Consider the following 56,673-nt stretch of genomic DNA (forward strand, 5'->3'; position numbering starts at 1 on the left):
GTCGCGTTGAAGTCCTCCGTCGGCTTCCGGCTGATAAAGTTCACCGCGCCGGCCGTAGTATTGCGTCCGTACAGGGTCCCCTGCGGCCCTTTCAGCACCTCGATACGCTCGAGGTCGAACAACTGGAACGTCAGCATGGCGGGTGACACCAGGTACACCTCGTCCACATAGATGCCGGCCGCCGGGTTGTTGTTGACCGCATAGTCATTGAGACCGACACCGCGTATCACCACATTCGGGATGCTGTTGGCGAGGGTCTCGTTGATCTTCACGTTGGGTGTCTGCGCCGCCACGTCTTCGGGTTTGAAGAAGCGCAGCTCACGGATCTCGTCGGAGCTGAACACGCTGACGGCGAGGCCGACATCGTTGAAGCTCTGCTCGCGCTTCTGCGCGGTCACGATGATCTCTTCCAGCGCCGGCGTGGCATCACCCGTCTGCGTGTGCCCCTGGCTGGGCAGCAGCAAGGCACAGGTCAGAGTGCCGATGGCGGTCCAATGGATTGTCTTCATGTTGCTAACTCCAGGGGATAGTGAGATCAATGTGTCAGCCTTTGTCCGTCATGAATCCCGGCATGTCGTAGCCGTCGATTTGCTTCACGGAAGGCGGCGGATAGGCGAGCTTGCTGTGGCTGAGTCCGGTCTTCACCAACGCGTCGGCCATATGCACCGCGAGCGGGATGGGGTCGATGACCGGGACGTCGTGACCGGCCTCCTGCAAGGCCGCACTCATGGCGTCAGCACAGCCGAGGAAGCCGGTGCAGCCGAGGATCATGTAATCCGCATGGTCCGCCTCGATGGCGGCGATCGCCTTCCCGGTGAGCGCCTTGTTCAGCGCCTCCATGCTGTGGCTGATGTCGAGGACCGGGATGTCGACGGCCTGGAAGGAGGCGTAGTTGTGTGTCAGGCCATAGGTCGCGACCAGATTGTCGATCAGAGGCCTCAGCCGCTCGAGCACGGTGATGAACGCGAAGCGGTGGCCCAGTGTGCTGGCCACATGCATCGCGGTCTGGCAGGGCCCGAGGACCGGGATGGACACCACCTCGCGGCAGGCATGCAGCCCGGGGTCGCCCATGCAGTCGATGATGATGGCATTGGCGCCTTCGCGCTCGGCGTCGATGGCCTTGCGGATCGTCCCGGGCAGACTGAGCGCCTCGTCGAATTCGCTCTCGATGGACGAGGGACCCTGATCGATCAGGCTGTGGCGGATCTCGAGATCGTCGCGCAGGAACGGCTCCACCTCGTCCAGCGTGCGGATACCGCGCGTCACGATCGGCGTGATCAGCTGAATGATGGTCTTTCTCGGTGTAGTCATGCTCGTCCTCCCGGTCAGTCCGGAATCTCTTCCAGCGGCACGAAGTCCTCTTCGATGCCGAAGCAGCGCGGGCCGAATACGGCCAGTGACTCCGGCCGCCGCATGATCGGTGCAGCGCTGGTGGCGATGACTTTCACGCGCTGGCCGTATTTCAGGTTCTCGACGGTGATGGGTGTCGCCGTCTCCCGGTCCACCAGGCTGATCAGGTCCGGGACGATGGCACGTGTCCTGCCGTCCTCGCGGGCGACGAGGTGCTCGTTCTGGAAGGTCACCTCCATCTTCCGGCCCGAGCCGTCCAGTGCGGCCAGGTGGCAATGACCCACGGAGAATCCGGCCTTCGTCTCGCGCTGGATGTCCGCCACCTTGCCGTCGAACAGCACCTTGCAGTGATTGTAATAGGGGGTGGTGCGCAGGTACTCCACCAGTGTCTCTACCGGGTCGCCCTCCCGGCGGCCTCGCTCGATGGCCCGGCCGATCTCCATGGCGAGGGTCAGCGTGCCGCGCACGGCGCTGCGTTTGAGATCGGCGCCGCTCATCGGGTAGCTGGATATGATCACGCTGCAGCCGAGGTGGACCGAGGTGATGCGGACCAGGTCCTCGGCCGACTTCGCGTCCGCGGTATCGACGATCACCGATGTCAGGTGATCGTCCGTCACCGACAGCGGCGTGCAGGGCACCCCGAAAATGTTGAAGGTGACCATCTGGATCTCGGGGAAGGCGCGCCCCATGCCGTCGGCGTCGATCAGCGGCAATCCCAGGCGGGCCGCCGCCATCACGGGTATCAGGGAATTCAGCCCGCCGATCTCGATGCCGACCAGCGCGTCAGGCTTGCGGCCGTAGCGCTGCGAAAGACGCTCTATCGCGAGGTCCACGTCATCCCCGCAGGCCGCCTTCTCGCCGAGCACCGCGGGCACGCCGAGCATCGCGATCGTGAAGACCACGGCATCGTCGTCGATCGTCTCCGCATCGACGATCTTCGGCGCCCCGTGCTCCTTTATCGCATTCAGCGCGAGCAGCCGGCCGATGTACGGATCGCCGCCGCCACCCGTGCCGAGGAAGGCGGCGCCGGTCGAGATGTGGTGCAGGTCCTCGGTCGTGATCTCCATAACGCTCAGCCCTCATCAGCCGTCAGGGAAGCGGCGAGTTCGCCCGCCACCTTGAGGCGAATCCGCACGGCCCCGCCGGGCATGTAGGCCAGCGGGATCTCCTCCTGTTCGATCACCTGCAGCGTGTCCGCATCCGCGCCGGCCGCGACCGCACGCTCGATGGCCTCCTCGCGTGCCGTCTCCAGCGCCTGCTCGCGCCCCACGGCCTCGTAGGCGAAGATGCGGTCCGTCTCGCCGCTCACCTGGGCGATCGAGGCGCCGATGGCATTGGCGACGCCGGCATGTTCCGGGACGATCATCTCCGAGGTGCCCGGGATCTGCTCGGCCACCAGCACCGCACCGCCGCCCACCAGGATCAGCGGGATCGGGTCGCCGCTGGTCTTCATGCGGTCCACGCCTTCGGCGATCATCTGATGGATACGGCGGCGCGCGGCCTTCACCAGGCCGGCGTCGAGATCGGCCACCCGGGAGGCATCGCCGATGTCCGCATCGCCGGCCGCCACGGCGATGTCGGTGGCGCAGAGCGTATCGCCGCCGAACACCTTCGCCTCCTCGCGCAGTCGGTAACCCACCGAGCGCGGCCCGATCCGGATACCGCCGTCCGCATCGCCGGCGACGAGCGAACCGCCGCCGAGGCCCACGGCCAGGATATCGGGCATGCGGAAATTGGTCCGCACGCCGCCGATGTCCACGGTGATGGAGGACTCGCGCGGAAAACCATTGGTCAGCATCCCGAAGTCCGTCGTGGTGCCGCCGATGTCGGCGACCAGGGCATCCTTCAGGCCCGACAGGTAGGCCGCACCGCGCATGCTGTTCGTGGGGCCGGAGGCGAACGTGAGCACCGGATACTTCTCCACGAAGTCCGCGCTCATGAGCGTGCCGTCGTTCTGGCTGACGAAGAATGGCGCCTCGATGCGCAGCTGCTCGAGTGCGGAACGGAAGGAGGCGAGCACCCTGGCGGAGAGGTCGGCGAGACTCGCGTTCATGATCGCCGCGTTCTCGCGCTCCAGGATGCCCATGCGGCCGATGCGCGAGGACACGGTCACCTGGGCCTCCGGGAACTCGCTCAGGACGATCTCCTCGGCGCGCTGCTCCATGTCCGCGTTCACCGGCGAGAAGAGGCCGGTCACCGCCACCGTCTTCAGGCCCTTCCGGCGGATGTCTCTGGCCGCCTCCGCCACCGCCTGCTCGTCCAGGGGATCGGCGATGCGTCCGTCGAACTGGTAGCCGCCGCGGATCAGGTAATGGGCGGAGCCGACCACCGCGGCGATGTCCTCCGGCCAGTCGGTCAGCGGCGGCAGGCCGCGGGTCGAGGGCATGGCAATCCGGATCACGCCGACGGGCAGCAGGTCGTTCCGCTGGACGAAGGCGTTGGTGAAATGGGTCGTGCCGATCATGACGCCGGAGATGCGCCCGGCATCGATGTCCGCGGCCCTCTGCACTTCGCGGATGGCCGCGATGATGCCGTCGCTCACGTTGGCCGAGGTGGGAGCCTTATGGGTCGACAGCACGGTCCTGCCGTCCATGACGACAGCATCGGTATTGGTGCCGCCCACATCCACGCCGATACGGATCACTGATGCGTACTCCCCGCCTTACCCCGCTGACTGAGGAACCTTGCATCGGGCCTCCCGGTCGCAGAACACCTGCCCCGGGTAGGGTGGGGTATCCGATCGGGTAGGTCAGGCCTCCGGGCGGGCTCAGAGGAGGCGGCGCCGGATGGTGGCGGAAACGGCATCTTTCCGGGAGTTCACGCCCAGTTTGCCGAAGATGTTCTTCATATGGAACTTGACCGTGTTGATGGAGAGGTCCATCGCATCGGCGATCTCCCGGTTCGAGCGGCCCTGAATCAGGAAGCGCAGCACCTCCTGTTCGCGGGGACTCAGGGCGGATTCCGCCTCGCCGGCGCGGCGGGCGGCGCTCCGCATCTCGGTGGCCAGCTCGGTGAGGAAAACGTCGCGGAGCCGGTTGCCGCGGCGCCGCTCCGAGGCGGCGGCCAGCTCGGCGATCACGTCCGCCAGCACGTCGCTCTCGTCGAGGAACGGCCGTTTCAGCCCCTCGAACAGGGCCGGCGCGAGCGCGGCCTCGAAGGCGGCATGGGCCTCCTCCTGGCGCCCCAGCTTCCACAGCGCCGCCGCCAGCAACAGCGACAGCGTGATCAGCGAACGGTGATGCCGCCGCCGCCGCGCCCGGTCGGCCTCGGGCGCGAGCAGACGCGCGGCGCGGTCGTACTGTCCGGCGGCCAGCAGAGCGCGTCCCGCCCGCCAGATGTGCAGGTGATGCATGACCGGATCGGTCGATCCGTTGTGGTCCTGCACGGCACCGACGTTGCCGCCGTCGCCCGGCGGCAACTCACCGTACCCCGCCTGCAGCAGGTCGATGGCCAGAGCGAGCCGCGTGATGCCGCGATTGACGGCGGTCGACTTCGCCCGGCGCACGATGTTCTGCTGGGCGGCGGCATCGCGTCTCGCCCGCGCGATCTTCAGCGCCGTCGAATACGCCGCCAGGTACACGTCGAACCAGGCATCGAACCGCTCGATGTGCGCGAGCGCCTCCTCCACCAGCTGGCCTGCGGCATAGAGATTGTTCTTCTCGTATTCCACTTCCGCCAGGAACGCCCGGCCGATGGCCGCAGAGTCATGCCCGGAGCCGAAGTTCTCCACCGCCAGCTCGTAGCCCTCCCGGTACAGCGCCTCGGCATCCCTGAGACGCGCCTGGGCCATGCAGGCACAGCCCTCGTGGAAATAGATGAACACCTCGCCCCACTGCGAGCCCATCCGGCGGAAGTGCATGATCGCCTGGTCGCCCGCGGCCATCGCCTCCTCCAGCCGTCCGGTCCGCCCGTACAGCGCACACAGCAGGTTGTAGCAGACCGCCTTCATCACGTGGTTATCGTTGGCCAGCGTCTCGCCGAGCCGCTCGAGCTTGCGCACCTCGCTCTCGCCGATGTCGCGGTCTCCATAGCGCGCGAGCAGACTCTCCATCAGCCGCCCCTCGCACTCGAGCTGCCGGTCGGTGGATGGCTGATCCAGATACCGGGCCGCGAACTCGCCGAACTCCCGTTCCGCCGCGGCAACCTCACCGATACGCGCAGTCAGGAACATCCTCGCGAGCCAGACCCTGGGATAGCGCTGCGTCACCTCCGCCGGGATCTTCGACATCGCATGCTCGACGATGCCCACGTGGCCGAGCAGCGCATAGTGCCAGCCGCCGAGCGACTCCAGCAGGCCCGCGATCCGCTCCGGATCGCCGCAGCCGAGTGCGTGCTGCACGGCCTCCTGGGTATGGCCGTGCTCGCCGAACCAGCCGGCCGCCATGCCGTGCAGCTCACGGAGCTTCGCCTCGGACTGACGGCGCAGCCGCTCCTGCAGGAACTCCGAGAAGAGGCGGTGGTAGCGATACCACGCGCGGTCGCGATCCAGCGCATGCACGAACTGGTCGCGACGCTCGAGGCGCTCCAGTATCTGCCAGGAATCGTGGCGCCCGCAGAGCAGATCGCCGAGTTCGCCGTTCACCCGCTCGAGGATCGAGGTGCGCAGCAGGAAGCGCTGCTCCTCGGCGCTGAGGTTGTTCAGCACCTGCTCCAGGAAATAGTCCACCAGATCGGAGCTGCGGCCGGAGACCTCCCGCAGCGTGTCCTCCATCGTCGCGCCTTCCGCCAGCCACAGCCGCACGGTCTGCAAGGCGACGGGCCAGCCCTCGGTGCGTTCGAAGAGCTCTTCGGCCCAGCCCTCCATGTCGCCCGGTTGCACCAGAGACCCGAGGAAGGTCTCGATCTCGGCAACCGAAAACCGGAGATCCGCCTGATCGACCTCGACCAGCGCTTCGCGCATACGCAGGTCGGCGAGCGAGAGCTTCTCCGGATACTCCCGCGAGCTGATCACCAGGTGGATGTCTTCCGGCAGATCGGCCAGCAGCATGTGGACCAGGTCCCGGATCTCCGGGGCATCGGCACGATGGAAATCGTCCAGGATGATGACATGGGGTCCGCGGCACCGGCCGAGCGCCGTCACCACGGCAGCCCGCACCGCGACCGACGGAGAGTTGGAGAAGCCCTGCCGCGAATCCGGAAACTCGAATCCGGCGGAAAACCCGGCGGCCCGGCAGGCCTCCGTCAGATAGGTGAGAAACTGGAAAGGATCCTGGTCGTACTCGTCCACCGAGTACCAGGCGACGGGTATCGACCGGGACAACAGCGACTCACGCCACTCCGCCAGCAGCGCACTCTTGCCGCAACCGGCCGGCGCATGCACGAGCCCGGCGCGAGCCGTGAGAATCTCGTCCAGCCGCGAGAGCAGACCTTCCCGCCCCACCGGCTGGCGCAGCCTGACCGATGGAGCCAGTTTGGATGCGATGACCCAGTCGGCGACGGGGGGTTCGTTCATAGGATGGGGGGGCACCGGACTCGTCTGTCGCGTGAGCATACCGGAGCGGACGACTGGCGGCACTCGCGTGCTGAGCACTGAGCTTCCGCCAGCTCGCAGCGGACATCGGTACGACGGGCTTGAAGGCCTTCCTCCGAAACATCGCCTACGAAAATGCCGATATCGGCGATGAGGAAAACCCCTTCTGGCGGACCGGGGATCTGCAGATCTGTGCGGTGGGGCAGGCAGGGCTTCTGACTAGACTGACTACCAGAAGGTTGAGGGTGTCGGAGGATTCAGTTACCGCGACCAGGGATGCTTTCGGGCGGGCGTCAGCGGATGGAGGGGGATGACGAGGAAGGAATTTTTGGATCGCAGCTCGGCTAGATAGATGTTGACAGTGATAGGACCGTCTTCGCGTTTTTAACGGGGGCTGATAGCCACGACGCGATGATAACGGAGCGGCGCACACTCTTGGAGAGTTTCGTCCACAACGTTCAAGTTCTTCCTTGATCAGCGTCAATCACCTTGAATGAGCATCTCAGCACAACACAGCGTCTTGTTCGTACCTCTCAGTCATCCGCGAGAATACCAATCTGGTAGCTTCATCATCGACCGATGCCTCGTCAACTAACCGGACCTAGTCTCCAAGCTCTCTTCAGCTGCTTTCTTCTTACCTACTACCTCACAATAGCCAAAATGCTCAGCCTCAATAGCTACTCTTGCGCGGAATGGATCTAACCTTCGGCGGAGTCGGCAGCTGGTAAGTACCGCACCGTCACGTCACTCAATCGAAAGAGCTGCAATGCAAATCTCTGCGACTGCATCCAACCGGCCTCTTTGGAAAACCCTGTTGGTACTACGATTCTCTCGATACCCGAATAAACTATGGCCCGTGCGCAGTCACTGCACGGAAACCGAGTGCAATAAATAGTCGCTCCTTTGAGGCTCTCCCCCGCTAATGCCCCATCGTGAATCGCGCATCTCTCAGCGTGCTCCAGGAAGTGATACCGCTCCTCAGCAATAGCCGAACGTATCTTGTACGATCCACGTATCGAAGGTGGCAAACGATTGGCTGATTTCGCCAAAATACGCCCGTCACGAAAGATCACAGCCCCAACCGCTGCACGGGTATCGACTCGCGCTTTGGGATCGTCGGTTTTCTGCGCTTCTGCCCAAGCCATTTTCAAAAGGGCAGTATCTTGCGCAGTAATTGAGTGGAAGTTCACGCTACAACTCTAGGCTTTTGCAAGGGGAAGAATATGCGTCTACTCACCAAGGACGAGCTACACGAGAAAGGGATCATCCAAGACGGTTCTGAAATAGTCTGCAAACAATCGCCCGGGTACCGGGACAGCACTTATGATGCCACAATTGGGACGATCATAACGCCGTCAGGGGAAAGGGAAACTGATCGCTATCTGTTACCGCCGCGCGGCATAGTCTGGTTGATATCCCAAGAGCAGTTCCACTTACCCGACAACGTAACGGGGATAACAACTCTAAGAACGACATGGACCAAGAAGGGCCTATTGACACTTACAGTGGGTATGGTCGATCCTGGTTATGAAGGTCCACTCTCCACTGCGGTGATCAACTTCAGTAACACGAATTTCACCATTGAGAAAGGCGATCACTTCTTCAGGACGGTCTTCTTCGAGCATAAAGGAACAACGGCTCAAGGAGCCAAGAAGACTGTTAGCGGATATAAATCTGAGGTTTTGCAGAGCAGACACGTTTTCTCTAGCTCTTTCTTGAATATTGGATCTCTAGCAAATGAAATCGCACCTGCAATCTTCGGGATGCCACGTTTGGCTGCTTTTGTAACGATAATTGGATCCGGCTTGGCCGTCTTAGTAGCCCTTTTCGCTCTAATCCTCCCGCCGGTCATGGATATTGCGAAAGGCATATCCGCGGATGAAGCTAAGCTTCAAGAGCTGGAGATCCGTATGGACTATCTGGAAGAGCGGTTGGCCAGAGAAATTGCGCCTAGTGAAGAGCTGAAGAGGGATAGCGGAGAAAATATTCAAGAGTCCACCGAATAGGTGAGTAATGCACCAAGTGTTCTCTACTCACCCAGTAGGGTCTAAGCTCAGCCAGCAGAAGGCCAAGCAATCCCTGCGTCGAAATAGAATAGAGCTCATTAGTTGCATCGAGTTGGTCTAACACAACGCCGAAACGTCGCAGAGTTGCCGGCTTTCTCCGGTCAGGTGACCCACCCCTACAGGCCATCATTGCCGAAGGGTGTGAATGGGCCTTCGGCCGCACGCGGGATATCCTCGACGAGAGTCTCCTCGGGCGGCTAATCGAATGGCTATTTGACATGGTCTGGCGCGGCGGCCAAGTGACCTGAGGCCACCAGAGCTGGCCGTCTCTGCCAGTGCCGCTTGAGAATTCCGTTTGAAATGTTGAGCATGCGGGTAAGGCTCCCGAAAAATCTCCACCGTCTAAAGCTCAAGAGACGGTGCTGTGGAGATCGTCCCAGATCCTTCCACCACAAATGTGACGAAGCGCAAGATCCTCCGTAACATATTCGTTTACTATCCATACGTTGTATTCGGGCTGGCCTCAGTCGGAAGCATGCTACCCACCCGACTATGCTGCGAACGATGTGGCACGAAGGATCGATGAGCGACGCATCCAAGGCAGAGATGCCCAATTCGCAAGCGGAGCTAGCACCGCCCAATCCTGCGGCGCTCGTCAACTCGCTCAGAGCGTTTGGTTACAGCCTAACAACCGCTGTAGCCGACTTGGTCGATAACAGCATCACCGCGAAAGCCAACAGAGTAGACATTCGGTTTGAATGGAACTCGGGGCAGCCAAGAATCTCGATTTCGGACAATGGCCATGGCATGACGCCGGTCGAATTAGTTGATGCCCTACGGCTCGGCGCGGTCAACCCTTGTCTTGAGAGGGATCTCGATGATCTTGGGCGATTCGGCCTTGGCCTGAAGACGGCGTCATTCTCTCAGGCTCGGCGCCTGATCGTTGCCACAAGATCAGCAACTGACGAACTGGTATCCCGGTGCTGGGACCTTGATCACATAGAAGCAACCAATGAGTGGCGGCTACTTCGTGGGGATTCCTACTTGACACCAGCGGATATGGCTCATCTGCCTCCGGGCGCCACAGGCACCTTGGTAGTGCTTGAGAAGCTGGACAACATGTTCTCAGGCTCTGCCTCAGAGAAAGTCCGGAAAAAAGAGTTTCTAAGCCAAGCCGACGAAGTCTCAAGTTATCTCGGTACCGTCTTTCATCGCTTCCTGTCAAAGCCTAAAGAACTTACGATCACAATCAACCCGGAGGTAACAGGTTCCCAGCCGATTGAGCCGTGGGATCCGTTCCTGGCGAAACATCCCAAGACGCAATTACTTCCGGATGAACACCTGCGTATTGACGAAGGAATGGTACATATTGAGCCTTACATTCTCCCTCATCAAAGCGGCTTTGCCTCCGTGGCTGCACACCGGACTGCCGGAGGGATTAAGGGATGGAACGCGCAACAAGGATTTTACATCTATCGCAATCGGCGATTGCTTGTCTCAGGATCTTGGCTCGGATTGGGCTTCCGCCAAGAAGAGCATTACAAACTTGCCCGAATCAAGCTCGATATCTCTAATCGACAGGATCACCTCTGGGACATCGACGTTCGCAAGTCTCGCGCTCAACCTCCAATCGCGATCAGAGATGACTTACGGCGAATTGCTAAACGGGCGAGAAGGCAAGCGAAAGATGTCTATGGACATCGCGGAAAAATAATCGCATCACCATCCAGGCGAAAGGCGGTCCTGCTGTGGCAGCCGCAAAAGAAAGCCGAGAAGATCTCGTACCGTATCAATCGAAAGTACCCGCTCGTCGAGGAGCTCCATGAAATGCTTGACAGGACGGGAAGGGACACCTTGCAGAAACTCTTGACGCTCGTCGAAGAGAGCATCCCGGTAAACAAGATCTACTTTAATGAAGTGGAAACGCCCGAGTGCCATAGGCTTCCGTTCGAGGGTGAAAGGGACCCGGAACTCTTGCAAACCGCCCGGCTTCTGGTCCAGCACTACCGAGAGCGGTACGGGCACTCGCATACGGACGCTATTCAATTACTCCTCGCAGTAGAACCATTTGATCAGCATGACTATCTTGCCGAGACATTAATGGCCGAGGTGGAAGATGGAGCTTGAGGCAGTCGCGCGAATAGCGATAGACCTCGCCCGCGCCGAGGAGGACCCTATATCGCTCGAGACACTGCAGACCAAGGTCGACCAGCTACTCCTGAGCCCTGCCTTCGGTCATCTCGAGCCGGACAGAGTCGTCAAAATCGCGCGGTCGATGATCAATGTCACAGTGCCAGACGACACAGAAATACTGGCGGATGCTGACACGAGCTACAGACCCTGGGTCGCCACGCGATTCGCAGAAGCAGAAAAACAATACTGGAAGCGCTATTACACTTTCCTCGCAGAGAAACGCGGGCTTCCTCTATCAGCATTGCGCAAGCTGGACGTATCCACCGACCGTGTTCTGGACCTTCTGCGTGACCCTAAAGACACCAATGATTGGGATCGACGTGGACTGATTGTTGGTGACGTTCAGTCAGGGAAGACGGCAAACTACATTGGCCTTATATGCAAGGCAATCGATGCCGGCTACAAACTCATCGTAATTCTTGCTGGGGCCCATAACAATCTCCGCGCGCAAACCCAGATCCGCATCGACGAGGGTGTCCTCGGATTTGACACCCGCTACGCGAGAAACCTCGAACAAGAAAGCGCTAGAAGCCAGAAGATCGGTGTAGGGAACCTGCCCCCCAAACACATTCGCCCTGTCGTAAACAGCCTGACAACCAGCAACGATAATGGTGATTTTCGGAAATCCGCGGTTGAAGGTACCTTAATAGGGCTCGGGGGAGACCCGAATATCCTTTGCATCAAGAAGAACAAAAGCATACTGGAAAACCTCATTGTGTGGCTGCGGACCTTCGCTGACCCGCTGTCCGACGGGTCGCGGGTGGTTCGCGATGCGCCTTTGCTTTTGATCGACGACGAAGCTGACTATGCCTCTGTTAACACTGCTGACTATGTCGACGAGAATGGCAACGTCATCCCGGACCGTGACCCAACGGCAATCAACAAGAAAATTCGAGAAATCCTGGGTCTTTTCAGCCGTTCGGCTTACGTCGGATATACGGCTACTCCGTTTGCAAACATCTTCATCCACAACGAGACAAAGGAGGCGATAGCGAAGGAGGATCTTTTTCCGCGCAGCTTTATCCGGAATGTCCACCCACCAAGCAACTATATCGGCGCGGAGCGGTTCTTCGGGCTAGGAAACGGCGGCGATCAGGACGACGACCTTGTCCAGATCGCATATGTACATGACGCACAGACGATTTTCCCGCCAAAACACAAAAAGGATCTCGTTGTTAGGTCCTTACCGGCCTCTCTTAAGGAAGCCATCCTCGACTTCTTCCTGGCGTGCTCAATAAGGGCTGGCCGCGGTCAGATTTCTGCGCATAACTCTATGCTCATTCACGTAACGCGGTTTACGGATGTGCAGCATCAAGTCTATGAGCTAGTGCATGAATTCGTACTCGAATGCATTCAATCGATTCGATATGACAGCGATTCAACCCTCCGCGCACAGTTGAGACGGAAATACGATGACAAGTTCCGCCGTGAGTGCCGGTCCGCCGCTGCACTCCTGGACCTCGAGGACTGTGAAGATCTCGAATGGGCTATTGTCGATTCCCATCTACTGCCTGCTATAGAGAAGATAGAAACTCGCGAAATCAATGGATCCGCCGGAGACGTGCTCGACTATCTGGATCACACAGATGGACTGAACGTAATTGCCGTCGGGGGAGACAAGCTTTCTCGCGGCTTAACGCTCGAGGGCCTGACGGTCAGTTACTTTCTGCGTGCCTCGAAGATGTACGACACGCTACTCCAGATGGGTCGTTGGTTCGGGTACCGAAATGGCTACGCAGACGTTTGTCGACTGTACACAACACCGAGCTTGGTTGGCTGGTTCCAGCACGTCGCTGGCGCAATGGCAAAATTGCGAGACGAATTCGACCGTATGGCGGCTATCAAGGCGACTCCAGAAGACTTCGGCTTACGAGTCGCAACTCACCCCGATGGCATGATGATTACAGGTCCAGCCAAGATGCGTGCCGCGAAAGAGCATAAAGCGGGTTACAACAATACCACCGCGATTTCGACAACTTTCGATTGCACGGACGATGTCGTTCTTCAGAACTTTCGTCATACCGAGGACTTCATTCATAAACGTCAGGCCTCCTCTGAGACTCGGTCGGGACTGACGCTGTGGTTGGACCAGAGCGGACGTGAAGTCAGCCGCTTTCTCGACAATCTCACCGTACCGCCCACGGTAGTAACATCAAACACAAGCCTGATTGCTCAATACATCAACGAGATGGTTCGAGCAGAGGGTGAACTGACGGAGTGGACAATTGCGCTTGCCACCGGTGGTCGCGGCAGGGCCTTCGAAATAGCCGGCATCAATACGAACCTCACAAAACGCGTCAACATCAATACCAATGACTATCGGTCCGCGGACGGGCGCTACACGGTCAAAACCGTTTTGAGCCCAACACATGAAATGGTCGACTTGACCGAGAGTCAGATCGTATCCGCCAAAGCGGAGGCTGGCACAGAGGGAACACCCTCAGCGCCCTACATCCGGGCTCAGCGGAATCCTGCGACGGGCCTGCTTATTATTTACCCGATCGAGGCGGAAGACCTGCAAGTACCGCTTATCGGCTTCGTGGTGAGCTTCCCGAATTCAAGGAACGGCCATCAGATCGCTTTCCGGGTCAACAAGGTATTCGAACAGAACTACATGCAGGACATGTTTGATGTGGACTGACGTAATAACGCTGTGGGACCAGCTGCGCAAAGAGGCGGAGGACACCGGCCAATCGCTTGAGCGGCTGGTCAGGGCGGATTGCGACGTAGAGGTGCTTCTTCAGAAGGGTCCTCGTGACTTCGCTGTACGAATAGCTACGGTCTTCCCGGAAAACTGGGAAAGGATGGCGACGATACCACAGTGCATGCGGGCATCCATTTCCGACCATGCCCCAAACAGGGGCCTACGCCTCAGGGTAAGAGATCCGGACTTCGAGGAGATTTTTGTCTGGTTCACCCAGGACCTGGCAAACCACCTCTACGATGCCAAGTCTCAGACAGCGCCAGAAACTGTTGAGGAGGTCCTAGGGAAATGGTCCGCTGCGTTCAGAACATCAGCCGCTGAAGGTCTTAGCCGTCAGGCGCAACAAGGCCTTTTCGCCGAGCTGCTATTCCTCGACCGGATTCTCCTTGAAGACTATCCAGAATCGGCGGTTTCAGGCTGGAACAGCCAGCACAGCACGCATGATTTCCAGATTGGCGATCGTGCGTGGGAAGTCAAATCTTTCGCGGGCCGACGGTTAGAAGTCAGAATCTCGGGCGAGGACCAACTGGACGCGACTGGTCTCGCGGAACTCTTCTTAACTGTAATCGCGCTACGAATCGACGAACAGGTCGGAATTTCGGTCGACGAGCTGGTTGATAAACTTACTGATCGGCTGGGCGCTAATAGGGAAGCGTTGTTGGCGTTTCGCACTGGGTTAGCCAAGTACGGTTATATTGATCAGTCGTCAATCGTGGATATGTTCTTTTTCACGCCCAAGACACTATCCCAATACTGCGTTACGGATTCATTCCCCAAGCTCACACGCAGCGATCTGCCAAGCTCAATTCACGATGTTCGATACAAGTTGTCGCTGAGCGCGTTGGAGGAATTTCTCGCGGGACCATTAATCGATTTCAAAGAAGCGAGTGATGGACGATAAGGAGCTAATCGAACAGTTCTACGTCGATTTGTGCCAGACCGTAATGGCAGAGGCCGATGCACAAGACGACGGCCTACTTCGTTCAGAGGCGTTTACTGAATGGGCGATTCATGAGCTGGCAGAGCTTGGGGAAATTGAAGGTGGGTCCCAATGTTTCATTCGCAAATCCGGCATAGAGGCATCGGGTTTCTATCTGAGTGACGACCTGTCAAGGCTCGAGATCTTCACGACTCGCGCTCGATTGAATGGCGATAGATATACGTTGCCCAAGAGCGAAGTGGCGACTGCTCTAAGGCGCGCGAAGAGCTTCGTTGTTGCTTCTGTAGCAGACCTATACCGTAAAGTAGAGGAGTCATCCGAAGCATTTGATATGGCGCTCTCTATTCGACAAGCATGGCCTTCAATAGAAATTGTAAAAATTCATCTGTTTTCGGATGGGGATACGAAAGTAGCCGAGCTACCACCCGAAGAGCTCGATGGTCGGGAGGTCATCAGTAATATTTGGGATTTGACCCGCCTTTATAGAAGTACGGCTTCTGGCGCCCATAGCTCATATCTGGAGGTCAATGTAGTCGATGTTTGCGGCGAGCCTTTTCGCATGTTCAAGGTGCAGGAACAAAGCGAACGCTATGACTGTTACGTAGGCGCAATAAACGGGCGTGCGCTTCTCAATCTGTACCGCAAATTCGGGCCGAGACTTCTTGAACGAAACGTGCGCACCTTTCTCCAGGCTCGCGGCAAGGTCAACAAGGGCATTCGCGCGACGTTAAATGAAGAGCCGGAGATGTTCGTTGCGTACAATAATGGACTCTCAGCGACCTGTACACGCTGCGACTACGACGAGCTTGATCATGACGTCGTATTGATCCGCAAATTGCACGAATTACAAATTGTTAATGGTGGACAGACGACAGGCTCTATTTTCAATACGTGGAAGAAAGACAAGGTCGATGTTGACGAAGTCTGGGTTCCTATCAAAATCACCGAGATCCTGAACCCCAACGACGTTGACATGATTGCTCCGTTAATCTCTGAGTATTCGAACACTCAGAATCGGGTCACAACAGCAGACTTCTCTTCCAACGATCCGTTTCACGTTGAACTCGAGAAACTCTCTCGTCGGATCTGGGCACCAGCAGTAGATGGATCCCAGAAGCAAACCCGCTGGTTCTACGAGCGTTCGCGTGGCCAATACATGGACCAGCTTTCGCGTGCAGAGACACCGGCACGCAAGCGTGTGTTTCGGGCCGAGAATCCGTCTACCCAGCGGTTCGCGAAAACCGACGTTGCAAAGTTTGAACATACTTGGCAACAGCTACCGCATTTGGTGAGCCGTGGTGCGCAAAAGAACTTTGCGGAGTTCATGCAGCGGCGAGAAGAGCAAGGCGCTGGTATTCCCGATGAGTCCATATTCAAGCGACTGGTCGCTAAAGCAATCCTGTTCAAGCAGGCGGACAAGATCGTTCGCGCGCAGCAATTCGGTGGCTACAAGGCCAATATCGTCACATATACGTTGGCTTGGTTAAGTCACCACACTGCCCAGAGGATCGATCTTGAGAGAGTCTGGGAAGAGCAAAGGCTATCACCACCCCTCGCACAGGCGATTGAAGTGATCTCGCCATATGTCTTCGATCATATCTCTAAGCCACCAGGGCAGCAGAATGTGACCGAATACTGCAAAAAAGAGGCATGCTGGAAAGCCGTTCGGGCGCTCAATCTCCCGATACCGCAGTCACTGCAGGCGGACCTCCTACCCATGGCCGGTAGTCGGACGGTGACACGAAAGGTCGCTGATCAAGCGGAAGCTTATGGAAACGAGGACGAATTGATTGAGGAGGTAGCGAAGATCACCTCGGAGGAATGGTTCGCTATCGCGAACTGGGCCAAGATAACTGAAAACCTGCAGCCGTGGCAGCGGAGCCTGTCCTTTTCGCTCGGGAAGCTGGCGAACCGCGACAGAAGGCCAACCTACAAGCAGGCCAAACAAGGTCGAATCCTGCGGGAGAAAGCGTATGAGCTCGGTTTCGTCCTGACCGAAGCCTGACCAGGTCAAGTCTGAGAAGATCCCTCACCAATTATCTCGCCCTCCGTGTTAGAGGACGTTAGCCAGATCGATATAGCCTCGAGAACGCTCTCGAGACCCATTGCGCCTGAACCCTTCAGAGCGCACTCCCAAATGGTCAACACGCGCCAGCCCATTTCTTGAAGCCGCGCTTTCTGCGTATTGTCTCTCCGGCGGTTTCCCTCAATCTTCGCTTTCCAAAAGTCGGGGCGAGTTGACGGCCACCTGAACAACTGGCACTCATGTCCATGCCAGAAGCAGCCATTAACGAGAATCACCGCATTGTATTTTGGCAGTACAATATCGGGTTTGCCGGGGAGACGCTTGTCATGCACGCGAAAACGGAAGCCATTCTGATGCAGTCCGGAGCGAATAGCCAACTCGGGTTTGGTGTTCTTCCCGCGGATGCCAGACATCATGCGTGACCGGGTGGTCTTGTCAACAACATCTGGCATGGGACTTTTTTGACCTGGACTTGCCTGTGCTACCTGGTAGATTTGGCTTTTCTGGTCTCATACCTACAGCGATGCAAAAAAGATACACAGTAATTGATCTTTTCGCTGGCCCCGGAGGTTTGGGGGAGGGCTTCTCGCGATTTGTCTCCTCGGAGGGGAATAATCCTTTCCACATCGCCCTCTCGGTTGAAAAGGAACGGAGTGCACATAAGACTCTGGAGCTCCGCGCATTTTTCCGACAGTTTAAAATGGCACCTCCCGAGTATTACGACTACATCCGTGGCACGATAAGTCGTGGCGAATTGTTTTCCACCTACCCCAGTCAGGCCAAGAGCGCTCAAACTGAGACGATGGGCGGTCCTTTGGCGCTTGGCAATTCGGCTGACGACGACGTTATCTATCATCGCCTGCGCATGCTCCGTCAAACGGGGGAAGCGTTTATCGTCATCGGCGGCCCGCCTTGCCAAGCCTACTCACTCGTAGGGCGTGCGCGCAATCAAGGAGTGGCTGGATACAGACCCGAGGAGGACGAACGGCATTTCCTATATCGGGAATATCTCAGAGTTCTTGACACGGTCCAGCCTGAGATCTTCGTTATGGAGAACGTCAAGGGAATTCTCTCGTCGTCCGTTGGCGGAAGTCGTCTGTTTCCCAGACTCTGTGACGACCTTCGGCGCCCAGGCAGCGCGTTGGGCAAGCGGCGTGGACCAAAATATGAGATCCACTCACTAGTCTGCAATTCAGATCCTGAAGGGAAGCCAGAGATCAGCCGATCGGATTACGTTATCAGGAGTGAAAGTTACGGTATCCCGCAAACGCGCCACCGCGTAATTCTTTTGGGGGTTCGGCGGGACCTCCGCGTTGAACCAGGCAAGCTTTTTCCTTCGTCAGTCGTCAACGCAGGTGACGTACTCGCAGATCTCCCAAGACTTCGTAGTGGACTGTCGCGACAGGAGGACTCCTTTTCGGAGTGGCGACGTACGGTCGAGTCCGCCGGTCGCTTGGTGTCCCGGGAACTCGCACGGTTTGACTTTGATATCGATGCGATAAGGAGAGTGACAGACTTGGACCCTATGCCGAAGCGGCGTGGTGCGCGCTTTGTGGCGAGCCGGCGGAAGTACCGGGGACCGAGGGCGCTTGAATGGTGGTATAAGGACAAAGAGCTCGGTGGCTTTGCGAATCATGAGACAAGAGGACATGTCGTTGGCGATCTTGCCCGGTATCTATTCTGTTCAGCCTTCACGTGCTTGAATGGAGGCGAGAATCTACGCTCCCAAGGATTTCCGGGCTCTTTGAAGCCGAATCACAGGAATTGGCAGTCTGGCAAGTTTGCAGATCGATTCAAGGTGCAGGCGCGCAACAAACCTAGCAGCACTGTAACTAGTCACATATCCAAAGACGGCCACTACTACATTCATTACGAGCCGTCTCAATGTCGTAGTTTGACCGTACGAGAAGCCGCCAGGCTCCAAACTTTTCCCGACAACTACTTTTTCGAGGGGAATCGGACTCAGCAGTACGTTCAGGTCGGGAATGCAGTGCCGCCATTTCTTGCGTATCAGATAGCGAGGATAGTCCATGAGACTCTTGGATGTGTTTGAGGAACTAGTTCGGCCTGCTCTGAATACCTTGTTCTGACGAGGAGCTACTTGATCATCATCGAATGACCCTCTCCCCCAACAACCTCCCAAACGTCACTGCCGGCGTCACCAGCATCCCGTTCGTATAAGCATTCCCCGACGTAGCCCCGGCCCCGATCACCTCCCCCACGGCATAGAGATTCGCCACGGCCTCCCCTGACCGCTTCACCACCCTGAGATCCGCATCCACCGCCAATCCCGCGAAGGAGACCACCGTCCACCCCTGCAGCCGCACCGCGTAGAACGGCGGCTTCGCAATCGGCAGCGGCCGGTGCTCGCGGCCGAGCGGATCGGGCTTGCCCGCCGCCAGCGCGCGGTTGTAGGTGTCCACGGTCTCGGTCAGCGCCGCAGGTGAGAGGCCGGTGGCTGCGGCGAGTTCGCCCACGGTCTCGCCGCGGAACATCATCGGATGGTCGCTCGTCGCCTCGCGCATGCGTTCGCGGGTCCAGTCGTCGAAGAGCGGCGGTGCCTGGTCGAGTATCTCGTCGTCGAACACGGCCCAGTGGGTCTCGCCGGGCTGGCGTCCCACCGCCACCTCGATGTGATGGATGCTCGGGTGGTCCTCGCGCACGAAGCGCCGTCCGTCCGCGTTCACCACGACTTCCCAGGGCGGGCGCACGGGCGGGTTCAGGACGGCGTAAGCCGAGAGCGGCGCCGGGAAGTCCGTGCTGGCCAGGACGCCGCCGGCGAGCGGCAGGTAGTGCTCGCCGCCGCGCACGTAGCCGCCGGCGGACTCTCCCAGCGTGATGCCGATACCCTGGGCGTTGTGATGGGCGATGCGGCAGCTGAGCGCCACGCCGTGCAGGGCCTCGAACATCTCCGGGTTGCCGGCGCAGCCGCCGGTGGCCAGCACCACGTTGCGGGCGCGGATGGGCCGGGGCTCGCCTTCCAGCGGGCGGGCGATGACGCCGGTGACCGCGCCGTCCGCATCCAGCATCAGTTCCTCGACGCTGGTGTTCATGAGCGTGGTCAGGCGTCCGCTGCGGATGCGCTCCTCGATGAGCGGCAGCATGGTCTCGTAGATGGACCAGCCGCCCTTCGGGCCCCACTGGTAGCGGGGCGTGCGGAAGTGCTCGTGGTCGGAGCCGGTGACCGGGTGCTCGGGCAGCACCTCGTAGCCGTGCCGGGCGAGCCAGTTGAGCGCCTCGCCCGCGTGCTCGACGAAGCGGCGCGTGAGCGCGGGGTCCGAGGTGCCGTGGTTGATGCGCATGATGTCCTCATAGTGCGCATCCGGCGAATCCTCGATGCCCTTGGCTTCCTGCCAGACGGTGTTCGCGGCGGCCACCTGGCCGGTGGAGCGGTCGAGCGTGCCGCCCAGGATGCCCGCCTTCTCGATGACCAGCACGCGCATGCGCTTGGAGGCGAAATACGCCGTGGGCATGCCGGCGGTGCCGCCGCCGACGACGATGAGATCCCAGACCTCGTCGGCCGCGGCGCGGAGGGGGTATGGGAGGAGGGTGAGGCCGAGGGCGGCTGAGGTTGAGGTGAGGAGGGTGCGGCGGGTGATGGGGGTTGGCATGGGAGGCTCGGAGTTCGTGGCTCGGCCCTAGCTTAGCAGTTGAGGTTCGGATGAGCGGAAACGCTTGGTATGCAGCGTTTTCTGCAGGAAAAGGCGGGTTTTGTGCGCTAGACACGTATCAGCGGCTGACTTAAGCTGATTCTCCACGTACGTCATCGAACTCAGGCGAGAAAAACCATGTCAACGGTCAAGGAAGCCGCCCGGGCAATCGTCGACAAGCTGCCGGAAGACGCAACCTGGGAAGATCTCATGTACGAGTTCTACGTGAAGCAGAAGATCGAGGCCGGACTGAAGGCGGCTGATGAGGGACAGACGACGCCTCATGAGGAGATCAGGAGCCGTCTGATCGGGGATGACTCTTACGACACCCGGTGAGAATCGAGTGGACGGCGCCTGCGGAGGCCGATCTCCGCGTGCTCTTCGATTACATTGCCCGCGACTCGGCCGCTTCCGCTGAGCGCTTCATCGATCGAATTCTGGAATCAGTCGGCAAGCTAGCCGACCACCCGCAGATGGGACGGAGCGTCCCCGAGACCGATTCCCGGGATATTCGGGAACTCATATTCCGAAAGAGCTACCGCATCATCTATGCGGTGAGAGACGACCGCATCCTGGTCCTGGCTATCGTGCACACGAGCCGGGATATGGAGGGAACGCTGACGAAGCCGTGGGATGTGGTGTAGTAGTAGCGGTGTTGGATCCGTTTCTCTGCTATCGCGAGCCTACGGCAATGCCGTATAATCCTGATCCGTGCGCAGTCATGTGCGGAAATGCTTTCCAGAGGAGATCGAGGATGTCGACAAAGCGTGACATTGGCGCGGAAATTCTCCAGGGCATCAAGGAACTGAAGGCGGGCAAGTCGGGACGCGTCATCAGCATCCCGCCAATTGCGGAGATTCGTGAGAAGACGGGTCTCTCGCAGTCCCGATTTGCCACGCTGCTGGGTGTGTCCGTCAGGACCCTGCAGGACTGGGAACAGGGAAGGCGGGCGCCGTCCGGGGCGGCGCGTACGCTGCTGGCGATCGCGTATCGGAATCCGCAGGCGTTGCTGGACGTGGCGTAGTGTCGCCGGCCGTCGGCAAGCTGACTCGTCCCACTAACTCACGGCCGCGGGAGTAGGTTCAGGCAGCCACCTCGACATAGTCGACGCGGCTGGACGCAGGAGGGATCGGCAGGTTGTCGGCGCGCAGGCCTTCCAGGTGAAACTCGATAGCCTCGCGGATCTGCGACTCGGTTTCCTCAACGGTCGCTCCTGTCGCGATGCATCCCGGCAGATCCGGAACGTAGGCGGAGAAATTGCCCTCAGCCGCTTCGATAACAATCGCATATCGCATTGCTGGATCACTCCCTAGGGCCGCTATCGGGTTAGCGCCAAGTTCGGTCGCCAAGCGTTCATTTTGTCAGACGGCAGCCGCTGAAGTGGCCACTTCCTTTCGAATCCGGTCACCGGAGAGTCGGCGCGCCAACTCCAGATCGTAGCGCGCCTGCAGATTGAGCCAGAATTCCGGCGAATTGCCGAAGTAGCGGGAAAGTCGGAGAGCCGTATCCGCGGTAATGGCCCGGTCGCCATTCAGTATCCCCGTGATGCGGTTCGTCGGTACTTTGAGCGCCTTCGCCAGCGCGTAGGCGGAGAGGTCGAGTTCTTCCAGGAATTCCTCCTTCAAAATCTCGCCGGGATGGATGGGGCTTCTTCTGCTCATCGCACTACTCACATTCATCGGTGATAGTCAGTGATCTCGACCCGGTACGCGTCTCCCGATCGCCAGATGAAGCACACGCGGTACTGGTTGTTGATGCGGATGCTGTACTGGCCGGCCCGATCACCGCGCAGCTTCTCGAGTCGGTTTCCCGGGGACATACGGAGATCGCGGAGATCCTTTGCAGCATCGAGAATCAAGAGCTTCCGGTGCGCCCGTCTGACAACCGACGCCGGCACGATCGGCGGACTCTTCCCCTCGAAGATCGCTCTGGTCTCGCCAGTCGCCCAAGTCTTGATTGCCAATTGCTTCTGAGTATGCGGCCGGTGATTAGTTACGTCAAGCGTAACTAATCAGCTCGATAATGGATCCGTCATGTTTGGTGCGATCCAAAAAAGTCCAGCATGCAAAAAGCGAACGGCACCAACTAGCCGCAGAAGAGGCTAAACCAGCCAGAAAGGCCGATATGCGATTCTGGACGAAAAGCTTACATAATCTTGCGTGGAGTGGTGCGCAGAGAAATTGACCGGAACACGCGCGGCTTTGATCTATACTCATCCCTCACGAACGCCGCCGAATAACAACCACTGGCGTTCAGGGGGAATCAAAAATGAAAAGAACCATCCATTCGATCCTCGTCCTGTGCCTGGCCATCGCGTCCGGGTCGGCACTGGCTGCCCCGTCCGGTCTCAACGACCAGGCCATGGACGAGCTGCGGGCGGCAGGAGTCGACAAGTACCTGGGGACGGCCCAGTCCATCACCAGTGAATACGGCGTCTGGACGAAGCACGATTTCGATCCTCAGTATTCACCGGATCCGTCCTACCCCGGTGGCTTGCGCCCGGACGGGCCGGTCTGCATCGCGGGCACGCCCTACTCCGTGTTTACCCGGCAGGGCGATCCGAAGAAGCTGCTGGTCTTCATGCAGGGCGGCGGCGCCTGCTGGCAGAACTTCCCCCGGTGCAACATCCTGGCGGAAGCACAGTCTCCGCCGGAACAAGGTCCTTTCCCGGGTGTTTTCGATCCCACCAACCCGGAAAACCCGTTCGCGGATTACTCGGTGGTCTACATGCCGTACTGCGACGGCTCCACGTTCGGCGGCGACAACGACGTGAAGGGCGACGCCGCGTTTCCGTTCGGCCCGAACCGCTATCACCGCGGACTGCGCAACCTCAGCGCGGGCATGGACGTGGCAGGGGCGATGTTCCCGAAAGCGAAGCAGATCACGGTGATGGGCCACAGTGCCGGCGGCGTCGCTGCGGCCGCGTTCGCTCCGTTCCTGGCGCGTTTCACCTTCGGCAACAACGTAAAGCTGACCGTGTACAACGACGCCGGCCCGATCGCGGTCAATCTGGGCACGCCGCCCACGCCCACCACGCCGCCGGATATTACGTGGCTGTCGGTCGCTGCGCGGGCGAATGACTGGCAGTTCCAGCAGTTCTATCCGGCCAGCTGTGTTGCCGAGGGCCTCTGCAACGCCTTCGGTCAGCAGACCGGCATCATTCACTGGCGGCTCGCCAACGACTCGACCATCCGCGAGGCGTTCTACGAGACCGACTCCGACGCCACCAACCGGTTCTTCGCCCAGGGCGACGGCACGCGGATGGATCCGGAGGAGTACCGCGAGTTGATCCTGACCGAGCACGGCGCGCTGAACGAGGCCTTCCCGAGACGCTACAAGCGCTTCATCGTGAGCGGCGACGATACCCACGGCGCCATTCAGGTGACGGCGGCCTCTCCGAACTCGCCGGCGCCGCAGCCCTTCCTGTTCTACACGCAGGAGGCCAACGGCACGAAGTTGAGCTACTGGGCCGAAGAGTTCATCCGCATCGGGCAGCGGCAGTCGCAGTTCGGCTGGAAGGACATCGTCGAAGATTACGAGGCGGTGGCGATACCGTAGCCCGGCGCGGCGAGACGGAGGCATCAGGGCGAAGAGCCACGGGGGAGCCGTCTGCTCCCCTGTGGCCCGTTTCAGCCGGATCGCGCTACAGCCCGTAGCGAACCGCTTCCATGGTCGCGCAGAAGGGTACGACGTTACCGCTCACGTCCGAGAACTGGAACCGTGAGACACCCTGGAACGTCCGCCCGTCCTGCGCCAGCTCGATGTCCGTCCGGATATCCATGATGTTCGACAGGAAGCCGTTGCCGTCGAATACCTGGAACGTATAGCGGGCCTCGTACGCACCCGGGCCGACACGCTGCCAGACACCGTGGCCCGGACTCCTTCTGGACGGCGGGCTGCGCGACCCGGTCTCACTGACCGTGCCGCCCTTGTGGAATGTGTTCAGCGCCGGGAACGGATTCTGGCCGAATGGCACCGGCGGCGTGACGGTGCAATCCGGGCCGTCCTGGCGCACGGTGACCTCCACCTGCCAGACACCGACGATGGAATGCCGGGCGGCCGGCTGACCCCGGGCGACATCCGCGGTCGGCAGCCCGAACACCGCTGCCGCACACAACAGCACTAGAACTCTGCGCATTGTCTTCTCCTTCTCTCCGGGTGAGCACGCCCGCGTCATTGCGGTGCGTGCGAAACTCCTGGTAGTGCCCGTATTCATCGGAACAGCACATAGGTGACCGCATACCGGCCGTCGTCGGCCGAGACGTAGAACACGTCGTACCAGTTATCGCGGGCTGCCAGCCCTACGTAGTCGCCGGCCCGCGAACAGCCGCCGACGGAAAGCTGCAGGTCGTAGAACCCGGAGTAGTCATCCGCCGGCGAGAACCGCCCGCCGAGTGTGCAGCCGTCTCCGCCCTCGCCGGCGAAGCTCCCGTCGGCGTTCACTGTCAGGCTGACGTCGCTCCACGAACCGGTCTCGTGGCCGGACCACGGTCCCTCCAGGTGCTGGAGCGCGGTGTCCGTGGAGCAGCGACAGTGGTTCTCGGTGAGCTCGAAGCGGCCATGATCACCGGCCGCCGTCGACCAGGTGCCCGCGACCTTCTTCCATTCCCATTCTCCCTCGTAGCCGATGATCTCCGCGGTAACCGCCACCGTGGTCACGGTGCTGCCGTCGCTCCATGTCGTATCGCTGCCGGCGTAGGCCAGCCCGACACCCCTGAAGCCGTTACCATCGAACGTGAGCGTGCCGGTGAACAGCGCGTCGCCATGCTCCCAGTTCAGGTAGTCCAGCCACATGAACCGGAAGCGTCCGTCCGGTGCAACCCAGACCGTGATCTCCTCGCCTTCGGAATCGAGGTCGACGTCATCGGCGCCGATGGCGCCGAACATCTGTGTGGTGAAACCGCCCCCCGCCGGCGGCGGGATGATGACCGGCGGCGGGTTGACGGGCGCCGGCGGCTCCCTGGCGCCGCCGCCCGACCCTCCGCAGCCGGTCAGCGCGGCCAGCGTGAGCAGCGTGAGCAGCGTGCCCGCGCCGACTGCGACGAACGAGAATCCGAACCGCATGATCTGCCCTCCTCTTCGAGGCTGTCTCACGGCCGGGAAAAGGCCCGGTCCGGAACGAAGCATCGGGCCCGGCCGGCCGGCCGGGCCATGGAGGATTCCTGCAGATTCGCTGGAGCTTTTCTGGAGGGAGGAAAATCAGTCGGTTGCGCTGTCCGTGGGCGCAATGCCGGCGCTTTCTACCAGCGCCTCGAAACGCCGATTGCCGTGCAGCGCCTCGAAACGGGTGTCACGCGTCAGGCCGATGAGATGCACGTCGCGGGCGAGGAGTGCCCGCTCGAGCCACAGCAGTGCCTCGTCGTCTTCCCCCAGACCGGCGTAGACGACCGCGATCGCGACCGGGGGCAGGTAGCGCTCCTCCGAGCGGCCGATCAGGCGCGCGAGAATCTGCCTGGCTTCCGCGTCCCGCCCGAGCCGCGCGAGCGTGTGTCCCCGGTAAGACACCGCCTTGGAGTTACCTGCGGAGAGCCGATCGGCATCGGCATAGGCACGCAATGCCGACTCGCGATCGCCGAGGGCACGGAGCGCGGAGCCGAGATGCAGGTGACCGACCCAGAACTCCGGATTCATGGCGACCGCCTGGCGCGCGAATTCCACGGCCCCGTCGGGGTCGCCGGCCTGCAACGCCACGACGGCGGAGTTCGCGTACATGAGCGGGAAGAGCGGATCCAGTTCCCGGGCCCGTCTGAGCAGGTCGCGGGCCTCGGTGTGACGCCCCTGTTCGGAGAGCACGAGACCGAGCAGCATGTGCGCGAGTGCGCTGTTCGGATCCAGTGCCACCGCACGCCGTCCGGCGGACTCCGCGGCAGGCCAGTCCCAGTCGATGAAGAAGTGCAGCGTCGCCTTCGCCTGCTGTACCTCGGCGATATCCGGGCCATGGCTCTCCGCCATGGCGAGCGCTTCGCGGGCGGCCGGTATGACCGCGGCCGGCTCCGCATCGATGGTCATCGGCGAGGTGGCGAGCGCGTGCGCGATGCCGGCCCAGGCCAGGGCGTAGGCAGGGTCCCGCGACACCGCCTGTCGATAGAAACCGAGTGCCTGTTCCACGGCGCTGGGCGAAAACCGCGACCAGGCATAACGCCCTTTCAGATAGAACTCGTACGCTTCGGGATTCTGCGTCTGTCGGCGATCGAGGGCCGCCGCGACCTCCGGCGACAGTCGCTGGCGGACCTGTTCGGCGATCGCCACGGCGAGTTCGCGCTGCAGACCGAGGACATTGGTGAGCTCGCGGTCGAACGACGCCGTCCAGAGCTGCTCGCCGTCCGCGGTCCGCAGTAACCGGGACGTCAGCCGGATGCGCGGTCGCTCCAGCCGGAGCGAGCTGGTCACCACGTAGTCCACGCCGAGTTCCTCGCCGATCGCCTCCAGCGAGAGCCCCTCTCTCACGAACGCCTGCGCCGAAACCACGCCGACGACGCTCAGCTCCGGCAGGTCGATCTGCGCGAGCGAGGTGGTGGTCTCCTCGGTGAGTCCCGAGGCGAGATAGGCGAGCGACTCCTCACCGGTGAGGTTGTCGAAGGGAAGCACTGCGATTCGTGTCGCGGCTGACCCGGTGCCGAACGACTGCCAGGCCAGGTAGCCGGCTACGACGGCGACCAGCAGCACGAGGGCGGCGACCGGCCACGCGATCCGGCGTCTCGGGACGACCGGAGACGCGACGGACCCGGCGGGCGGTCCGGGAGCGGGTTCCGGGCCGGTGACCGGCGCTACGAACCGGTAGCCCCGTCCGGACACGGTCTCGATGAAGCGTGGCGTATCGGCGGTATCGCCGAGCGCATGGCGCACCTTGCGCACGAGCGTATTGACGCCGGAGTCGAAGTCGATGACGACATTCGACGGCCACAGCGCGGCAACGATGTCGTCGCGGGTGACCACGCGACCGGCTCGAGTGACCAGCATCACGAGCAACCCGAAGGGACGGCGCTCCAGGTGGACGGGCTCTCCGCGCAGGCGCAGCTGCTGGGCTTCGAGATCCAGCTCGAACTCGCCAAACCGATACGTCTGCATCGACATCCCGGCACCGTCCGGCACCTGCGCCGGCAGCCGATGGTAGCACCGGGAGCGCCACAGGAGTGCAGCGGCGGCGCATTGACGGCTCCGCGGGACGCGCCCATGATGGCGTCGCCGGCACATCGAGCCAGGCGCGGCGAGCCGGCGTTGCTGCGCCGGGAGTATTCGGCATGTCCGCCCTCGTCTGTGGTTCCGTGGTGCCGTGGTGATGGCCGCGGTGATCGGAAACCCCCGCCTGCCACTTGCGGCCATTGCGGCCATTGCGGCGCTCTCTCTGCTGCCGACGCCGACCGCTGGCGAGACGGCACCCTCGCCGGGAGTAGGGGAGGCGCTGGAGGAGATCGTCGTAACGGCACGCAAGCGAGAGGAAACACTCCTTGCCGTGCCGATGAGTATCGCCGTCATCCCCGGCACGCAGATCGAGCAAACCGGCCTCGACAGTCTCTATCCCCTGCAGTTTGCGGTGCCCGGTCTCGTCGTAGTCAGCCAGGGTCTCTGGGGCGCCGGCATCTCGCTGCGGGGTGTCACCGACGACGGCGTCGGCAGCCTGCCGGTCAGCGTTGCACTGGACGGCGTCGAACTTGAGCGTTCCAACCTCGCCCTCTCCCGCCTCTTCGATGTAGAGCGGATCGAGGTATTGAAGGGGCCGCAGGGAACGCTGTACGGGCGCAACTCGACGGGCGGCTCCGTCAATATCGTGAACCGGCCGCCGGCAGAGGTGTTCGGCGCCGGTATCGAGGCCGCGCAGGGCAGCTTCGACACGACCCGGCTGGACGCTCACCTGAACGTCCCGTTCGCCGCCTCCGCACTTCGACTGGCGGCGGCGGCCGCGGACGGCGACGGCGTCATCCGTAATACCGTCGACGACCGGCACTTTGCCGAGGACGACTATGCTGCCATGCGCGCCTCGCTGCGGCTGCGTCCTTCCCAGAGGGTGACCGTCGATCTCATGGGCCAGCACGTCGAGGACGACGGTGCGACGGGCGAGTTGTGGCTGCCGCGCATCGATCATCTGCCCGACCCCGGCGACGTGCATCTGACCACCGTCACCGCGACGGATCCTTACCTCACGATCCGGAACGACATCGCGAAAGTCGGGGTCGTCTACGAAACGGATACGCTGACGCTCGCCTCCGTGAGCGGCCATGCCGGCAGCACGGTGCGCAATTTGGACGACTGTGCGGGCATACCGGAACTCGTGAGCTGCGAGCGCGGTGTCCGCCCGCTGGAGTACCGGCAGTGGAGCCAGGAGCTGCGCCTCGCCTCGACCGCGGGAGAGACGACCGACTGGCTCGTCGGGGCATTCTTCCTGACCGCCGAAGAGGACAGCCGCTTCTTCACGCGGCTGCCGGCACGCCTGTCGCTGCCGCTCTACGACTACGCGGCAGAGACCACGGAGAGAGCGACGGCGGTCTACGGCCAGGCCACGCATCGAATCGGTGCAGACATTGGCGTGACCGGCGGCCTGCGCGTGAGCCGTGAGCATGCACGGCTGACGAGCGCCGGCGCCGGCATCAACGACAACCGCGTGGCACGGACGGAGGAAGGCGACTGGAGCGACACGTCCTGGAGACTCGGCGTCGACTGGACGGCGAGCGAGGAGGCTCTGGTGTATGCGAGCGTGGCCACGGGCTTCCGCAGCGGCGGCATCTCCCCCGAGTACCTGCCTCCCGGCGAATTCGACCGCTACGACCCGGAGACGATGACGGCCTGGGAGGCGGGTTTGAACCTGCGCCTGCCTGCGGTGGACGGCACGCTGCGCGGCAGCCTCTTCTACTACGACTACCGGGACATGCAGGTGCGGAGCACGGTGTTCGTCGCAAACCGCCTGCGCTCGGTCGTCGACAACGCCGCGCGTGCGCGCATCGTCGGCCTCGACATCAGCGGCGATGTGGCCATCGGCGAGCGGTCGAGGTTGCACGCCGGTGCCGTCTGGCTGCCACGACGTGAGTACGTGGCATTCACCGACAGCCTGACCGATGCCGATCTCTCCGGCAATCGGCTGAGCCGCGCACCGGGGCTGGCTGCCACCGTGGCGATCGACCACCGTCGCCCGCTCGGCCGGCTCGGGACGGCCTGGCTACGCGCCGAATACAGCTACCGCAGCGACTACTTCTTCACGAAAGAGAACGAGCGGTGGAATGCGCAGCCCGGCTTCGGGCTCCTGAACCTCTACCTGCGGCTCGACTCGCCGGAGAATCGGGCTTACGTGTTCGCCGCGGCACGAAACCTCGGCGACACCGACTACTTTCATCAGGTCTTCCTGCAGTCCGCGCCCGGTGACCCGAGGACCTTCGAGGCGGGCGCCGGGCTGCGGTTTTGAGGGGGCGCGGCCGAGGGGGTCGCGGCTGAAGCCGCTCCTACAGGTTCCTACAGGGCGGCTTCGGCTCGTTCGCGCACGTAGTGTCTCAGCGACTCCAGTTGTGCGTCGGTGAGGTCGGCGAAGCGGGGCATGCCGTTGTCGACCAGGGCGCCGCCGCGGACGATGCGGTCGAACGCTTCGGCGTCCAGCACCACCGGCGATGCCCTCAGGTCCGGTGCCGCGCCGCCGGCGATGGCCTCCATGCCGTGGCAGGCCCAGCAGTAGCCGTCGATCTGCCCGCGCTCGAACAGTTGCTTGCCCGCCTCGGCCATCGTGGCGTCCACCACGAAGTCGGCGGCGATGGGCTGGGGCACCACGGGCGGCGGCTGGGCCGGCATCTTTGCGGTGCCGTCCAGTGAGAAGGTGATGAGCCTTCGCGTGTGGGCCCGGTATGACCAGCCGAGGTCGGCCACGTCCTGGCCGCCGAGGGCGCTCCAGCCGCCGCCGAAACCCACCAGCAGCGAGACGTACTGCTTGCCTTCGATGGCGTAAGTGATGGGCGGCGCCGAGATGCCGAGGCCGGCGTCGAAGGACCAGCGCACATCGCCGGTGCGCGCGTCGTAGGCGATGAACCTGCCGTCCGCGCGGCCCTGGAACACGAGGTTGCCGGCGGTGGTGAGCGTGCCCGCGCTCCAGAAGTTGTCCTGGGGGATCTCCCAGACGGCCTTCTGCGCCACCGGGTCCCACGCCTGCAGCGATGCGGGGTAGTCCCTGGGCTGGTCTTCCGGCCAGGTGATGGTCGTGCCGATGCCGCCCGAGAAGGCTTCGGCCTTGAAGTTCTCGCGGTCGATGTCCTCGTCGCCCAGACCGAGCTTCATGTGCAGCGTGGGGAGGTAGACGAGCCCGGTGTCCGGGTTGTACGACATCGCGTGCCAGCTGTGCGCGCCCCAGGGGCCGGGCATGACGTCGTAGCGGTCTTCCTCGTAGCGCGCGCCCTCCGCCTCCACCGGGCGGCCGGTCTCCGGGTCCACGTGGGTGGCCCAGTTGACGTCGGCGAAGGGTTCGGCGGAGACGAGTTTGCCGGTGGCCCGGTCGATGACGTAGAAGAAGCCGTTCTTGGGCGCATGCATCAGCGCCTTCACCTCCTCGCCGTCGATGGTGAGGTCCGCCAGCACGATGTCCATGTTGGAGTTGTAGTCCCAGGTGTCGCCCGGCACGGTCTGGTAGTGCCAGCGGTACTCGCCGGTGTCCGGGTCGAGTGCGACGACCGAGCACAGGAACAGGTTGTCGCCGCCGCCGGGGCTGCGGATGCTGCGGTTCCAGGGCGCGCCATTCCCGGTGCCGATGTAGACGGCGTCGAACTCCGGGTCGTAGGTGAAGCCGTGCCAGGCGTTGCCGCCGCCGCCGTGCTTCCACCACTCGCCGGTCCAGGTCTCGGCCGCCATCTCCATGGCCGCGTTCTCGAAGCCGTCCGCCGGGTTGCCGGGCACGATCCAGAACTTCCACGCCTCTTCGCCGGTCTCGGCATCGTAGGCCGTCACGAAACCCCGGTTCGGGCCGTTCTCCGTGCCGCCATTGCCGATGAGCACCTTGCCCTTGAACGCCTTCGGCGCGCCGGTGATGTACAGCGGGGCGTCTACCGGGAACGTGCGCACCGACCAGACGGGTTCGCCGGTCTTCGCGTCGATGGCGATCAGCCGGCCGTCCCAGGTGGCGGTGTAGACCTTGTCGCCGTAGAAGGTGAGGCCGCGGTTATGCACGAAGCCGGCCTGGCGCTTGCCGGCCAGGGCCTTGCCCACCTCCGGGTCGAACTGCCACAGCAACTCGCCGGTGACCGGGTCCACGGCGCGGACCACATTCATGGTGCCGGTGAAGTACATGATGCCGTCGACCACCAGCGGCGTGGAGACCAGGCCGACGTCGCGGGGGAGGTCGAGATACCAGTCCACCTTCAGCTCGCCGACGTTGCTGACGTCGATGTCCGTGAGCGGGCTGTAGCGGCGTTCGTAGTGGGTGCCGCCGTAGGCGGCCCATTGTGCAGTATTGGATTCGTCGGAGAGGGCGGCGTCGGTGACGGCGGGTTTCGCGGGCGCGGCGGTGGCCGGAGCGGTGGCCGTCGGCGTGGTCCCGGCGATCGGCGTATCCGCCGGCTCCGGCGACTGCTTCGAGCAGCCGGCGGCCAGCAGCGCCGCCGTCAGAATGGCCGGCAGCGCAAAGCGCCGGGACGGAGCCCTGATTCTTGTGGTTGTCATCGCCTGCTCCCCTGCGCTTTAGCGACTGGTCAGCATTATGACCAAGAGGCGGCAGGAAAGCGATTACGGGATCGGGTCGTAGCCCAACCCGAATCCGTAGGGGAACAGCGGGTCGTAGTCCTCGTCACCGACATTGAGGGGAATCTGGTCGGCGCTCCGCGGCCAGGAGAAACCGAGTCTGCCTTTGAAGCCGTAGTCGCCGAACAGCACCTCGGCGATGCCCTCGCCTTCCGAGCCAGGCAGCCAGGCGGCGACGAAGGCGGCCGAACGCTCGAGCTCCTCGTTCACCAGCAGCGGGCGGCCGGAGACCAGCACCGCGACCACCTTCGTGCCCTGCGCGTGGTAGGCGCGGATGAGGTCGCGCTGCTCGTCGGTCAGCACCAGCACCTCCGCCTCGCGGTCGCCGATGCCCTCAGCATAGGGCTCCTCGCCCACAATCACGATGGCCACGTCGGCGCCGTCGATCACGCCGTTGGCGCCGGCGTCGATCACCCGCTCCGCGCCGATGACCTTGCGGATGCCGTCGATGATGCTGGTGGCGCCTTCCACCGGCCGGGCGGCGTGGCCATACAGATCCTCGTGGGCACCCTGCCATTTCTTGGTCCAGCCGCCGCTCTGGAAGGCCACGTTGTCGGCGTGGCTGCCGGCGACGATGACATTGCCGTCTTTCGGCAGCGGCAGGATGCCGCCCTCGTTCTTCAGCAGCACCAGCGACTCGCGCACCGCCTGGCGGGCTACCGTGCGGTGAGCGTCGGACCCCATGGCGTCCGCCAGGGCGTCCGAGCTGTACGGCCGCTCGAACAGGCCGAGCCGCAACTTCAGGCGCAGGATACGGGTGACGGCATCGTCGATGCGGGACATCGGCACCTCGCCCTCCTCGACCAGACGCACGATCTCGGGGATGCCCTCTTTCCACGACTGAACCAGCATGAACATGTCGATGCCGGCCAGGAGCGACTCCTTCATGGTGAGGTTGCCGAGGCTGACCCCTTCCCAGTCGGTGAGCACCACGCCGTCGAAGCCGAGCTCGTCCTTCAGCAGGTCCGTCAGCAGCGCCTTCGAGCCGTGGATCTTCTCGCCGTTCAGGGAGCTGAAGGACGCCATGACCGAGACCGCGCCGCTCTCGATGGCGTCGATATAACCCGGCAGGTGGACAGTACGCAGTTCTTCTTCCGTGATGACGGCATTGCCACGGTCCACACCGCCCTCGGTCGCGCCCTCGGCGACGAAGTGCTTGGCGGTGGCGCCGACGTGTTCCTCCGCGGTGAGGTCGTCGCCCTGGTAGCCCTCGATCAGCGGGCTCGCGAACAGCACCTGCAGCTCCGCGGTCTCACCGAAAGCCTCGTAGGTGCGGCCCCAGCGGATGTCCCGCGCCACCGCGATGGTGGGCGCGAAGGTCCAGCGGATGCCGGTGGCGGCGAGCTCCCGCGCGGTGACCTCGGCCAGGCGCTTCGCCAGTGCCGGGTTACGGGTGGCGCCGATGCCGATGTTGTGCGGCAGGATGGTGGCCGGGCCGTCGAAATACGCATGCCCGTGCACTGCGTCGATGCCCGCCACGATCGGGATACGGGTGCGGGTGGCGAGCGCGGCACGCTGGTAGGCGTCGAACATCTCGCGCCAGGCCTCCGTGGTGCCGAGGTCGCCTTCCGGGACGGTGCTGATGATGGAGCCGAGGCCGTATTCCCGCACGTCTTCCGGCGTGGCCGTGGAGACATCCGCCTGCACCATCTGGCCGGCCTTCTCGGCCAGGGTCATGGCGGCGACCACGGCGGGGATGTCAGCCTCGGTGCGCAACGTATGCGGCCACTGGCCGGCCGGGACGCCCGGCACGGCGGCCGGCGTGGCCGTGCAGGCCGGCAGGGCCAGCACGGCCAGGGCCAGGAACGTCAACCGACTGCGCGGGCGCGGCGAACCCGTCAGTCCCAGAACTTCCACCAGGGCTTCTTGCCTTTCTGCGCCTGGTCGTCTTCGGCGTCCTCGTCGTCGGCAGCTTCGTCGCCTGCTTCAGCACCTTCGCCCCGCCCTTCGCCCCGCCCTTCGCGATACTCCTCCATCACCTGCTTGCGCTCGTCGCGGCGCTCGCGCATCTGCTGGCCCTGCTCGCTGCCTTTGCCCGCGGCCTTGCCCTTGCCCTCGGCGGCCTCGCCGTACTCGCGGGCGCGCTCCTCGCTCATCTCCCGGCTCATCTCCTCGGTGCGCTCGCGCTCGCGCTCCAGTTCTCCGCGCTGCTCGCCCAGCTCGGCCTCGGTGCGTTCGCGCTCTGCCTCGACCTTCTCCTTCGCCTTGGCGGCCTTGCCCGGCTTGTCTTCCGGCGGGCCCTGCTGTGCGAGGGCCGGGGTGGCGGCCAGAGCGAGGCCGAGGAGGATGCTCGTTACGATGATCTGTGTCTTCATGGAGTTCCCTCAGGTTCCCAGTTTCTCAATTTGCCGCAAGGCCAGTTGGTAGTCTCTCTCCAGCCGCGGATTCTCCGGATCGCTCTCCATCGCCATGCGGTAATAGCGTAACGCGGCTTCCCAGTCGCCGCGATCGATGGAGGTGACGGCGAAACCCCAGAGCGCCAGCGCGTTGTCCGGGTCGAGCAGCCAGGCCTGATTGAAGCGGCGGATGGCCTGCGCCTTGTCGCCGGTGTAGAACACGTTCCAGGCGTTCTTCGCCGCCACTTCGGCGGCCGCCTCACGGGAGCGCCCGCCTGCCGTCATCATACGGATGTATGCCTCGTCCGCGCGTCTCTGCTGCTCTGTCTTCTCATGCAGACCATACATCGGTACCTCGTTGACGGGATACCCTGCCGCCGTGGACGGCGGGGATGACTCGGGCCGCAGCAGCGAGAAGTCGTCCAGGTAGAAGGTCACGGGACCATCCGTCGCCGTCGTGCCGATGGCCCAGCCGTGCACTGCGTCGAGGCCCAGGCCGTCGTTCGGGGCGCCGTTGCCGGTTTCCTTGCGGACGAAGGCTTCGAAGGGGATGACGACGCGGCGCCAGCCGGCGACGTCGTCCGCGAAGTAGAACACGTAGCGCTCCGCCGTATCGCCGGCGATGTCCGGCCGGCGGTTGTCGATGATATCGACGAAGAAGCCGGTGCCGCTGCCGTGCCCGTACAGGCGGAAGCTGATGCCCTCGAAGCCGCGCCAGTCGTAGGGGACCCAGAGCGCCGTCTCGTCGTCCTCGTACAGGAAGAAGTGCGCGAACCCGGACCAGTTCTGCACGTCCATGTCGAGTCGCAGCACCCGGTTTCCTGCTGCGGCTTCCGACAGTGGCGGATAGGCCGCCGTGGCGGAGAACTCCACGCTGCTGACGCCGTCGCTGAAGGTGACATAGCCGACCGCTACGCCGTCCCCGGTCACCGTGGTCGGCACCGACGTCTCGAAGTCATCGAATACGACGGTCTCGAATTGCCTGTCGGCGAAGGCGGCCAGCCGGCTCATCTTGTCCCGCTGCAGCTCAATGTTGGCCAGCAGCGCCCGGACCGCGGCAGCCGTGGCTCTCGACACCATGGCCACACGCTCGGCCTCCGTTTCGTCTTCCGTGGCGAGCCCCGCCTCGGCGAATGCCCGGTGATGGGAATTGAGCAGGAACGACATCGCGTTATTGCCCGCGGCATCTAGCACGTAACACTCGATCCCGAAGATCCAGTCATCGCTCACCGGCAGCAGGAACTCCAGTACCAGGTGGTACCGCGCCTCCGTCTGCCCGCGACGGACGACATCGGCGATTCGTGGCATGTCCGCCTGGAATATCTCCCACTGGGACGCATGGAGTATCCGGCCGAGGTCGATGCGCTTGTTGCGCCGGATTGCCGATATCCCGGCTGCCTCCAGCTGCTCGATGGCCTCCGCCTGGGACCGGTACGAGACGGCCGTCCTGTCCGCGCGGCGAACCAGGGTCGGGTAGACGGCGATGGTGGCGGTATCGAGCGCCTCGACGAAGGCGGCTGCCTGCGGCGAGTCGGGCCGGAAGCCCGGGACGTCGAGCAGCTGCTCCGGTTCATGGGCCGACAGCGGGGATGTAGCCGCTGCCAGGGCGAGTGCGGCGGTTATGACTTGCGCTCTCCGCCAGCGCTTCGGGATGCCTTGGAACACGTTTGTCTCCCGGTGGCGGAGCCGGCCGGACTGGCCGGCCTCTCTACGGTTCTCATGGTGGCGCTGCCGGGCCCATTAAATAGGTACTTGCCGCCGGCGGCGGCTGCGCGGTCAGGCATTGCCTGCCGGGGATTGGTGTAGAGTTGGCCCGTGCGTCAGGCCGCAGGAGGCTGCACCGAGACATGACCATGACCGGAACCTGTAACCGAGCGCTGGTCGGGCTCGTATTGACCGCGCTGTCCCTGTGCGCGAGCGCCGCCCCGACCACCCCCGACCACATCCGCAACTATCTCGAAGGCCTGGATGCCGGCGACTTCCCGACGGCCGGCGGTCAGACCCTGCTCGAACCGGAGCTGCTCAGCCGGGTGTACCGTTCGCGGGACCACGCGACGATCTGGCTGGACGGCGGACCGCTGGCGGGCCAGGCGCCGCAGCTGCTGACCGCCATCGGCGAGTCCGTCGGTCACGGCTTCAATGCCGAGCGCTATCACCGCTCCACGATCGAGCAGCTGATGCAGGCGGGCGATGCGTCCTCCCGCCTCGCGCTCGAGCTGCTGATGACCGATGCATTCCTGGCGCAGGCGCTGCACCGCGGCCGCGGCGCCGTGTTCCCGCCGAACCTGGATGCCGACTGGCAGCTGCCCCAAGCCGAAGTCGACGCGGCCGCCTTGCTGCTGGAGATGGCCGGCACGGGCGGCGACGTGGCCGCGCGTCTCGCGGCGCTTTGGCCGGTGGATCCGGAGTACGCCGCTCTGGTTCGCCGGCGCGCCGAGATCGCCGCCACCGGCGACGAGATGACCGCCCGGGTGGCACCCGGCCCGCTGCTGCGGCCGGGCCAGTCGAGCGACCGCGTCATCATGCTGAAACAGCGGCTCATGGGCCCCGGCGACTACACGCCCGAATACGACGCCGACCTCGCGCGCGAGGTGAAGGCCTTCCAGCTGGCGGCGGGGCTGGAGCCGGACGGGCTGGTGGGCGAAGGCACCCTCGAGGTGCTGAACGCGACGCGCAGTTCCTGGATCGACCGCATCGACGCCAATCTCGAACGCTGGCGCTGGCTGCCGCGCGCGACGCCGCAGACCTACATCCGGGTGAATATCGCGTCCTACCGGCTGCGCGCGATCGAGAACGGCGAGACCACGCTGGCCATGAACGTGATCGTCGGCAAGCCCTACCGGCGCACACCGGTGTTCACCGAGACCATGAAGTACCTGGTGTTCAACCCGTACTGGAACGTGCCGTTCAGCATCGCCACCAAGGATAAGCTGCCGCTGCTGAAGGCGGATGCGGCGGCCGAGGCGGCGAAGGGCTTCGATGCCAAGCCGCGCGGCAGCGAGGTGTTCGTGCCGGTGGATGCCATCGACTGGACGGACGTCACCCGGCGCGGCTTCGACTACCTGCTGCGCCAGCGCCCCGGACCGCAGAACGCGCTGGGGCAGATCAAGTTCATGCTGCCGAACCCTTATGCCGTGTACCTGCACGACACGCCCAGCCGGGAGCTGTTCGCCAAACAGGAACGGAGCTTCTCCTCCGGCTGCGTGCGGCTGGAACGGCCGACGGCGCTCGCGCAGTGGCTGCTCGCGCACGACGGCCACCGCGATGCCGGCCGGGTGGACCAGCTGATCGCCTCGGCAGAGACCACCACCATCTACCTGAGGAAGCCCGTGCCGGTGTACATCGTGTACTTCACGGCGTTCCTCGACGACGATGGCCACTTCGCCTTCCGGCGGGACATCTACGAGCGGGATCGGGCGATCGTGGAGGCGCTGCGGGCCTCCGGCGCGGACGACGCGAACGGCGGCGGTAGCCCGATTCAGTGACCGGCCGCGCCGGCGGCCTCCGTCATGCGTACCACCTCCGCGCTGCCCACCTGCGCGAAGCGCCCTGGCGTGCAGGTGAGGATGATGATCTGGCACTCCCTGCCTGCCGCCGCAATCGCCGCACCCATGGTCTCCAGCCGTGCCGGGTCCGAGAAGCCGAGTGCGTCGTCGATGATGAGCGGCACGCCGCCCTGCTCCGCGACGATACGGGCGGCGGCGAGGCGGGCCAGTATGCCGAGCTGTTCACGGGCGCCGATGCTGAGGCTTTCGAACGGCAGAGTACTGCCTTCGAGCGTGCGTGACTCCAGCGTCCAGTCGTCGGCGACGGCGATCTCGAAGCTCTGACCGAAGACGATGCGGCCGAGACGCTCGATGGCTTCCTTCAGCGGTGCGACGTATGCCTGGCGGGCGGCGTCGCGGTGTTGGTTCAGCGTGGTCCAGAGACGCTCGGTCGCGGCGGCGCGGCGGCGGGTGGTCTCCAGTTCGGCGCCGGTGTATTCCACCTCGCGCTCGGCGGCCTCGAGCGCCTCGTAGCGGCCGTCGGCCTGGGCGCGTTCCAGGCGGTCGTGGAGGACCGCGCGCTGTTGCTCGGCCTGGGCGAGATCCCGCTCGGCGCGGGTCAGGGCATCCCGCGCATTGGTGTAGAGCGCCTCGACGGACTCGGGGTCGAGTTCGTCGAGGCGCCGACGGAGCTCGGTGGTGTCGGCCTCCAGCTTCTCGAGGCGCCCGGTGGCGTCGCGTACCCTGGCATCGAGCGCCTCGTCCGGTGTCTCCTCGCGGGCGGCGGCGAGGCGCTGTTGCCGGTCCTTCAGCGTCGCCTCCCGGCCGATGAGGGCTTCCCGCGTCTCTCGCAGCGCCGCATCCGCTTCGGCGTGTTCCTCACGGACGCCGGTCTCGCGCTGCCGCGCCGATTCGTAGTCCGACTCGGCGTCCCGCAGCGCCTCCTCCGCAGCCGTCAGCGCTTTGCGCGCGGCCATCTGGTCGGCGGGCAGGCCATTGTCACCGCCACGCCGGGCCAGATACTCGTCGCAACGCCGCTGCAGGGAGACCACGGCCTCGCCGATCTCCTCGGCACTGTCGCCCGCCAGTATCTCGGCGGCGCGTGCACGCAGCCGCCTCGTCTCGGCCTCGGCGTTGCGACGGGACTCGTTCTGCTCGATGGCCTCCTCCAGGCTCGCGACGCGGTAGCGCTGCAGCACGCTGGCGAGCGCGGTTCCGGCCTCCTCCAGATCCGCCTCCAGCTCGGCGGCGGTGCGCGGCGGCGCGATGCGCACGGAGGCGATGCCGGGAAAGCGGATCTCGAGGCCGGAGGCGACATAGCGCTTCTCCGCCTCGCCCTCGACCAAGCGGACGTCCTCGTCCTCGATGGTGAACTCCAGCGACTGCTCGGCGGTGACGGTGACGGCGGTCGCGGCGAGATCGCGCTTGCTCCTGGCCTTGTCGAGTTCGTGACTCGCGTTGCGGATGGACTCCAGGCCGGCGTCGTCGATCGCGATGTCGTGCAGCGTCTTCGAGTCCCGTTTCAGTTTCTCCGAGACGGTCGCGTGCTCCTTCAGGCGCTTCTCGTTGTTGGTAAGGCGATTGCGATCCTCCAGGTAGGCGAGGTCGCGGTGGATCGCCTCCACCCGTTCGAGGGCCGCGTTGCGGTGTTTGCGCTTGTCTTCGGCGACGCGGTGGGCGGAGTCCACCTTTTTCGCAAGTTCGGCAGCACGGTCGGCGAGCGGTTGTTGCCGCGCTTTCTGCTCGGCGAGGGCCTTCTCGTCCGTGGCTATGGTGTCGGCGAGCGCCTTACGCTCCTGTTCGGTCTTGCGGGCCGCGGCCACCTCCGCGGCGACGCCGGCGAGGCGGGTCTCGGCGAGCTCGAGTTCCTGGCGGAGCTGCGCGACGCTCTGCCAGGACTGCTCGTGCTCGGACAGTTTCGCCCGCAGATCGGGGAGAGCCTCGCGGCGGCGGCGGACGTCGGCCTGCAGGCGGTCGTGTTCGGCGGCGTCGCGTTCCACCTCGGCGAGTGCGGCGGCGGCGGCGTCGCGGGCGGCGACCGCCGCATCGAAGTCCTGCTCGAGGCGGGCGAACTTCGGCTTGCCGGTCTTCAGCGTGTAGTACTGCTCGTACTCGGCGCGGGCGGCCTCGTAGAGATCCATGTCCTCCACACCGGTGGCGGCCTGGCCGGCGGCCTCGTCGAGGGCATTGGACAGACCCTCGGAGTCCTTCAGGTCGGCGGGTGCCAGACTCGCGCCCTGCTCGGTGAGCAGCGCCTCCCACAGGGCGAGGTCAACGGTCTCGTTCAGGATGGCCTCGACACGCTCGTGTGCCTCGCGGCCGGTGACCTGCTCGCGGCGCGGGGCGCTGATGTCGAGCGTGGTCTGGGGTGACTTGTTATAGGTCTTGGAATAGACGAAGCGGTAGTCCCCCGTCTCGATCTCGGCGGTGACCGTGCTGCCGACATCACGGCCGACGGGCATCACCGCCTTGATCGTCTGCTTTTTCGAGGAGTCGAGGTCGCGGATGAGGGTGAGCAGCGCCTCCACCAGGGTGGACTTGCCGGCCTCGTTGGGGCCCTCGACGATGGTGACGCCGTCGGCGAAGCGCACGTCGCAGGACTCTATGCCCTTCCAGTTCACGAGGGTGAGGCGACGGAGACGCATCAGGAATGGAAGATGTGGGGAGACATGAAGCTGAGTTTAGCAATTGCCGGGTAGGAGGGGCTTCAGCCCCGAAATGCCCCGGCGATCGCGCCTGAAGGCGCTCCTACCTCGAGCGCTGCAGGAGCACGATGGCGACACCACCCAACGTCGCCGCGGAGGCGATCACGAGCCGCGGCGTGACGGCCTCCGCGAGCAGCATGACGCCGCCGAAGGCTGCGATCACCGGCACCGACAACTGCACCGTCGCCGCCCGGGTGGCGGTGAGGCCCTTCAGCGCCGCGTACCAGATGACGTAGCCGAGGCCGGACGCGACGGCGCCGGAGGCGATGGCCAGCAGGAAACCCGCCGCCGTGCCGTGCCAGCGGCCGACGAACGCGAGGCTCACGAGCAGCACCAGCGGCAGGCAGTAGAGGAAATTGTTGGCGGTGGCGACCAGCGGGTCGCCGCCGCCGCGGCCGAGCAGCGAATAAACGCCCCAGGCAATGCCGGCGATTATCATCAGCACTGCGCCGTCCACCGCCGGCGCGGTCACGCCGGGCGAGACCAGATACACGAGACCGCCGATAGCGAGCGCGAGACCGGCCCATGAGACCGGCGGGAAGCGCTCGCCGGCGCGCAGCGCCGCGACGAACATCGTCAGCTGCACCGCGCCGAACAGGATCAGCGCGCCGGTCGCCGCACCCAGCGTGACGTAGGCGAACGAGAAACAGACCATGTAGCCGAACAGCATCGCCGCGGCACGCCAGCTGCCCGGCGCCCGACCGTGTCGGCGCCACCGCGGCGCGACGATGAGCGCGAGCATCGCGGCGCCCGAAGCGACGCGGACGGACGCGAAGCTGGCCGGATCGATCAGCCCCGGGCCGAGCGCCATGCGGCACAGGATGGAGTTGGCCGCGAAGGCGATCATGGCCACGGCCGTCAGCGCGACGGTGGTCAGGACGCCGGGTGAGCGGGAGGTCGGCTCTCTCATCATCACCCGAGCGTATCAGGGTCGCATTGTAGGAGGGGCTTCAGCCCCGATACATTACCCAATCGGGCCTGAAGGCCCTCCTACGTCAGGTCGAGCCGGACAACCGATACAGCAGCCTGAGTGCATCGCCAGCCGTCTCGTCGCCCGACTCCGACTGCGCCAGCAGTTCGTCCCAGGTGGCTTTCGCGTAGCCGGCCAGGGAAACCGAATCCTGGTCGAGTTCGTCGGGGACGATGGCCAGATCGGTGGTCCGCTCGCGGAGCCTGAGGCTCGCGAAGAGCTCCCTCCTCGTCTCGATGACCTCGTCCAGGACGGCGGCAGTGGCGAGGTTCACGCTGCCCGTGAAGCCCACCTTCACGGCCGTGCGCTCCTTGGCCGGCACGTCCTCGAGCCAGCTGCGGAAGCGTTCGACGTCGTCGGGCTCGTTCACGGTGAAGTGTTCGGCCACGAAGTGCCAGTCGCCGACGGGGAGTGGCGTAACCTCGCAGCGTCCGGCATCCACGTCGACCAGCAGCGCCTGGTTGGGGTCTTCCTCGACGAAGTCGGTGGCGACCGGCGCGCCGGAGTACCAGACGCGGCCGGTGTCACCGACGGGGGTCACCGAGTGGCGATCGCCGAGGGCGAGGTAATGGAAGCGGCCGTCGCCGATGGCCTGCTCGGCGGCAGCGAGGTCGACGATGGCCGGCTGCGATGCGTCCGGCGAGAGGTTGTCGGTCTGGCCGTGGCAGACGGCGATGCGGGTCACGCCGGCAGGTGCCGGGTCGAGGGACGCCGCGAGTTCGGCGCAGAGGTCGGCGTTCGGGCGCTTCGTGCGCCAGGGCGCGCCGGCTACCTCCACGGCCTCGGCGCCAGGCACGGCGATAGGCGCCTGATCCCGGATGACGATGACGTGCTCCGGCGCGTCGCGGAATTCTCTTGTAGAGAAGATGGAGGCGCCGTCCAGCGGGTCGTGGTTGCCGGGCAGCAGGAATACGGGGACGGTCACCTGCCTCAGCGCCTCCAGCGTTCGCACCAGCGTCTCCCGGGAGATCTGGTTCGACTCGAACACGTCGCCGGCCACCACGATGAACTGCGCCTCGTGTTCGACGGCGAGGCGGCCGAGGGCGGCGATGGCATCGATGCGCGCCTGGCTGAAGCGTGCTGAGGCCTCGGGCGTCAGGAAGGCGCGGGTCATGCCGAGCTGCCAGTCGGAGGTATGGAGGAAGCGCATGCGCCGATCTTACCAATGTAGGAGGGCCTTCAGGCCCGATGGATCAGGAATCGGGCCTGAAGGCCCTCCTGCATGCTGGTGGAGCGCAGCGCAGCATGACGGCTGCGCGGTATGCGCGTACGCTGCGGGCGACCAATCGGTCAATCACCGGGGAGAGACACAATGAGAACGATACTGATCGCAGCGCTCGCGCTGCTGGGGACGGCGACGGTGCAGGCGGATCCCGCTACGGAGAAGGCCATTCGTGACCTGATCGTCTCCGGTAACGAATACGTGAAGAAGAATCTGAAGGGCGAGGAAGGCACGGTGGCCTCGGAGGGGTCCGTGGAGTTCTGGTCGAGCGGCGGCCTGCTGCAGAACGTGCCCGGCGACGCCCCGGTACAGGAGTTCGTCTCGTTCAGTCTGGAGCCGAAGCACATCACGGTGGTGACGCTGGTGCCAGGCCAGGCCGCTGCGGCATTCTATTATTCGGAAGGTTCGTTTCAGCCCAAGGGCTCGGAAGCCGTTCCCAACTACCTGACCCGTGTCACGGAGATTTACGTCAAGGAAAACGGCAAGTGGAAGCTCCGCGGCGCACACTGGTCGCCGGTACAGGGCGGCAGCGGGACGAAGCAGACCTCGATCGACTAAGGCTGATGTAGGAGGGGCTTCAGCCCCGATTCCTTACCCAATCGGGCCTGAAGGCCCTCCTACATCCATCACATTGCGCCGAGAATGGCGCCCATCGCCGTGAGCGCCACCACGCAGTAGCCGCCGTTGACCAGCCACAGCGCGGCCGGGCGTTTCTCGAACAGGTAGATGACGCCGAGGAAGGTGGCCACCCAGCCGAGGCCTGCGGCGAGCCCTGCCATGGTGGCAAACCCCATCGTGGCTTCGGGGCCGATGAACATGGCCAGGTTCACGGCTGCCGCCAGCATCAGCAGGAAAGAGACGCCGAAGACTAGCGGCAGGCTGCGCTTCGCGAGGTCTTCTTCGGTGTAGCCGTTGGCGTTCATCCACGCTTTGCCGAACAGCGGGCCGTACCAGAGGCCGCCGATGATGAAGGCCGAGGCGGCGGCGGCGAAGACTGCCAGCCAGTTGATGGCGGGTGCTGGGTTCATGTTTTTCTCTCCCCGGTTGCTGATCGGGCCTGAAGGCCCTCCTACGGTTCGGATCGGGCCTGAAGGCCCTCCTACGGTTCGGATCGGGCCTGAAGGCCCTCCTACGGTTCGGATCGGGCCTGAAGGCCCTCCTACAGTGGTCGTAGGCTAGCCGAAGCGGCGGTTCTGCGGATTGTAAAAAATTAACCTCGGCGGTCTAGGGGGAAGAAATTGGTCTGGGCGTCGAAGCCCTGGCGGAGGAAGTCGGTCGGGTTGAAGCCGCTGAAGTGGCGGAAGTCGCGGATGAAGTGGGACTGGTCCGAGTAGCCGCAGTGGTGGGCGACCGCGCTCCAGGGCACCGGCCCATCCGTCTGGATGACCCGCAGCACGTCGTTGAAACGGAGGATGCGCTGGTAGTACTTCGGCGTCACGCCCAGGTAACGACGGAACTCGCTGATGAGGTGCTTGCGGCTGCCGGAGTAGTCGGCGATGGCGTCGGCGTAACGCTCGCCGGTTTCGGCGGCGAGGCGATCGACCACCTCCAGTATCGGTGCCGGCGGCGCGAGGTCTTCCCGGTAACGGGCGGCCAGCCACTCCTCGGCCACAGCGAATTTCGCCGCGCGGGCTTCCGCACCTGCCAGCTTGTCGCGCAGCACGAGCAGCTCGCCGCCGAGCACCTCCTCGCCGGGCACCACGCGCTCGCTGAAGCCGTCCAGTGGAAGGTGCAGGAAGGGCCGTGCGCCGGCCGCCCGGAACTGGATGACGAACATCTCCGAGTCGGGGTGCGCCGAGATGGTGATGTGATGGCGGAGCATGCCCGACACCCAGCCGCCGCGGAAGAAGCCGTTCGGCGCCAGGGTCTCGTTGTCGCAGGTGTGGCGCTCGATGCCGTCGAGCTCGAAGATCAGGAAGACGTGGCCGCTGGGCACCACGCGCTCGACGGAGTGGTCCGGCTGCCAGCCGCGGTAGTGGAAGAGCGTCTCGACGTGGGCGTCGAGGGGGGCGGCGGGGGCGTGGAAGGCGATGTCCATGATGCCAATTCTAGAAGAGATCGGGGCTGAAGCCCCTCCTGCCAGGCGCGGCGTTGGTAAACTGGGCGTATGTTGTTCGTCATCATCGGTACTCTGCTAGGCGGGCTCTTCGGCGGCCTGAAAGGGCTCCTGATCGGCGCCGCGCTCGGCTGGCTGGCCGGGCGCGCTATCCAGCGCTGGCTGATCGGCCAGCTGAGCGTCGTGCAGTCGCAGCTGCTGGACTCCACGTTTTCGGTGATGGGTGCGCTGTGCAAGACCGACGGCGTGGTCACCCGCGAGGAAATCAACGCCGCCGAACGGATCTTCGACATGCTGCAGCTCGGCGCCGAACAGCGCCGCGACGCCAAGGCCGCCTTCAACCGGGGCAAGGAGCCGGACTTCGACCTGGACGCGGCGGTGGACGCCTTCGCGCAGCTGAGCCGGCGCCAGGGGCCGCTGATCCAGCTCTTCCTGCAGCTGCAGGTAATGGCGGTGGCGGCCGACGGCAAGGTGGACCCCGCCGAGCACGACATGCTGGTACGGGTGGCGCGGCGGCTCGGCGTGGGCGAGGGCGCCGTCGCACAGCTCGAGGCCCTGCTGCGCACCGCATCGGCGGGCCCGTCGGGCGCACCCGGTGGGCCGCCCGCCGGCAAACGGCTGGAGGATGCCTATGCGGCGCTGGGAATCTCGAAAGATGCCGGCGACGCGGAGGTGAAGCGTGCCTACCGCAAGCTCATCAGCGAGAACCACCCCGACAAGCTGGCCGCCCGCGGGCTGCCCGAGAGCATGCGCGCGGTGGCCGAGGAACGCTCGCGCGAGATCAACGCCGCCTACGACCTCATCAAGGATTCAAGAGGCATGTAGGAGGGGCTGGTAGGAGGGGCTTTAGCCCCGATTCATTACCGGATTCATTACCCGATACGTTGTTCAATCGGGCCTGAAGGCCCTCCTACGTGCATTAAGTCAAATGCAGGCGGAAGCTCAAGTCTTGCATCTGATACGGCCGTCTGCGATTTTGGGCCTGTCACTTGTAGAACGAAACCGACCGCCTGGTCGGTATAAGAAGAGGGGGAGAAGCATGAAGAGCGATAAGCGATTCAGCCGGGCGGCGCGTGCGTCCCTGGCGCTATTTGCGTGCCTCGCGATGTTGCCGGGACAAGCGGTACTCGCCAAGGCCGACAAGGGGAACCGCGGCGTCCCGAACGGGGAACGTCCGCAATTCGCGGTCAGCGTGGGTTCCAGCGCTGCGGATCAGGTAACCGGCGGCGACGCCCGCATTCATATCGATGTCCCGCGCACCGTGCCGCCACATCAGGTCAGGGTCATGGTGAACGGGCAGAATCAGGCGGACCGGTTCGAGCTGCTGCCGGGTACGCGCACGCTGTCGGGCGTTATCGACGGGCTCGCGCTCGGCGACAACGAAGTCATCGTGAAACCGAACGGGAAAGGACGCGGCCGCCCGGATGACGCAAGCCTGACGCTGACCAACCACCCCATCACCGGCCCGGTGTTCTCCGGACCGCACCAGGATCCGTTCGTGTGCACGGTCCACGATCACGATCTCGGTCAGGCCATCCCGGACAACACGAGCGAGGGTTTCCCGGTCTTCGAAAACGGGTTCGACGACGGCCCGGTCATCGGCTTCAGCAAGGACTGCAGCGCGGAGACGCTGGTCACCTACGTCTACCGCTCGACCAGCGGCGGCTTCCGACCGTACACGCCCGGCGACCCGCGGCCTGCGGACATGGCGACCACCACCACGATGGACGGCAAGACCGTCGACTATTTCGTGCGCTGGGAGCGCGGCACGATCAACCGCTTCATCTACAGCATCGCCATGCTGACGCCGTTCAACGACGACCCCGATGGTCTGGATACCTCGTCCTGGAACGGCAAACTCATCTACTATTTCCAGGGTGGCGTCGCCATCGGCCACACCCAGGGCGACCCGAGCGGCAGCCGCATGCTGTATGACTACGGCCTGTCCCAGGGTTACGCCATCGCCTACTCCACCGGCACAAAAACCGGCACCCACTACAACCTGCAGCTCGGCGGCGAGACGGCGCTGATGGTGAAGGAACGCTTCGTCGAACTCTACGACACGCCGGTCTACACGGTCGGCGTGGGCGGCTCCGGCGGCGGCATCCAGCAGTATGTCTACGGCCAGAACCACAAGGGCCTGCTCGATGCGGCCATCCCGCAGCTGTCCTACCCGGACATGGTCACCCAGGCCATCCACGTGGGCGACTGCGAGCTGATTGAGTTCTACATGGACGCCATCTCGCCGAACCCCCTCTGGGACACCTGGTCCAACCGGACGCTCATCGAGGGCATGAACGCGGAGGACGATCTGTTCAACGTGTTCACTCAGTCCAATGGTCTTTCCGAGTGCGTGAACGGCTGGCGGGGACTCTCGCCGCTGGTGCTGAACCCGCTGTTCGGCCGCGCCGACTTCCAGGAGTACTACGAGCCCCAGTCGGCCATCGCGGATATCCAGTGGACCCACTTCGGCGACCTCGTGAACATCTACGGGACGCGTGACGACGGCTATGCCCGCAACTTCTGGGACAACGTCGGCGTGCAGTACGGCCTCCAGGCCGTGGCCAACGGCGACATCTCGCCGCAGGAATTCCTGACGATCAACTCCGTGATCGGCGGATGGAAGACCGAGCCCGAGATGCAACAGGAGACCTTCCCGTTCCTCGGCCCGTTCTCTCCGGAGCTGTACGACCCCTGGAGCGCCAAGAACCAGGTGTACAGCGTCGATCCCGCGAACCCGGCGCCGCGCAAGGAAGGCGATCTGCTCGCGATGCAGCGAGCCTACGAGGCCGGTCTGGTCTTCCTGGGCGATCACGAGATCCCGACGATCGACTGGCGCCCGTACCAGGAGCCGATCCTCGACATGCATAACTCGCATCAGTCGTTCGCGGCCCGTCAGCGCATGATCGACGGGCAGGGCTCGGCGGATAACCAGGTGATCTGGATGACCGATATCGGCCCGGATGGTCCCGAGTTCGACCAGACACCGGAGGCGTTCCAGGTCATGGACCAGTGGATGACCAACCTGCTGGAGAATCCGCATCTCGGCGTCGCCGGTGCCAAGCCGCCTCTGGCGGTGGATCGCTGTTTCAACAAGGACGGCACCGAGTACGCCGCGGGCGACGACGTCTGGGACGGCATCCTGAACGGCAAACCGGAAGGCGCGTGCGCCGAGCGCTTCCCGCCCTACTCCACCTCCCGCATCGTCGCCGGCGGCCCGTTCAAGGGCAGCATCTTCAAGTGCGAGTTGCAGCCGGTGGAGACGGCCATCGACAAGGGTCTGTACGGCGTCTGGGATCCGGCGCCCGAGGAAGTGGAGGCGCTGAAGCGCATCTTCCCGGACGGCGTGTGCGACTTCGACAAACCGGACGCAGGACTGCCGGGGAGCATGCGCTAACGAAGCTGTAGGAGGGGCTTCAGCCCCGATCCGCTAGACAATCGGGCCTGAAGGCCCTCCTACATTTCGGCCGCTGAGGCTACACTTCGGTCATGAAGTGGAAAGGCTATCGGCGCAGTACCAACGTCACCGACGCCCGCGGGCGGCGGATGGCGGGCGGCCGCGGGATCGGCGGTCTCGGGACGATCGTCAACCTGGTCCTGCGCACGTTCGGGCTGAAGGGGCTGATCGTCGTCGCCGTCGCCGGCGTCATCGCCTGGCAGGCGGGTCTGATCGATCCCGCCATGCTCACGGGCTCGGGCGGCGGGCAGATGCAGGAGGTGGCCTACCAGGCCTCGGCGGAAGAAGAAGAGCTGTTCGACTTCGTCAATGTCACCCTGGCGATGACGGAGGACATCTGGAGTCGGGAGTTCCAGCGCATCGGCCGCACCTACCAGCCGCCCGAACTCGTTATCTACCGCGACCGCCATCCCACCGCCTGCGGCGTCGGCGACGCCCGCATGGGGCCGTTCTACTGTCCGGCCGACCGTAAGATCTATATCGACCTGGGCTTCTACGACGACCTCGCCCGCCAGTTCGACGCGCCGGGGGACTTCGCCCAGGCCTACGTCATCGCGCACGAGGTCGGCCATCACGTGCAGAACCTGCTCGGCATCTCGCAGAAGGTGGCGCAGCGACGCGGCCAGCCCGACTACAACCAGTGGTCGGTGCGGCTGGAACTGCAGGCCGACTTCCTCGCCGGCGTGTGGGCGCGGCACAACCAGCGCTATCTCGACCGCGGCGACATCGACGAGGCCATGCGCGCCGCGAACCGCATCGGCGACGACGCCATCCAGCAGCGCACTCGCGGCCGTGTGACGCCCCACGCCTTCACCCACGGCACCTCGGAGCAGCGCATGCGCTGGTTCGACCGGGGGTATGCGAGCGGCCGCATCGAGGACGGCGACACCTTCGGGGTGCCCTACGCAGAACTGTAGGAGGGGCTGTAGGAGGGGCTTTAGCCCCGATGCATTAGACAATCGGGCCTGAAGGCCCTCCTACGGGGCCTCCTACGTTTCTACCAGGCGGCTTTCCATGGTGATCTCGACGTCGAGGGCCTTGGAGACCGGGCATCCCTGCTTGGCCTTTTCGGCGGCTTCCCGGAAGTCGTCTTCGCCGGCGCCGGGAACCTTCGCCTTGACGTCAAGGTGCACGCTCGTAATGGCGAAACCGTCGTCGACCTGCTCCAGGCTGACGGCGGCGCGGGTATCGATGAGTTCGGGGGTGTAGCCGGCCTCGCCGAGAATCATGGACAGCGCCATCGAGAAGCAGCCGGCGTGAGCCGCGCCGATCAACTCTTCCGGGTTCGTACCTTTAGCATCCTCGAATCGCGTGCCGAACGAATAGGGCGTGGTAGCGAGTACGCCGCTAGCAGTCGTCAGCGTGCCTTCGCCATCGCGAAGACCGCCTTTCCAGTTCGCACTTGCCTTTCGTTGCATGAGTCGCTCCTTGGTTGAGGATTTGCTCCGTCCCTTGATCAGGGTAACACCCGACCCGAATGAAACTGTAGGAGGGGCTCGTAGGAAGGGCTGTAGGAGGGGCTTTAGCCCCGATGCATTAGACAATCGGGCCTGAAGGCCCTCCTACGGTCTGCGCCGAGTGCGGATGGCAATCGCGGAAAGCTTCGGCCAAAGTTGACCGGTTTGGAGCACTCACACGGTCCGCTGGCGATGGAACACCGAGCCTCACACCGACACCGCGCATCCCGGCCGCCCCGCCGGATTGCGTGGCGTTCGCTCGCAGTGACCGCCCTGGCGGCTCTGCTCGCCTGCCACGACGCCCTGCCCCGTCCCACCGTCGGACTGGTGCTGAGCGGCGGCGGCGCCCGGGGCGGAGCCCACGTGGGCGTCATCCGGGTGCTGGAAGAGCTCAACATTCCGGTGGACTACGTTGCGGGCACCAGCATGGGTGCCGTGGTCGGCGGCCTGTACGCCTCCGGCATGAGCGCGGACGAACTGATCGAGGTCGTGGAGACCGCGGACTGGAACGTGCTGCTCACCGACCGTCCGCCCCGCTCGCAGCGCTCGTTCCGCCGCAAGTCCGACGACCTGGGCTTTCTGGTCGACTTCGATCTGGGCGTGGACCGGACCGGCCTGCTGCTGCCCGGCGGCTTGGTGCAGGGACAGAACCTCGACCTCGAGCTGCGCCGACTGACGCTGCCGGTGACCACGGTGGAGGATTTCGATGCGCTGCCGATCCCCTTCCGCGCGGTCGCCACCGACATCGCCACGGGCGAGATGGTGGTGTTCGACTCCGGCGACCTGGTCTCGGCCATGCACGCCAGCATGGCCGTGCCCGGCATCTTCCGGCCGGAACGCGAGGGTGGACGCCTGCTGGTGGACGGCGGCATCGCCAGCAACCTGCCCATCGAGGTCATGCGCGGGATGCAGCCGGACGTGATCATCGCGGTGGATCTGGGCTTCCCGCTGCAGCCCGAGTCCGAGCTCGGCTCGGCCCTGGCCATCACCCGCCAGATGCTCACCATCCTGATCAACAGCCGGGCCGAGGATCAGCTGCGCCTGCTGGAAGACGCTGATATCCATATCGAGCCGGAGCTCGGCACCCTCGGCGCCCAGGCCTTCGACCAGCTGGCGGAGGCCATGGAGATCGGCCGGCAGGCGGCGGCCGCGCAGGCGGACGAGCTGGCGCGGTTGTCGATCCCGGCAGCCGAGTACCGGGCATGGAAGGCACGGGTGGCGACGCGCCGGGGCGAGCCGCCGTCGATCGACCGGGTGCGGGTGAAGAACCGCTCCGGGCTGTCGCCGAAGGCCGTGGAAGCGAAGCTCGGCGATCTCACCGGCGGGCCGCTGGACGTCGATGCGCTGGAGAGTGACATCGCCGAGATCTACGCGCTGGATACCTTCGAGACGGTGACCTGGGACGTGCGCGAGGAAGGCGCGCTGACGACCTTGGAGATCGAGAGCACGGGCAAGAACTGGGGACCGAACTATCTGCGCTTCGGCCTGAACCTGGAGGACGACTTCGAGGGCGGCAGCAACTACAACGCCGCCGCCCGGCTGACGATGACGGAGCTCAACCCGCTGGGCGGCGAGTTCCGCACCGAGCTGCAGATCGGCGAGTCGCCCCGCCTGTTCGCCGAGTTCTTCCAGCCGCTGGACTATCGCTCGCGCTGGTTCGTGAACCCGCGGGTGGAGCTCAGGCGCACGGCGCGGGCCCTGTTCGACGAGGGTGCGCAGCTCGCGCGCCTCGACGCCAGCGAGGCCATCGTGGCGCTGGAAGGCGGGCGCCAGCTCGGCAACTGGGGCGAGCTGCGCATCGGCGTGTCGCGCTCGCGCAGCGACGAGTCCCTGCGCATCGGCGACCCCGGCCTCGAGGAAGGCGAAGGCGACCTCGGCCTGCTGATCGCCGAGTTCGCCTGGGACACCGTCGATCAGGTGGACATCCCCCGCCACGGCACGCTGATGGCGCTGGGCTGGAACGGTTCCCGGGAGAGCCTCGGCTCGGACGGCGAATTCGACGTGGCCAGCTTCTTCCTGCTGAAACCCTACACCTGGGGCCGCAACACGATCCTGAACTGGTGGAACCTGGACAGCACCGTGCGCGACGAGACCACGGGTGTACGGCCGTTCACGCTCGGCGGGCTGTTCAGTCTGTCCGGCTACGCCATCGACGAGCTGCGCGGCAAGCACCGTGGCATCGGCCGGCTGGTCTACTACCGCCGCCTCGGCGATGAGTCGCTGCCCGGCCTGGGCACGCCGGTCTACCTGGGCGCGTCGCTGGAAGCCGGCAACGTGTGGGAGAGCACCGACGAGGCGAGCTTCGCCAATACCCTCACCGCCGGCAGCGTCTTCGTGGTGCTGGATACGCTGCTGGGGCCGCTCTACCTCGGCTGGGGCATGGGCGAGGGAGATCGGCGGTCGGCGTACCTGTTCCTGGGCCAGACGTTCTGAGATGCAGGAGGGGATTTATCCCCGATTCATTAACCAATCGGGGCTAAAGCCCCTCCTACCAGGCCCGCCTACCCCTTCGTTCTCAGGAGTTCCCAGGTGGCCAGGGCCGCCAGGCCGCCGACGACGCCACTGAGATAGGGCGGCATGGCCGGCTCGAAGAGACGGGCCCAGACGAACCCGACGATCAGGCTCGCCGCGAACATCGCGACGAGGGCTATGAGCAGTCGTTGCCAGAGCTTCATGGATTGCCTCCGTGGATTTCGACGGGCGGCGCCGAGCGGATATCGACGGCCGTCGTGACGTCAGTGCTGAAGGTCATGCCCGCCTGGCGCAGCGCGCGCCAGCACGATGCCTTCACGTCGTTGGCCACCGCGACCAGGCCGCGGGCACTCGCGTTCAGATCCAGATAAAAGAATACCTCGTACACGATCCAGCCGCCGCCGAACTCCGCGATGGTGACGAAAGGTTCGGGTTCGGCGAGCACGTCGTCGACGCCTGCGGTGGTGCGCTCCAGCAAACCGATCACGCCCTCGGGCTCATCGTCGTAGGCGACGCCGACGGTGAAGCTCGGCCGCCGCAACCCGTCGCGGGTGTAGTTGTACAGGGGTTCGCGGAATATCTGGGCGCTGGGAACGAACACGTCGCAGGCGTCCGCCGTGCGGATATGGATGGAACGGATGTTGATGGAGCGTACGGTGCCGGTGAGATCGCCCGTCTTTATCAGATCACCGAGTTCGAACGGCCGGCTGAAGGTCAGGAACACGCCGGCCAGCAGATTCTCGCCGATCTCACGGAAGGCGAAGCCGAGCACGATGGCCAGGACACCGCCGGTGGCGAGCAGACTGGCGGCGACGCCGCTGAAGCCCATGACACCGAGGGCGAGCAGGAGTCCGGCGGAAACGATCACCAGGCTGACCACCCGGCGGATGAAGCGCTCGTTTGGCCGGAATCGCGGACTGCGGCTGATGAGCCGGGAGAGGAGATTGCCGACGATCCGCGCGGCGGCCATCGCGACGAGCAGCAGGATGACGGCGTACATCAGCCGCGGGAGGAAGACGAGGAAGGCTTCCCGGTCGGCGCGAAGACTCTCGAGTACGAAACTCATACGGGTGGACTATACTCCGTCGGGCCATAACAACCATAAACCCCAAGGGGAGCTACGATGAAGAGATTATTGACGCATGTGACGGTGGCGGGCGCTCTGACGTGCCTCGGCATGGCAGCTTACGCCGAGACCATCTTCGAGGAGGTGTGGACCTGCGAACTCGAGGAGGGCAAGACCGTCGAGGACGTGCAGGCGGCCAATTCGAAATGGCTGGCGATGGTCAGCAAGGAGATCGGCGAGGGCAAGATCCGCACCAGCGTCGTTCGTTCGATCGTCGGCAAAACGGATATGTTCCTGTTCGTCGACACCTATCCGGACCTGGCGACGTGGAGCGCCACCAAGGAGTTCCTCGGCAGCGAAGAGGGCGAGGCGGCGGACCAACTGTTCGAAGGCATCTCCGACTGCAGCGAAAACCGACTCTATCGCCGCGACTACACCGAATAGAGACAATGCAGGAGGGGCTTGTAGGAGGGACTTCAGCCCCGATTCATTCACCGATCGGGCCTGAAGGCCCTCCTACAAATCGGGCCTGAAGGCCCTCCTACATCTTATTCGCCTACGGCCTGGAACTGGTACATGGCCTCGACGATGGGCGAGAGCGGCTCGCCGTAGCGGCCGAACCAGTCCTGGTAGAGGCGCCTGATGCGGGCCGAGCGGTACAGCTCCGCGAGCGCCCGGTCGGCGGCCAGACGGAAGCGCGTGTCGCCCCGCGGGACCATCAGCGCATAGGGCTCGAACGACAGCACGCTGCGGGTCATCTCGTACTCGTTGCGGGCGTTCTCGTCGGTGAAGACCTGGCCGATCAGCATGGCGCGATCGGAGGCGAAGCCGTCCACCTCGCCGGCGTTCAGCAGCGCCATGCCCTCTCCGTGAGTCTCCACCATCGCCAGCTTCAGGCCGGTCTCGTTCACCTCCGCGAATTCGCGCAGCACGGCCTCGGTGGTGGTGTCCGGCATCACGGCGATCACCTTGTCGGCAAGATCGGCCGGGCTGCCGATGGGCGCGGCTTTGCGGGACAACACCGCGCTGCCGGTGATGAACGTCATCAGCGTGAAGTCGACGCGCTCGCGCCGGGACAGCGTGACGGTGGTGGCGCCGCATTCGATGTCGACGTCGCCCTGCTCCACGGCCTTCAGGCGGTCCTGCATGGAGACCAGCGGCACGAAGGTGAATTCCAGCTTCGCCAGGCCGAGCTCGCGCTGCAGCGTCCGGCCGATGTGGCGGCACAGCTCGATGGAATAGCCGGCGGGTTTGTCGTCCGCGTCGGTGAAGGAAAGCGGCGGCGAGCCGGTGGCATAGCCGATGCGGAATTCTCCGGTTTCGGCAACCCGGTCGAGGACGCCGTCCGCGGCATCGGCCGGCGGCGCGGAGAACAACCCCGCCGCGGCGACCAGAACCATTGTCCCTGCCACTTTCGAGAATGCCGTCATCCCGCGTGCTCCTGATCCGCCCCTGGATGCAAACGAGTCTCCCAATTAGCAACCACGGTGTCTAGCTCACGGCGTCCGGCCCGCGGTGTCCGGCGCGCAGGCGTGGGGTATGCTGGAACGGACACGAACCGGTATTGTGGATCAGGTGGATCACCATGGGGGCCGCCATGGATAGGAACACATTGGGACCGTCGCCGGGCGCGGAGCGCGCGCCGGACCATCGCGTCGAGATCAGCCAGGCCCCCGGCCGCTGGAAGGTGGCGGTGGACGGCGTGCGGGTGGCCGACAGCACGGGCGTGCTGGCGCTGGACGAAACCGGCTACGACCGGGCGCTGTATTTCCCGCCGGAGGATGTGGCCGTGGACAAGCTGGCGGCCAGCGATACGCGGACCACCTGCCCGTTCAAAGGCGAGGCACGCTACTACGCGGTGGACGGGGAGGATGTGGCCTGGTACTACCCGGCCGTGTACGACGAGGTGGCGCCGATTGCGGGGTACGTCGCCTTCTACCCCCGCCGCACCGAGATAGAAGAAATGTAGGAGGGGATTTATCCCCGATTTTTCGATGGATCGGGGATAAAGCCCCTCCTACAAGATCCACAACGAAAAACGGCCCCGTGAGGGGCCGTTTCCGGATCTAGGTGTCGGGCCTGAAGGCCACATCGGGCCTGAAGGCCCTCCTACATCTTGGTGGCGTTACGCCGCCTGCAGGTTGCCGGCCGCGGTCTTGCCGCGCTCGGTGACCAGCTCGAAGTTCACGCGCTGGCCTTCGGACAGCGTGTCCATGCCTGCAGCGTGAACCGCGGTGACGTGCACGAACACGTCCTTAGAGCCGTCTTCCGGCTGGATGAATCCAAAACCCTTGGCGGGGTCAAACCATTTCACAGTACCTGTAGCCATTCTGGCCTCCAATAACAGTAGTGCCGCACGCAAATCGGGTGCGGTGACGAACAATCCGGTCGCAATGGGTAGTCTCAAGAAGCCGTCCGAGGACCGGACGGGTAGTCGTAAGGCAGGCCAGAACTCTTGGATCGCCCCGGCATGATGGGGCATGCGCGAGTTAAACGCAAGCGATATCCATCATGTAGGAGGGTCTCGTAGGAGGGGCTTTAGCCCCGATTCACTATTCAATCGGGCCTGAAGGCCCTCCTACCCTCGTACAACGAATACCGACAGATCCGTGTGGGAGGCCAGGAAGCCGGCGTTGGAGTGGAACACGTATTCCCGGAAGCCGGGCACGTGGGAGGCCATCACCACCAGGTCGACGCCGAGCTCGTGGAACTGGCGGTCCAGCGCCTTGTCCAGGTCGGCGACCGGATCGCCGATGACCTCGGTCCGCGCATCCACGGCCACGCCGGACCCCTCCGCCAGCTCGGCGGCGAATGCCTCCAGCTTCGCGCGGAACTCCTTCGGATTGTGGGCCGCCTCCCCCGGCGCGGGCCCCGTGACCGCCACCAGAGTGATTCGCGCGCCGTAGCACTTCGCCAGCTCAGTCGCGCTGGTGAGCGCCTTGCCGAGTTTCTCGCGGTGCGCCAGGTCCACCGGCACGCCGATGTGCCGATACAGCTTATCCGCCATCAGGCCTTCTCCCCCTCCGCCGGCTCCGTCTCGGCTTCTGCCTCTGTCTCTGCCAGGGCCTGAGCCTCCAGCAGTTTCACCTCCGCCGCGAGGCCCTTGTACAGACTCACCGACATCAGCAGGATCACGATGCCGAACGGGAATCCCGTGGCCAGCGCCAGGGCCTGCAGCGACGACAGCCCGCCGCCCTCCATGAGCGCGATGCCGATCAGCCCGAGGAACACGCACCAGAACACGCGCTGGGCGATGGGCGCGTCGATCTTGCCGCCGGCCGTCATCGTATCCACCACCAGCGCACCCGAGTCCATCGACGTCACGAAGAAGATCAGCACCAGCAGGATGCCGATGCCCGAGGTCAGCGTCGCGAGCGGGTATTCCGCCAGGAACAGGAACAGCGA

At 64.1% G+C, this 56,673-nt stretch carries 49 protein-coding genes (2 of these 49 cut by a window edge); 19 read left to right on the top strand and 30 right to left on the bottom strand.

Translation table 11 applies throughout. From position 1 onward, the window contains the following. The 6 genes from ACJMKZ_RS07230 to ACJMKZ_RS07255 form a co-directional block, all read right to left on the bottom strand. Positions 1 to 509 carry the 5' end (the start) of a TonB-dependent receptor gene (locus ACJMKZ_RS07230; RefSeq protein WP_405232516.1) on the bottom strand. It extends 1,645 nt beyond the left edge of the window, so 509 of the gene's 2,154 nt are visible here — the first part of the coding sequence; its start codon is at positions 507 to 509; its stop codon lies off the left edge, out of view. A 34-nt stretch (positions 510 to 543) separates the two neighbouring features. Next, entirely contained in the window at positions 544 to 1,311 is a 768-nt protein-coding gene (locus tag ACJMKZ_RS07235; protein ID WP_405232517.1) for an aspartate/glutamate racemase family protein, read from the bottom strand. Positions 1,312 to 1,325: 14 nt separating this feature from the next. Further along, complete coding sequence (locus tag ACJMKZ_RS07240; protein ID WP_405232518.1) at positions 1,326 to 2,417, bottom strand: DUF917 domain-containing protein; 1,092 nt, start codon at positions 2,415 to 2,417, stop codon at positions 1,326 to 1,328. A 5-nt stretch (positions 2,418 to 2,422) separates the two neighbouring features. Continuing rightward, on the bottom strand, positions 2,423 to 3,991 hold the full coding sequence (locus ACJMKZ_RS07245) for a hydantoinase/oxoprolinase N-terminal domain-containing protein (RefSeq protein ID WP_405233153.1): 1,569 nt from the start codon (positions 3,989 to 3,991) through the stop codon (positions 2,423 to 2,425). A gap of 126 nt (positions 3,992 to 4,117) precedes the next feature. Beyond that, complete coding sequence (locus tag ACJMKZ_RS07250; protein ID WP_405232519.1) at positions 4,118 to 6,802, bottom strand: LuxR C-terminal-related transcriptional regulator; 2,685 nt, start codon at positions 6,800 to 6,802, stop codon at positions 4,118 to 4,120. A gap of 716 nt (positions 6,803 to 7,518) precedes the next feature. After that, positions 7,519 to 8,010 (bottom strand): deoxycytidylate deaminase, encoded by a 492-nt coding sequence (locus tag ACJMKZ_RS07255; RefSeq protein ID WP_405232520.1) that lies wholly within the window; start codon positions 8,008 to 8,010, stop codon positions 7,519 to 7,521. 33 nt (positions 8,011 to 8,043) lie between these two features. On the opposite strand from ACJMKZ_RS07255, the gene ACJMKZ_RS07260 reads away from it, so the two are divergent. The 5 genes from ACJMKZ_RS07260 (at position 8,044) to ACJMKZ_RS07280 (ending at position 16,668) form a co-directional block, all read left to right on the top strand. Beyond that, on the top strand, positions 8,044 to 8,826 hold the full coding sequence (locus ACJMKZ_RS07260) for a dCTP deaminase domain-containing protein (RefSeq protein WP_405232521.1): 783 nt from the start codon (positions 8,044 to 8,046) through the stop codon (positions 8,824 to 8,826). A 582-nt stretch (positions 8,827 to 9,408) separates the two neighbouring features. Then, entirely contained in the window at positions 9,409 to 10,953 is a 1,545-nt protein-coding gene (locus tag ACJMKZ_RS07265) for an ATP-binding protein (RefSeq protein WP_405232522.1), read from the top strand. Further along, the gene (locus tag ACJMKZ_RS07270) at positions 10,943 to 13,660 is read left to right on the top strand and encodes a Z1 domain-containing protein (RefSeq protein ID WP_405232523.1); all 2,718 of its coding nucleotides are present in this window, start codon (positions 10,943 to 10,945) and stop codon (positions 13,658 to 13,660) included. The genes ACJMKZ_RS07265 and ACJMKZ_RS07270 overlap by 11 nt, the downstream gene beginning before the upstream one ends. Continuing rightward, the gene (locus ACJMKZ_RS07275) at positions 13,650 to 14,624 is read left to right on the top strand and encodes a PD-(D/E)XK motif protein (RefSeq protein ID WP_405232524.1); all 975 of its coding nucleotides are present in this window, start codon (positions 13,650 to 13,652) and stop codon (positions 14,622 to 14,624) included. The genes ACJMKZ_RS07270 and ACJMKZ_RS07275 overlap by 11 nt, the downstream gene beginning before the upstream one ends. After that, positions 14,614 to 16,668, top strand: a complete 2,055-nt coding sequence (locus ACJMKZ_RS07280) for an AIPR family protein (RefSeq protein ID WP_405232525.1) — start codon at positions 14,614 to 14,616, stop codon at positions 16,666 to 16,668. The genes ACJMKZ_RS07275 and ACJMKZ_RS07280 overlap by 11 nt, the downstream gene beginning before the upstream one ends. Before the next feature lie 5 nt (positions 16,669 to 16,673). On the opposite strand, the gene ACJMKZ_RS07285 is transcribed toward ACJMKZ_RS07280, so the two are convergent. Continuing rightward, entirely contained in the window at positions 16,674 to 17,141 is a 468-nt protein-coding gene (locus ACJMKZ_RS07285) for a very short patch repair endonuclease (RefSeq protein ID WP_405232526.1), read from the bottom strand. Positions 17,142 to 17,554: 413 nt separating this feature from the next. On the opposite strand from ACJMKZ_RS07285, the gene ACJMKZ_RS07290 reads away from it, so the two are divergent. Continuing rightward, positions 17,555 to 18,742, top strand: a complete 1,188-nt coding sequence (locus ACJMKZ_RS07290) for a DNA cytosine methyltransferase (protein WP_405233154.1) — start codon at positions 17,555 to 17,557, stop codon at positions 18,740 to 18,742. 55 nt (positions 18,743 to 18,797) lie between these two features. Here the strand turns inward: ACJMKZ_RS07290 and ACJMKZ_RS07295 are convergent, their stop codons facing one another. Beyond that, positions 18,798 to 20,300 (bottom strand): FAD-dependent oxidoreductase, encoded by a 1,503-nt coding sequence (locus tag ACJMKZ_RS07295; RefSeq protein WP_405232527.1) that lies wholly within the window; start codon positions 20,298 to 20,300, stop codon positions 18,798 to 18,800. 177 nt (positions 20,301 to 20,477) lie between these two features. Between ACJMKZ_RS07295 and ACJMKZ_RS07300 the strand changes: the two genes are divergently transcribed. The 3 genes from ACJMKZ_RS07300 to ACJMKZ_RS07310 all read left to right on the top strand — a co-directional run bounded on the left by ACJMKZ_RS07300 (position 20,478) and on the right by ACJMKZ_RS07310 (position 21,363). Further along, entirely contained in the window at positions 20,478 to 20,675 is a 198-nt protein-coding gene (locus ACJMKZ_RS07300; protein ID WP_405232528.1) for a hypothetical protein, read from the top strand. Continuing rightward, the gene (locus ACJMKZ_RS07305; RefSeq protein ID WP_405232529.1) at positions 20,672 to 20,983 is read left to right on the top strand and encodes a type II toxin-antitoxin system RelE/ParE family toxin; all 312 of its coding nucleotides are present in this window, start codon (positions 20,672 to 20,674) and stop codon (positions 20,981 to 20,983) included. Before ACJMKZ_RS07300 ends, ACJMKZ_RS07305 begins: the two co-directional genes overlap by 4 nt. 110 nt (positions 20,984 to 21,093) lie before the next feature. After that, complete coding sequence (locus ACJMKZ_RS07310; protein ID WP_405232530.1) at positions 21,094 to 21,363, top strand: helix-turn-helix domain-containing protein; 270 nt, start codon at positions 21,094 to 21,096, stop codon at positions 21,361 to 21,363. Between the two features lie 58 nt (positions 21,364 to 21,421). Here the strand turns inward: ACJMKZ_RS07310 and ACJMKZ_RS07315 are convergent, their stop codons facing one another. The 3 genes from ACJMKZ_RS07315 to ACJMKZ_RS07325 all read right to left on the bottom strand — a co-directional run bounded on the left by ACJMKZ_RS07315 (position 21,422) and on the right by ACJMKZ_RS07325 (position 22,302). Next, positions 21,422 to 21,634, bottom strand: a complete 213-nt coding sequence (locus ACJMKZ_RS07315) for a type II toxin-antitoxin system HicB family antitoxin (protein WP_405232531.1) — start codon at positions 21,632 to 21,634, stop codon at positions 21,422 to 21,424. A gap of 66 nt (positions 21,635 to 21,700) precedes the next feature. Beyond that, positions 21,701 to 22,000, bottom strand: a complete 300-nt coding sequence (locus ACJMKZ_RS07320) for a HigA family addiction module antitoxin (protein ID WP_405232532.1) — start codon at positions 21,998 to 22,000, stop codon at positions 21,701 to 21,703. Positions 22,001 to 22,014: 14 nt separating this feature from the next. Beyond that, the gene (locus ACJMKZ_RS07325) at positions 22,015 to 22,302 is read right to left on the bottom strand and encodes a type II toxin-antitoxin system RelE/ParE family toxin (protein ID WP_405232533.1); all 288 of its coding nucleotides are present in this window, start codon (positions 22,300 to 22,302) and stop codon (positions 22,015 to 22,017) included. A gap of 305 nt (positions 22,303 to 22,607) precedes the next feature. On the opposite strand from ACJMKZ_RS07325, the gene ACJMKZ_RS07330 reads away from it, so the two are divergent. Next, on the top strand, positions 22,608 to 23,897 hold the full coding sequence (locus tag ACJMKZ_RS07330; RefSeq protein WP_405232534.1) for a pectin acetylesterase-family hydrolase: 1,290 nt from the start codon (positions 22,608 to 22,610) through the stop codon (positions 23,895 to 23,897). An 85-nt stretch (positions 23,898 to 23,982) separates the two neighbouring features. Here the strand turns inward: ACJMKZ_RS07330 and ACJMKZ_RS07335 are convergent, their stop codons facing one another. The 3 genes from ACJMKZ_RS07335 to ACJMKZ_RS07345 form a co-directional block, all read right to left on the bottom strand. Next, positions 23,983 to 24,477 (bottom strand): hypothetical protein, encoded by a 495-nt coding sequence (locus tag ACJMKZ_RS07335; protein ID WP_405232535.1) that lies wholly within the window; start codon positions 24,475 to 24,477, stop codon positions 23,983 to 23,985. Between the two features lie 74 nt (positions 24,478 to 24,551). After that, on the bottom strand, positions 24,552 to 25,403 hold the full coding sequence (locus ACJMKZ_RS07340) for a hypothetical protein (RefSeq protein WP_405232536.1): 852 nt from the start codon (positions 25,401 to 25,403) through the stop codon (positions 24,552 to 24,554). 135 nt (positions 25,404 to 25,538) lie between these two features. After that, entirely contained in the window at positions 25,539 to 27,407 is a 1,869-nt protein-coding gene (locus tag ACJMKZ_RS07345; RefSeq protein WP_405232537.1) for a tetratricopeptide repeat protein, read from the bottom strand. 220 nt (positions 27,408 to 27,627) lie between these two features. Here ACJMKZ_RS07345 and ACJMKZ_RS07350 point away from each other — a divergent pair, with 220 nt between their 5' ends. Beyond that, on the top strand, positions 27,628 to 29,733 hold the full coding sequence (locus tag ACJMKZ_RS07350) for a TonB-dependent receptor (RefSeq protein ID WP_405232538.1): 2,106 nt from the start codon (positions 27,628 to 27,630) through the stop codon (positions 29,731 to 29,733). A gap of 47 nt (positions 29,734 to 29,780) precedes the next feature. Here the strand turns inward: ACJMKZ_RS07350 and ACJMKZ_RS07355 are convergent, their stop codons facing one another. The 4 genes from ACJMKZ_RS07355 to ACJMKZ_RS07370 form a co-directional block, all read right to left on the bottom strand. Further along, positions 29,781 to 31,964, bottom strand: a complete 2,184-nt coding sequence (locus tag ACJMKZ_RS07355) for a PQQ-dependent dehydrogenase, methanol/ethanol family (RefSeq protein WP_405232539.1) — start codon at positions 31,962 to 31,964, stop codon at positions 29,781 to 29,783. A 63-nt stretch (positions 31,965 to 32,027) separates the two neighbouring features. After that, on the bottom strand, positions 32,028 to 33,899 hold the full coding sequence (locus tag ACJMKZ_RS07360; protein ID WP_405232540.1) for a glycoside hydrolase family 3 protein: 1,872 nt from the start codon (positions 33,897 to 33,899) through the stop codon (positions 32,028 to 32,030). After that, entirely contained in the window at positions 33,881 to 34,357 is a 477-nt protein-coding gene (locus ACJMKZ_RS07365) for a hypothetical protein (RefSeq protein ID WP_405232541.1), read from the bottom strand. The genes ACJMKZ_RS07360 and ACJMKZ_RS07365 overlap by 19 nt, the downstream gene beginning before the upstream one ends. A 9-nt stretch (positions 34,358 to 34,366) precedes the next feature. Next, the gene (locus tag ACJMKZ_RS07370; RefSeq protein WP_405232542.1) at positions 34,367 to 36,043 is read right to left on the bottom strand and encodes a carbohydrate binding domain-containing protein; all 1,677 of its coding nucleotides are present in this window, start codon (positions 36,041 to 36,043) and stop codon (positions 34,367 to 34,369) included. A 182-nt stretch (positions 36,044 to 36,225) separates the two neighbouring features. Here ACJMKZ_RS07370 and ACJMKZ_RS07375 point away from each other — a divergent pair, with 182 nt between their 5' ends. After that, a complete protein-coding gene (locus tag ACJMKZ_RS07375) occupies positions 36,226 to 37,863 on the top strand; it encodes a L,D-transpeptidase family protein (protein WP_405232543.1) in 1,638 nt (545 codons plus the stop codon). Here the strand turns inward: ACJMKZ_RS07375 and ACJMKZ_RS07380 are convergent. The 3 genes from ACJMKZ_RS07380 to ACJMKZ_RS07390 all read right to left on the bottom strand — a co-directional run bounded on the left by ACJMKZ_RS07380 (position 37,857) and on the right by ACJMKZ_RS07390 (position 42,688). Then, complete coding sequence (locus tag ACJMKZ_RS07380) at positions 37,857 to 40,508, bottom strand: AAA family ATPase (RefSeq protein WP_405232544.1); 2,652 nt, start codon at positions 40,506 to 40,508, stop codon at positions 37,857 to 37,859. The genes ACJMKZ_RS07375 and ACJMKZ_RS07380 overlap by 7 nt on opposite strands. 103 nt (positions 40,509 to 40,611) lie before the next feature. Then, positions 40,612 to 41,478 (bottom strand): DMT family transporter, encoded by an 867-nt coding sequence (locus ACJMKZ_RS07385; RefSeq protein ID WP_405233155.1) that lies wholly within the window; start codon positions 41,476 to 41,478, stop codon positions 40,612 to 40,614. 85 nt (positions 41,479 to 41,563) lie between these two features. After that, complete coding sequence (locus ACJMKZ_RS07390) at positions 41,564 to 42,688, bottom strand: metallophosphoesterase family protein (protein WP_405232545.1); 1,125 nt, start codon at positions 42,686 to 42,688, stop codon at positions 41,564 to 41,566. Between the two features lie 162 nt (positions 42,689 to 42,850). Here ACJMKZ_RS07390 and ACJMKZ_RS07395 point away from each other — a divergent pair, with 162 nt between their 5' ends. Beyond that, entirely contained in the window at positions 42,851 to 43,318 is a 468-nt protein-coding gene (locus ACJMKZ_RS07395) for a hypothetical protein (protein WP_405232546.1), read from the top strand. 68 nt (positions 43,319 to 43,386) lie between these two features. On the opposite strand, the gene ACJMKZ_RS07400 is transcribed toward ACJMKZ_RS07395, so the two are convergent. After that, complete coding sequence (locus ACJMKZ_RS07400; protein ID WP_405232547.1) at positions 43,387 to 43,788, bottom strand: DUF1761 domain-containing protein; 402 nt, start codon at positions 43,786 to 43,788, stop codon at positions 43,387 to 43,389. A 182-nt stretch (positions 43,789 to 43,970) separates the two neighbouring features. Continuing rightward, positions 43,971 to 44,798, bottom strand: coding sequence for a helix-turn-helix domain-containing protein (locus ACJMKZ_RS07405; RefSeq protein WP_405232548.1), 828 nt, complete (start codon positions 44,796 to 44,798; stop codon positions 43,971 to 43,973). Positions 44,799 to 44,867: 69 nt separating this feature from the next. Between ACJMKZ_RS07405 and djlA the strand changes: the two genes are divergently transcribed. The 3 genes from djlA to ypfJ all read left to right on the top strand — a co-directional run bounded on the left by djlA (position 44,868) and on the right by ypfJ (position 49,190). Further along, the gene (gene djlA / locus ACJMKZ_RS07410) at positions 44,868 to 45,641 is read left to right on the top strand and encodes a co-chaperone DjlA (RefSeq protein WP_405232549.1); all 774 of its coding nucleotides are present in this window, start codon (positions 44,868 to 44,870) and stop codon (positions 45,639 to 45,641) included. 214 nt (positions 45,642 to 45,855) lie between these two features. Further along, positions 45,856 to 48,213: a DUF6351 family protein gene (locus ACJMKZ_RS07415; protein WP_405232550.1), complete on the top strand. Its 2,358-nt coding sequence runs from the start codon at positions 45,856 to 45,858 to the stop codon at positions 48,211 to 48,213. Between the two features lie 92 nt (positions 48,214 to 48,305). Next, positions 48,306 to 49,190: a KPN_02809 family neutral zinc metallopeptidase gene (ypfJ, locus tag ACJMKZ_RS07420; RefSeq protein WP_405232551.1), complete on the top strand. Its 885-nt coding sequence runs from the start codon at positions 48,306 to 48,308 to the stop codon at positions 49,188 to 49,190. A gap of 72 nt (positions 49,191 to 49,262) precedes the next feature. Here ypfJ and ACJMKZ_RS07425 read toward each other — a convergent pair whose 3' ends face one another. Beyond that, positions 49,263 to 49,691, bottom strand: a complete 429-nt coding sequence (locus ACJMKZ_RS07425; protein WP_405232552.1) for an OsmC family protein — start codon at positions 49,689 to 49,691, stop codon at positions 49,263 to 49,265. A gap of 303 nt (positions 49,692 to 49,994) precedes the next feature. On the opposite strand from ACJMKZ_RS07425, the gene ACJMKZ_RS07430 reads away from it, so the two are divergent. Beyond that, positions 49,995 to 52,163, top strand: coding sequence for a patatin-like phospholipase family protein (locus ACJMKZ_RS07430; protein ID WP_405232553.1), 2,169 nt, complete (start codon positions 49,995 to 49,997; stop codon positions 52,161 to 52,163). 68 nt (positions 52,164 to 52,231) lie between these two features. Here the strand turns inward: ACJMKZ_RS07430 and ACJMKZ_RS07435 are convergent, their stop codons facing one another. Both ACJMKZ_RS07435 and ACJMKZ_RS07440 read right to left on the bottom strand, forming a co-directional pair. Continuing rightward, positions 52,232 to 52,405 carry a hypothetical protein gene (locus tag ACJMKZ_RS07435; protein WP_405232554.1) on the bottom strand — a complete coding sequence of 58 codons (174 nt, stop codon included), beginning with the start codon at positions 52,403 to 52,405 and terminating at the stop codon, positions 52,232 to 52,234. Further along, entirely contained in the window at positions 52,402 to 53,268 is an 867-nt protein-coding gene (locus ACJMKZ_RS07440; RefSeq protein ID WP_405232555.1) for a mechanosensitive ion channel family protein, read from the bottom strand. Before ACJMKZ_RS07440 ends, ACJMKZ_RS07435 begins: the two co-directional genes overlap by 4 nt. A gap of 57 nt (positions 53,269 to 53,325) precedes the next feature. Here ACJMKZ_RS07440 and ACJMKZ_RS07445 point away from each other — a divergent pair, with 57 nt between their 5' ends. Next, positions 53,326 to 53,712 carry a hypothetical protein gene (locus ACJMKZ_RS07445; RefSeq protein ID WP_405232556.1) on the top strand — a complete coding sequence of 129 codons (387 nt, stop codon included), beginning with the start codon at positions 53,326 to 53,328 and terminating at the stop codon, positions 53,710 to 53,712. A gap of 104 nt (positions 53,713 to 53,816) precedes the next feature. Here ACJMKZ_RS07445 and ACJMKZ_RS07450 read toward each other — a convergent pair whose 3' ends face one another. Next, a complete protein-coding gene (locus ACJMKZ_RS07450) occupies positions 53,817 to 54,698 on the bottom strand; it encodes an amino acid ABC transporter substrate-binding protein (RefSeq protein ID WP_405232557.1) in 882 nt (293 codons plus the stop codon). 167 nt (positions 54,699 to 54,865) lie between these two features. On the opposite strand from ACJMKZ_RS07450, the gene ACJMKZ_RS07455 reads away from it, so the two are divergent. Continuing rightward, positions 54,866 to 55,237, top strand: coding sequence for a DUF427 domain-containing protein (locus tag ACJMKZ_RS07455; RefSeq protein WP_405232558.1), 372 nt, complete (start codon positions 54,866 to 54,868; stop codon positions 55,235 to 55,237). A gap of 156 nt (positions 55,238 to 55,393) precedes the next feature. On the opposite strand, the gene ACJMKZ_RS07460 is transcribed toward ACJMKZ_RS07455, so the two are convergent. The 3 genes from ACJMKZ_RS07460 to ACJMKZ_RS07470 all read right to left on the bottom strand — a co-directional run. After that, on the bottom strand, positions 55,394 to 55,597 hold the full coding sequence (locus ACJMKZ_RS07460) for a cold-shock protein (RefSeq protein WP_405227234.1): 204 nt from the start codon (positions 55,595 to 55,597) through the stop codon (positions 55,394 to 55,396). 249 nt (positions 55,598 to 55,846) lie between these two features. Then, a complete protein-coding gene (locus ACJMKZ_RS07465; RefSeq protein WP_405232559.1) occupies positions 55,847 to 56,275 on the bottom strand; it encodes a universal stress protein in 429 nt (142 codons plus the stop codon). Further along, positions 56,275 to 56,673: the final stretch of a BCCT family transporter gene (locus ACJMKZ_RS07470; protein ID WP_405232560.1), read on the bottom strand. Its footprint extends 1,272 nt past the window's final position; the window shows 399 of its 1,671 coding nt (coding positions 1,273-1,671); its start codon lies off the right edge, out of view — the gene reads right to left on this strand; it ends in the stop codon at positions 56,275 to 56,277. The genes ACJMKZ_RS07465 and ACJMKZ_RS07470 overlap by 1 nt, the downstream gene beginning before the upstream one ends.

It is taken from the genome of Lentisalinibacter salinarum, assembly GCF_040706555.1.
GTDB lineage: Bacteria > Pseudomonadota > Gammaproteobacteria > Steroidobacterales > Woeseiaceae > Lentisalinibacter > Lentisalinibacter salinarum.

What these genes read in the sequence shown, in the direction of transcription:
- ACJMKZ_RS07320 (WP_405232532.1), bottom strand. Translation starts at nt 22,000, where the DNA reads ATGAGCAGAAGAAGCCCCATCCATCCCGGCGAGATTTTGAAGGAGGAA.
- ACJMKZ_RS07425 (WP_405232552.1), bottom strand. Translation starts at nt 49,691, where the DNA reads ATGCAACGAAAGGCAAGTGCGAACTGGAAAGGCGGTCTTCGCGATGGC.
- ACJMKZ_RS07355 (WP_405232539.1), bottom strand. Translation starts at nt 31,964, where the DNA reads ATGACAACCACAAGAATCAGGGCTCCGTCCCGGCGCTTTGCGCTGCCG.
- ACJMKZ_RS07390 (WP_405232545.1), bottom strand. Translation starts at nt 42,688, where the DNA reads ATGCGCTTCCTCCATACCTCCGACTGGCAGCTCGGCATGACCCGCGCC.
- ACJMKZ_RS07345 (WP_405232537.1), bottom strand. Translation starts at nt 27,407, where the DNA reads ATGCAGACGTATCGGTTTGGCGAGTTCGAGCTGGATCTCGAAGCCCAG.
- ACJMKZ_RS07270 (WP_405232523.1), top strand. Translation starts at nt 10,943, where the DNA reads ATGGAGCTTGAGGCAGTCGCGCGAATAGCGATAGACCTCGCCCGCGCC.
- ACJMKZ_RS07335 (WP_405232535.1), bottom strand. Translation starts at nt 24,477, where the DNA reads ATGCGCAGAGTTCTAGTGCTGTTGTGTGCGGCAGCGGTGTTCGGGCTG.
- ACJMKZ_RS07340 (WP_405232536.1), bottom strand. Translation starts at nt 25,403, where the DNA reads ATGCGGTTCGGATTCTCGTTCGTCGCAGTCGGCGCGGGCACGCTGCTC.
- ACJMKZ_RS07295 (WP_405232527.1), bottom strand. Translation starts at nt 20,300, where the DNA reads ATGCCAACCCCCATCACCCGCCGCACCCTCCTCACCTCAACCTCAGCC.
- ACJMKZ_RS07290 (WP_405233154.1), top strand. Translation starts at nt 17,555, where the DNA reads ATGCTCCGTCAAACGGGGGAAGCGTTTATCGTCATCGGCGGCCCGCCT.
- ACJMKZ_RS07300 (WP_405232528.1), top strand. Translation starts at nt 20,478, where the DNA reads ATGTCAACGGTCAAGGAAGCCGCCCGGGCAATCGTCGACAAGCTGCCG.
- ACJMKZ_RS07395 (WP_405232546.1), top strand. Translation starts at nt 42,851, where the DNA reads ATGAGAACGATACTGATCGCAGCGCTCGCGCTGCTGGGGACGGCGACG.
- ACJMKZ_RS07450 (WP_405232557.1), bottom strand. Translation starts at nt 54,698, where the DNA reads ATGACGGCATTCTCGAAAGTGGCAGGGACAATGGTTCTGGTCGCCGCG.
- ypfJ (WP_405232551.1), top strand. Translation starts at nt 48,306, where the DNA reads ATGAAGTGGAAAGGCTATCGGCGCAGTACCAACGTCACCGACGCCCGC.
- ACJMKZ_RS07435 (WP_405232554.1), bottom strand. Translation starts at nt 52,405, where the DNA reads ATGAAGCTCTGGCAACGACTGCTCATAGCCCTCGTCGCGATGTTCGCG.
- ACJMKZ_RS07465 (WP_405232559.1), bottom strand. Translation starts at nt 56,275, where the DNA reads ATGGCGGATAAGCTGTATCGGCACATCGGCGTGCCGGTGGACCTGGCG.
- ACJMKZ_RS07445 (WP_405232556.1), top strand. Translation starts at nt 53,326, where the DNA reads ATGAAGAGATTATTGACGCATGTGACGGTGGCGGGCGCTCTGACGTGC.
- ACJMKZ_RS07235 (WP_405232517.1), bottom strand. Translation starts at nt 1,311, where the DNA reads ATGACTACACCGAGAAAGACCATCATTCAGCTGATCACGCCGATCGTG.
- ACJMKZ_RS07460 (WP_405227234.1), bottom strand. Translation starts at nt 55,597, where the DNA reads ATGGCTACAGGTACTGTGAAATGGTTTGACCCCGCCAAGGGTTTTGGA.
- ACJMKZ_RS07310 (WP_405232530.1), top strand. Translation starts at nt 21,094, where the DNA reads ATGTCGACAAAGCGTGACATTGGCGCGGAAATTCTCCAGGGCATCAAG.
- ACJMKZ_RS07405 (WP_405232548.1), bottom strand. Translation starts at nt 44,798, where the DNA reads ATGGACATCGCCTTCCACGCCCCCGCCGCCCCCCTCGACGCCCACGTC.
- ACJMKZ_RS07240 (WP_405232518.1), bottom strand. Translation starts at nt 2,417, where the DNA reads ATGGAGATCACGACCGAGGACCTGCACCACATCTCGACCGGCGCCGCC.
- ACJMKZ_RS07275 (WP_405232524.1), top strand. Translation starts at nt 13,650, where the DNA reads ATGTGGACTGACGTAATAACGCTGTGGGACCAGCTGCGCAAAGAGGCG.
- ACJMKZ_RS07285 (WP_405232526.1), bottom strand. Translation starts at nt 17,141, where the DNA reads ATGCCAGATGTTGTTGACAAGACCACCCGGTCACGCATGATGTCTGGC.
- ACJMKZ_RS07440 (WP_405232555.1), bottom strand. Translation starts at nt 53,268, where the DNA reads ATGAGTTTCGTACTCGAGAGTCTTCGCGCCGACCGGGAAGCCTTCCTC.
- ACJMKZ_RS07280 (WP_405232525.1), top strand. Translation starts at nt 14,614, where the DNA reads ATGGACGATAAGGAGCTAATCGAACAGTTCTACGTCGATTTGTGCCAG.
- djlA (WP_405232549.1), top strand. Translation starts at nt 44,868, where the DNA reads ATGTTGTTCGTCATCATCGGTACTCTGCTAGGCGGGCTCTTCGGCGGC.
- ACJMKZ_RS07415 (WP_405232550.1), top strand. Translation starts at nt 45,856, where the DNA reads ATGAAGAGCGATAAGCGATTCAGCCGGGCGGCGCGTGCGTCCCTGGCG.
- ACJMKZ_RS07330 (WP_405232534.1), top strand. Translation starts at nt 22,608, where the DNA reads ATGAAAAGAACCATCCATTCGATCCTCGTCCTGTGCCTGGCCATCGCG.
- ACJMKZ_RS07260 (WP_405232521.1), top strand. Translation starts at nt 8,044, where the DNA reads ATGCGTCTACTCACCAAGGACGAGCTACACGAGAAAGGGATCATCCAA.
- ACJMKZ_RS07265 (WP_405232522.1), top strand. Translation starts at nt 9,409, where the DNA reads ATGAGCGACGCATCCAAGGCAGAGATGCCCAATTCGCAAGCGGAGCTA.
- ACJMKZ_RS07365 (WP_405232541.1), bottom strand. Translation starts at nt 34,357, where the DNA reads ATGAAGACACAGATCATCGTAACGAGCATCCTCCTCGGCCTCGCTCTG.
- ACJMKZ_RS07315 (WP_405232531.1), bottom strand. Translation starts at nt 21,634, where the DNA reads ATGCGATATGCGATTGTTATCGAAGCGGCTGAGGGCAATTTCTCCGCC.
- ACJMKZ_RS07400 (WP_405232547.1), bottom strand. Translation starts at nt 43,788, where the DNA reads ATGAACCCAGCACCCGCCATCAACTGGCTGGCAGTCTTCGCCGCCGCC.
- ACJMKZ_RS07375 (WP_405232543.1), top strand. Translation starts at nt 36,226, where the DNA reads ATGACCATGACCGGAACCTGTAACCGAGCGCTGGTCGGGCTCGTATTG.
- ACJMKZ_RS07250 (WP_405232519.1), bottom strand. Translation starts at nt 6,802, where the DNA reads ATGAACGAACCCCCCGTCGCCGACTGGGTCATCGCATCCAAACTGGCT.
- ACJMKZ_RS07380 (WP_405232544.1), bottom strand. Translation starts at nt 40,508, where the DNA reads ATGCGTCTCCGTCGCCTCACCCTCGTGAACTGGAAGGGCATAGAGTCC.
- ACJMKZ_RS07385 (WP_405233155.1), bottom strand. Translation starts at nt 41,478, where the DNA reads ATGAGAGAGCCGACCTCCCGCTCACCCGGCGTCCTGACCACCGTCGCG.
- ACJMKZ_RS07455 (WP_405232558.1), top strand. Translation starts at nt 54,866, where the DNA reads ATGGATAGGAACACATTGGGACCGTCGCCGGGCGCGGAGCGCGCGCCG.